The 55,742-nt window shown below is 62.7% G+C and carries 57 protein-coding genes (2 of these 57 cut by a window edge); 24 read left to right on the top strand and 33 right to left on the bottom strand.

The genetic code is table 11. From position 1 onward, the window contains the following. The 4 genes from NDI72_RS00515 to NDI72_RS00500 all read right to left on the bottom strand — a co-directional run. Positions 1-462 carry the 5' portion of a histidine phosphatase family protein gene (locus NDI72_RS00515; protein WP_113154516.1) on the bottom strand. It extends 129 nt beyond the left edge of the window, so the window shows 462 of its 591 coding nt (coding positions 1-462); the start codon lies at positions 460-462; its stop codon lies off the left edge, out of view. Positions 463-579: 117 nt separating this feature from the next. Next, the gene (gene fabI / locus NDI72_RS00510; RefSeq protein WP_283799256.1) at positions 580-1,398 is read right to left on the bottom strand and encodes an enoyl-ACP reductase FabI; all 819 of its coding nucleotides are present in this window, start codon (positions 1,396-1,398) and stop codon (positions 580-582) included. A 155-nt stretch (positions 1,399-1,553) separates the two neighbouring features. After that, positions 1,554-2,513, bottom strand: a complete 960-nt coding sequence (locus NDI72_RS00505) for a DnaJ C-terminal domain-containing protein (RefSeq protein WP_206993746.1) — start codon at positions 2,511-2,513, stop codon at positions 1,554-1,556. Between the two features lie 119 nt (positions 2,514-2,632). Next, positions 2,633-2,977, bottom strand: a complete 345-nt coding sequence (locus NDI72_RS00500; RefSeq protein WP_283799255.1) for an RT0821/Lpp0805 family surface protein — start codon at positions 2,975-2,977, stop codon at positions 2,633-2,635. Between the two features lie 176 nt (positions 2,978-3,153). On the opposite strand from NDI72_RS00500, the gene pdxH reads away from it, so the two are divergent. After that, the gene (gene pdxH, locus NDI72_RS00495) at positions 3,154-3,771 is read left to right on the top strand and encodes a pyridoxamine 5'-phosphate oxidase (RefSeq protein ID WP_283799254.1); all 618 of its coding nucleotides are present in this window, start codon (positions 3,154-3,156) and stop codon (positions 3,769-3,771) included. Positions 3,772-3,774: 3 nt separating this feature from the next. On the opposite strand, the gene NDI72_RS00490 is transcribed toward pdxH, so the two are convergent. Next, positions 3,775-4,527: a crotonase/enoyl-CoA hydratase family protein gene (locus NDI72_RS00490; RefSeq protein WP_113154511.1), complete on the bottom strand. Its 753-nt coding sequence runs from the start codon at positions 4,525-4,527 to the stop codon at positions 3,775-3,777. Between the two features lie 23 nt (positions 4,528-4,550). Continuing rightward, on the bottom strand, positions 4,551-6,320 hold the full coding sequence (locus tag NDI72_RS00485) for an acyl-CoA dehydrogenase family protein (RefSeq protein WP_206547247.1): 1,770 nt from the start codon (positions 6,318-6,320) through the stop codon (positions 4,551-4,553). A 267-nt stretch (positions 6,321-6,587) separates the two neighbouring features. Between NDI72_RS00485 and NDI72_RS00480 the strand changes: the two genes are divergently transcribed. Continuing rightward, positions 6,588-6,824 (top strand): hypothetical protein, encoded by a 237-nt coding sequence (locus NDI72_RS00480; RefSeq protein WP_113154509.1) that lies wholly within the window; start codon positions 6,588-6,590, stop codon positions 6,822-6,824. Positions 6,825-6,845: 21 nt separating this feature from the next. Here the strand turns inward: NDI72_RS00480 and NDI72_RS00475 are convergent, their stop codons facing one another. Together NDI72_RS00475 and purD are read right to left on the bottom strand one after the other, a co-directional pair. Then, positions 6,846-7,379, bottom strand: a complete 534-nt coding sequence (locus tag NDI72_RS00475) for a chloramphenicol phosphotransferase CPT family protein (RefSeq protein WP_283799253.1) — start codon at positions 7,377-7,379, stop codon at positions 6,846-6,848. A gap of 177 nt (positions 7,380-7,556) precedes the next feature. Beyond that, positions 7,557-8,831 carry a phosphoribosylamine--glycine ligase gene (purD, locus tag NDI72_RS00470; protein WP_283799252.1) on the bottom strand — a complete coding sequence of 425 codons (1,275 nt, stop codon included), beginning with the start codon at positions 8,829-8,831 and terminating at the stop codon, positions 7,557-7,559. A gap of 158 nt (positions 8,832-8,989) precedes the next feature. Between purD and ubiA the strand changes: the two genes are divergently transcribed. After that, positions 8,990-9,973 (top strand): 4-hydroxybenzoate octaprenyltransferase, encoded by a 984-nt coding sequence (gene ubiA / locus NDI72_RS00465; RefSeq protein ID WP_113154508.1) that lies wholly within the window; start codon positions 8,990-8,992, stop codon positions 9,971-9,973. Between the two features lie 35 nt (positions 9,974-10,008). Here ubiA and NDI72_RS00460 read toward each other — a convergent pair whose 3' ends face one another. Next, positions 10,009-10,572: a DUF6101 family protein gene (locus tag NDI72_RS00460; protein ID WP_113154507.1), complete on the bottom strand. Its 564-nt coding sequence runs from the start codon at positions 10,570-10,572 to the stop codon at positions 10,009-10,011. A gap of 491 nt (positions 10,573-11,063) precedes the next feature. Between NDI72_RS00460 and NDI72_RS00455 the strand changes: the two genes are divergently transcribed. From NDI72_RS00455 to NDI72_RS00445, 3 genes are all read left to right on the top strand, one after another. Then, positions 11,064-11,384, top strand: coding sequence for a DMT family transporter (locus NDI72_RS00455; RefSeq protein WP_283799251.1), 321 nt, complete (start codon positions 11,064-11,066; stop codon positions 11,382-11,384). 76 nt (positions 11,385-11,460) lie between these two features. Further along, on the top strand, positions 11,461-11,844 hold the full coding sequence (locus NDI72_RS00450; RefSeq protein ID WP_206993751.1) for a DMT family transporter: 384 nt from the start codon (positions 11,461-11,463) through the stop codon (positions 11,842-11,844). 126 nt (positions 11,845-11,970) lie between these two features. After that, positions 11,971-12,375, top strand: coding sequence for a MarR family winged helix-turn-helix transcriptional regulator (locus tag NDI72_RS00445; RefSeq protein WP_283799250.1), 405 nt, complete (start codon positions 11,971-11,973; stop codon positions 12,373-12,375). A gap of 39 nt (positions 12,376-12,414) precedes the next feature. Here the strand turns inward: NDI72_RS00445 and NDI72_RS00440 are convergent, their stop codons facing one another. Beyond that, entirely contained in the window at positions 12,415-13,830 is a 1,416-nt protein-coding gene (locus NDI72_RS00440) for an FAD-binding oxidoreductase (protein ID WP_283799249.1), read from the bottom strand. Positions 13,831-13,866: 36 nt separating this feature from the next. Continuing rightward, positions 13,867-14,823: an L-threonylcarbamoyladenylate synthase gene (locus tag NDI72_RS00435; RefSeq protein ID WP_283799248.1), complete on the bottom strand. Its 957-nt coding sequence runs from the start codon at positions 14,821-14,823 to the stop codon at positions 13,867-13,869. A 161-nt stretch (positions 14,824-14,984) separates the two neighbouring features. Here NDI72_RS00435 and NDI72_RS00430 point away from each other — a divergent pair, with 161 nt between their 5' ends. Both NDI72_RS00430 and NDI72_RS00425 read left to right on the top strand, forming a co-directional pair. Next, positions 14,985-15,521, top strand: a complete 537-nt coding sequence (locus NDI72_RS00430) for a hypothetical protein (protein WP_206547234.1) — start codon at positions 14,985-14,987, stop codon at positions 15,519-15,521. Positions 15,522-15,620: 99 nt separating this feature from the next. Beyond that, a complete protein-coding gene (locus NDI72_RS00425) occupies positions 15,621-16,034 on the top strand; it encodes a hypothetical protein (protein ID WP_283799247.1) in 414 nt (137 codons plus the stop codon). 84 nt (positions 16,035-16,118) lie between these two features. Here the strand turns inward: NDI72_RS00425 and glyS are convergent, their stop codons facing one another. Continuing rightward, on the bottom strand, positions 16,119-18,425 hold the full coding sequence (gene glyS / locus NDI72_RS00420) for a glycine--tRNA ligase subunit beta (protein WP_283799246.1): 2,307 nt from the start codon (positions 18,423-18,425) through the stop codon (positions 16,119-16,121). A gap of 141 nt (positions 18,426-18,566) precedes the next feature. Between glyS and NDI72_RS00415 the strand changes: the two genes are divergently transcribed. Next, complete coding sequence (locus tag NDI72_RS00415; protein ID WP_283799245.1) at positions 18,567-18,764, top strand: hypothetical protein; 198 nt, start codon at positions 18,567-18,569, stop codon at positions 18,762-18,764. Positions 18,765-18,788: 24 nt separating this feature from the next. Here the strand turns inward: NDI72_RS00415 and NDI72_RS00410 are convergent, their stop codons facing one another. The 4 genes from NDI72_RS00410 to NDI72_RS00395 all read right to left on the bottom strand — a co-directional run bounded on the left by NDI72_RS00410 (position 18,789) and on the right by NDI72_RS00395 (position 23,499). Further along, positions 18,789-19,172: a VOC family protein gene (locus NDI72_RS00410; protein WP_283799244.1), complete on the bottom strand. Its 384-nt coding sequence runs from the start codon at positions 19,170-19,172 to the stop codon at positions 18,789-18,791. A 78-nt stretch (positions 19,173-19,250) separates the two neighbouring features. After that, complete coding sequence (locus NDI72_RS00405; RefSeq protein ID WP_204360896.1) at positions 19,251-20,183, bottom strand: glycine--tRNA ligase subunit alpha; 933 nt, start codon at positions 20,181-20,183, stop codon at positions 19,251-19,253. A gap of 117 nt (positions 20,184-20,300) precedes the next feature. Further along, positions 20,301-22,358 (bottom strand): tetratricopeptide repeat protein, encoded by a 2,058-nt coding sequence (locus tag NDI72_RS00400; RefSeq protein WP_283799243.1) that lies wholly within the window; start codon positions 22,356-22,358, stop codon positions 20,301-20,303. Positions 22,359-22,485: 127 nt separating this feature from the next. Then, complete coding sequence (locus tag NDI72_RS00395) at positions 22,486-23,499, bottom strand: polyprenyl synthetase family protein (RefSeq protein WP_283799242.1); 1,014 nt, start codon at positions 23,497-23,499, stop codon at positions 22,486-22,488. 171 nt (positions 23,500-23,670) lie between these two features. Here NDI72_RS00395 and NDI72_RS00390 point away from each other — a divergent pair, with 171 nt between their 5' ends. The 8 genes from NDI72_RS00390 (at position 23,671) to rnhB (ending at position 29,758) form a co-directional block, all read left to right on the top strand. Then, the gene (locus NDI72_RS00390) at positions 23,671-23,904 is read left to right on the top strand and encodes a putative signal transducing protein (protein WP_283799241.1); all 234 of its coding nucleotides are present in this window, start codon (positions 23,671-23,673) and stop codon (positions 23,902-23,904) included. Next, on the top strand, positions 23,897-24,679 hold the full coding sequence (locus tag NDI72_RS00385; protein ID WP_283799240.1) for a tRNA1(Val) (adenine(37)-N6)-methyltransferase: 783 nt from the start codon (positions 23,897-23,899) through the stop codon (positions 24,677-24,679). The genes NDI72_RS00390 and NDI72_RS00385 overlap by 8 nt, the downstream gene beginning before the upstream one ends. An 82-nt stretch (positions 24,680-24,761) precedes the next feature. Next, on the top strand, positions 24,762-25,637 hold the full coding sequence (locus tag NDI72_RS00380) for a S49 family peptidase (protein WP_206545825.1): 876 nt from the start codon (positions 24,762-24,764) through the stop codon (positions 25,635-25,637). A gap of 84 nt (positions 25,638-25,721) precedes the next feature. After that, positions 25,722-25,907, top strand: a complete 186-nt coding sequence (locus tag NDI72_RS00375) for an NfeD family protein (RefSeq protein ID WP_113154490.1) — start codon at positions 25,722-25,724, stop codon at positions 25,905-25,907. 100 nt (positions 25,908-26,007) lie between these two features. Further along, positions 26,008-26,907: a 4-(cytidine 5'-diphospho)-2-C-methyl-D-erythritol kinase gene (locus tag NDI72_RS00370; protein ID WP_283799239.1), complete on the top strand. Its 900-nt coding sequence runs from the start codon at positions 26,008-26,010 to the stop codon at positions 26,905-26,907. Beyond that, positions 26,885-27,439, top strand: a complete 555-nt coding sequence (gene moaB, locus NDI72_RS00365) for a molybdenum cofactor biosynthesis protein B (RefSeq protein ID WP_206554066.1) — start codon at positions 26,885-26,887, stop codon at positions 27,437-27,439. Before NDI72_RS00370 ends, moaB begins: the two co-directional genes overlap by 23 nt. Positions 27,440-27,669: 230 nt before the next feature. Beyond that, complete coding sequence (locus tag NDI72_RS00360) at positions 27,670-28,824, top strand: PA0069 family radical SAM protein (RefSeq protein WP_206554067.1); 1,155 nt, start codon at positions 27,670-27,672, stop codon at positions 28,822-28,824. Between the two features lie 190 nt (positions 28,825-29,014). Continuing rightward, positions 29,015-29,758, top strand: a complete 744-nt coding sequence (gene rnhB, locus NDI72_RS00355; protein ID WP_283799238.1) for a ribonuclease HII — start codon at positions 29,015-29,017, stop codon at positions 29,756-29,758. Here the strand turns inward: rnhB and NDI72_RS00350 are convergent. After that, positions 29,684-30,265 carry an NnrU family protein gene (locus NDI72_RS00350; RefSeq protein ID WP_283799237.1) on the bottom strand — a complete coding sequence of 194 codons (582 nt, stop codon included), beginning with the start codon at positions 30,263-30,265 and terminating at the stop codon, positions 29,684-29,686. The two genes, rnhB and NDI72_RS00350, sit on opposite strands and share 75 nt — an antisense overlap. 70 nt (positions 30,266-30,335) lie before the next feature. On the opposite strand from NDI72_RS00350, the gene NDI72_RS00345 reads away from it, so the two are divergent. After that, positions 30,336-31,076, top strand: a complete 741-nt coding sequence (locus NDI72_RS00345) for a TetR/AcrR family transcriptional regulator (RefSeq protein ID WP_283799236.1) — start codon at positions 30,336-30,338, stop codon at positions 31,074-31,076. Positions 31,077-31,240: 164 nt separating this feature from the next. Here the strand turns inward: NDI72_RS00345 and NDI72_RS00340 are convergent, their stop codons facing one another. From NDI72_RS00340 to NDI72_RS00305, 8 genes are all read right to left on the bottom strand, one after another. Then, complete coding sequence (locus NDI72_RS00340; protein ID WP_113154483.1) at positions 31,241-31,720, bottom strand: F0F1 ATP synthase subunit B; 480 nt, start codon at positions 31,718-31,720, stop codon at positions 31,241-31,243. A 9-nt stretch (positions 31,721-31,729) separates the two neighbouring features. Next, complete coding sequence (locus tag NDI72_RS00335; protein ID WP_113154482.1) at positions 31,730-32,311, bottom strand: F0F1 ATP synthase subunit B; 582 nt, start codon at positions 32,309-32,311, stop codon at positions 31,730-31,732. A 65-nt stretch (positions 32,312-32,376) separates the two neighbouring features. After that, positions 32,377-32,601: a F0F1 ATP synthase subunit C gene (locus NDI72_RS00330; RefSeq protein ID WP_009451405.1), complete on the bottom strand. Its 225-nt coding sequence runs from the start codon at positions 32,599-32,601 to the stop codon at positions 32,377-32,379. Positions 32,602-32,729: 128 nt separating this feature from the next. Then, on the bottom strand, positions 32,730-33,479 hold the full coding sequence (locus NDI72_RS00325; protein WP_113154481.1) for a F0F1 ATP synthase subunit A: 750 nt from the start codon (positions 33,477-33,479) through the stop codon (positions 32,730-32,732). A gap of 39 nt (positions 33,480-33,518) precedes the next feature. Further along, positions 33,519-33,872, bottom strand: a complete 354-nt coding sequence (locus NDI72_RS00320; RefSeq protein WP_113154480.1) for an AtpZ/AtpI family protein — start codon at positions 33,870-33,872, stop codon at positions 33,519-33,521. 246 nt (positions 33,873-34,118) lie between these two features. Next, positions 34,119-35,303, bottom strand: a complete 1,185-nt coding sequence (locus NDI72_RS00315) for a cell wall hydrolase (protein ID WP_283799235.1) — start codon at positions 35,301-35,303, stop codon at positions 34,119-34,121. Positions 35,304-35,478: 175 nt separating this feature from the next. Then, the gene (der, locus tag NDI72_RS00310; RefSeq protein WP_283799234.1) at positions 35,479-36,909 is read right to left on the bottom strand and encodes a ribosome biogenesis GTPase Der; all 1,431 of its coding nucleotides are present in this window, start codon (positions 36,907-36,909) and stop codon (positions 35,479-35,481) included. A 19-nt stretch (positions 36,910-36,928) separates the two neighbouring features. After that, positions 36,929-37,594, bottom strand: a complete 666-nt coding sequence (locus NDI72_RS00305) for a tetratricopeptide repeat protein (protein ID WP_206545816.1) — start codon at positions 37,592-37,594, stop codon at positions 36,929-36,931. 217 nt (positions 37,595-37,811) lie between these two features. Here NDI72_RS00305 and NDI72_RS00300 point away from each other — a divergent pair, with 217 nt between their 5' ends. Then, positions 37,812-38,819, top strand: coding sequence for a polysaccharide deacetylase family protein (locus tag NDI72_RS00300; protein WP_283799233.1), 1,008 nt, complete (start codon positions 37,812-37,814; stop codon positions 38,817-38,819). A gap of 63 nt (positions 38,820-38,882) precedes the next feature. Here the strand turns inward: NDI72_RS00300 and NDI72_RS00295 are convergent, their stop codons facing one another. After that, positions 38,883-40,472 (bottom strand): BCCT family transporter, encoded by a 1,590-nt coding sequence (locus NDI72_RS00295; RefSeq protein WP_206554072.1) that lies wholly within the window; start codon positions 40,470-40,472, stop codon positions 38,883-38,885. 425 nt (positions 40,473-40,897) lie between these two features. Between NDI72_RS00295 and NDI72_RS00290 the strand changes: the two genes are divergently transcribed. The 3 genes from NDI72_RS00290 to NDI72_RS00280 all read left to right on the top strand — a co-directional run bounded on the left by NDI72_RS00290 (position 40,898) and on the right by NDI72_RS00280 (position 44,470). Next, entirely contained in the window at positions 40,898-41,167 is a 270-nt protein-coding gene (locus NDI72_RS00290; RefSeq protein ID WP_113154475.1) for a YMGG-like glycine zipper-containing protein, read from the top strand. A gap of 207 nt (positions 41,168-41,374) precedes the next feature. Continuing rightward, positions 41,375-42,340: a sugar-binding transcriptional regulator gene (locus tag NDI72_RS00285; RefSeq protein ID WP_283799232.1), complete on the top strand. Its 966-nt coding sequence runs from the start codon at positions 41,375-41,377 to the stop codon at positions 42,338-42,340. Positions 42,341-42,415: 75 nt separating this feature from the next. Beyond that, positions 42,416-44,470, top strand: coding sequence for a bifunctional aldolase/short-chain dehydrogenase (locus tag NDI72_RS00280; protein ID WP_283799231.1), 2,055 nt, complete (start codon positions 42,416-42,418; stop codon positions 44,468-44,470). Positions 44,471-44,964: 494 nt separating this feature from the next. On the opposite strand, the gene NDI72_RS00275 is transcribed toward NDI72_RS00280, so the two are convergent. The 3 genes from NDI72_RS00275 to NDI72_RS00265 are packed head-to-tail and all read right to left on the bottom strand — an operon-like array spanning position 44,965 to position 48,649. Next, positions 44,965-46,020: a substrate-binding domain-containing protein gene (locus NDI72_RS00275; protein WP_113154472.1), complete on the bottom strand. Its 1,056-nt coding sequence runs from the start codon at positions 46,018-46,020 to the stop codon at positions 44,965-44,967. A gap of 40 nt (positions 46,021-46,060) precedes the next feature. Further along, positions 46,061-47,128, bottom strand: coding sequence for an ABC transporter permease (locus NDI72_RS00270; RefSeq protein WP_222473835.1), 1,068 nt, complete (start codon positions 47,126-47,128; stop codon positions 46,061-46,063). Between the two features lie 3 nt (positions 47,129-47,131). Next, a complete protein-coding gene (locus NDI72_RS00265) occupies positions 47,132-48,649 on the bottom strand; it encodes a sugar ABC transporter ATP-binding protein (protein WP_283799230.1) in 1,518 nt (505 codons plus the stop codon). A gap of 212 nt (positions 48,650-48,861) precedes the next feature. Here NDI72_RS00265 and mtnK point away from each other — a divergent pair, with 212 nt between their 5' ends. After that, positions 48,862-50,127 carry an S-methyl-5-thioribose kinase gene (gene mtnK / locus NDI72_RS00260; RefSeq protein ID WP_283799229.1) on the top strand — a complete coding sequence of 422 codons (1,266 nt, stop codon included), beginning with the start codon at positions 48,862-48,864 and terminating at the stop codon, positions 50,125-50,127. Continuing rightward, positions 50,124-51,233, top strand: coding sequence for an S-methyl-5-thioribose-1-phosphate isomerase (mtnA, locus tag NDI72_RS00255; protein ID WP_283799228.1), 1,110 nt, complete (start codon positions 50,124-50,126; stop codon positions 51,231-51,233). Before mtnK ends, mtnA begins: the two co-directional genes overlap by 4 nt. 134 nt (positions 51,234-51,367) lie before the next feature. Here the strand turns inward: mtnA and NDI72_RS00250 are convergent, their stop codons facing one another. The 4 genes from NDI72_RS00250 to NDI72_RS00235 form a co-directional block, all read right to left on the bottom strand. Then, the gene (locus tag NDI72_RS00250) at positions 51,368-52,126 is read right to left on the bottom strand and encodes a response regulator transcription factor (protein WP_206546021.1); all 759 of its coding nucleotides are present in this window, start codon (positions 52,124-52,126) and stop codon (positions 51,368-51,370) included. 442 nt (positions 52,127-52,568) lie between these two features. After that, positions 52,569-53,246 (bottom strand): Crp/Fnr family transcriptional regulator, encoded by a 678-nt coding sequence (locus tag NDI72_RS00245; RefSeq protein ID WP_283799226.1) that lies wholly within the window; start codon positions 53,244-53,246, stop codon positions 52,569-52,571. A 377-nt stretch (positions 53,247-53,623) separates the two neighbouring features. After that, entirely contained in the window at positions 53,624-54,838 is a 1,215-nt protein-coding gene (locus NDI72_RS00240; protein ID WP_283799225.1) for a polysaccharide pyruvyl transferase family protein, read from the bottom strand. Next, positions 54,835-55,742: the 3' portion of a hypothetical protein gene (locus tag NDI72_RS00235; protein ID WP_283799224.1), read on the bottom strand. It continues 502 nt past the right edge of the window; 908 of the gene's 1,410 nt are visible here — the last part of the coding sequence; the start codon falls outside the window, past its right edge; it ends in the stop codon at positions 54,835-54,837. Before NDI72_RS00235 ends, NDI72_RS00240 begins: the two co-directional genes overlap by 4 nt.

Below are 55,742 nucleotides of genomic sequence, written 5' to 3'. Positions count from 1 at the left end.
GACACAGACGGTCGGCCCCTTGACCTCTCCAAGCCACGGCTTGATGCGCTCAGCCAGCTTTTCATAGCTCTCTGCATTGTCGCCCGGCGGGACAAATCCCCATTTGTCGTTTGAACGGGCTGCCGTGCAGCCGGGATTTTCCGCTTCCAGCTCGGCATAGGTAAAGCCCTGCCAGTCGCCGAAATTCAGTTCCATCAGCCGGGGATCGGTGCGGTATGCCTCGCGCGGCAGGCCAAGGCCTGCGCGCACACGCTCCATCGTCTCGCGCGTACGTCGTAACGGGCTTGCGACAAAATCAAAGCCATCCGCATTGTGATCGAGAAGATCGGCAAGGCGAATGCCATTACGGTCGGCCTGAACCTGACCAACCGCATTGATATCAGTATCGGCCTGCCCCTGAAGACGCTCTTCGGCGTTCCAGGCCGTCTGGCCGTGTCTGATGATATAGAGGGTGGGAAGCACTGCGGGCCTTCTGACTTGGAGCATCGGACCGAAAAGCAGGAACCGGCTTTCGGGTATTCCGATGCTCCATCACTGGTTAGGATCGTCCTTTGCGCGTTCGAATGAACGCAGGCCGATCTACTCCGTCACGACAGAAATATCGGGAGCGTCCACGGCCTTCATGCCGACCACGTGATAGCCGGAATCGACATGCAGCACTTCGCCCGTCACGCCGCGCGAGAGATGCGACAGCATGTAGAGAGCGGAATCGCCCACCTCATCGGTGGTGACAACGCGCTTGAGCGGCGAGTTGTACTCGTTCCAGCGCAGAATGTAGCGGAAATCGCCGATGCCCGAAGCCGCCAGCGTCTTGATCGGGCCAGCCGAAATGGCGTTGACACGAATGTTGCTGCCGCCCAGATCGACCGCCATATAACGCACGCTCGCCTCTAGCGCGGCCTTGGCGACGCCCATGACATTGTAGTGCGGCATCACCTTCTCGGCGCCGTAATAGGTGAGCGTCAGGATGGAGCCACCATCGGTCATCAGCGGCTCGGCGCGCTTGGCAAGCGCGGTGAGCGAATAGACCGAGATGTCCATGCTGCGCAGGAAGTTGTTGCGGCTCGTATCGACATAACGGCCGGTCAGCTCGTCCTTGTCGGAGAAAGCGACGGCATGGACCAGGAAGTCCAGCTTGCCCCATTCCTTCTCAAGCTTCTCGAACACCGCATCGACGCTGTCCATGTCGGTCACGTCGCAGTGACCGGCGACGATCGCGCCCAGCTCTTCAGCCAGCGGCTCGACGCGCTTCTTCAGGGCGTCGCCCTGATAGGTCAAAGCAAGCTCTGCGCCAGCATTGGCGCACGCCTTGGCGATACCCCAGGCGATCGAGCGGTTGTTGGCGACACCCAGAATGAGCCCGCGCTTTCCGGCCATCAGGCCATTGCCACTTGTCATGGAATGGTTCTCCGAATTCAATTGCCGAAGCGTCATGCTTTCACCAGAAGGCGCGGCGCTTCATCACTCCAACTACCTGCATAGCACGACCGGGCGATTCCCGACCGCGCAATATAAATAAGCCGGCAGCCCTATCGCACAGCCCGGCGAAGGCATCAAGCCGATTGGCGGAACAATGCCTCAAGCGCCGGATCTCCGCCTTCCGGCAGCATGATCTGGATATGAGCGTAAAGGTCGCCGTTTCCATCGGTCTTCAGCGGCAGGCCGCGCCCTTTCAGACGCATGGTGCGGTCAGAACTTGTCCAGGCCGGAATGGTCAGCGCAAGCCGCCCCGTCGGCGTTTCAACGGGCACTTTCGCGCCCAGAACCGCATCACGCAGGCTCACCGGCAGATCCACATGCAGGTCCCGGCCCTCAACGCGGTAGCGCGGGTGCTTGCGGAAGCGCAGCTTGACCAGCGCATCGCCGCGCTCGCCAAACGGCGTCTCCTCGCCCTGCCCCTTGAGGCGGATGGTCTGGCCGTCTTCCACGTAGCGCGGGAGCTTGACCGCGATGCGCCGCCCACCCGGGAAGATGGCCGTGACCTTGGAAGCCTTTGCAACGTCCTCGATATCGACATCCAGCGTCGCGTTCAGATCGCCCATGCCGCTCGGGCGCTTGTGGCCAGCGCCAGCGCGCCGTCCCTGACCGGCAGGTCCGCCCTGCTGCGAAAAAGCATCACCGAAGATCTGGCTGAAAATGTCCGCGCCGCTGAAACCGGCCCCATCGGGACCACCGCTTCTGAATTCGAAATGCTGCGCACCCGGGCCGCCCGGCCCGCCCCGGCCCGACCGCCGGAAACCGCCAAACGGATCACCGCCCGCGCCCCCGCCTTCAAAACCGGTGAAACGCGGCTTGCCTTCGGCATCGATCTCACCGCGGTCGAAAGCGCCGCGCTGTTTCTCGTCGCCCAGAATTTCATAGGCCTGCCCGATTTCTGCGAAGCGCTCCTTGGCCTTCGGATCGTCCGGCTTCTGGTCCGGATGATACTTCTTCGCCAGCTTTCGGTAAGCCGATTTTATCTCCTTGGACGAGGCATTCTTGGCCACGCCCAACACGTCATATGGATTGCGCATGTGCAGCTCTATTCCTGATCGTTCCGCATTATACGGCAAAACGTTCGTGAATTCGGGGTGTTGTTCACTATATGCGTCTGGCTAGGAAGAAATTCCAGACCCCGCGCCCGAAACAGCCGCTAAACCGCTTCGAACGCCTGTATCTGCCATCCGAACTCGGGCGTTGGACAGACCGTCCCGCGATAAAGTCCGACGCCATCGAAACTTTCACGCGAGGTCACGAAGCGGCGGCAGGTGCCGGTCTCGTCATCGAAAATGGCGGTGACAACGCCGCGCACATCATTTTCCGGATCGTCCCAGGAAAGAGGCGGCGCGCCGTCTAGACTGTCGCCCATGCCGCCGACCATGGCGTGCAGCATGGCGTCCGTCCCTGTCGGCAGCGGTGCAGGCTTCACGGGTTGAGACATGAAGTTTTCCGGCATCGGCACCGGCGCAATGGAGCCCGTCACAACCGAACGGTCCACGTCCTGCCCTCCAGGATCAAGCGCCGAGACACTGCACCCGGCCAGAAGAATCACCGCTGCAGGCGCGACACAGCGCTGCAGAACATGCAGAGCCAAGGCCTTGCCCCGAACTGGCGCTTGCTTTGCCCCCGACAATCGGCATTCTCCCCGTAGATAACGCGAACCAGGCAGCCAGTATGATTGACGAGACGTTAAAATCCGGTGACTTCACCGAACGCAGCGAGCCTTTTCGGCTCTTTGCCGAATGGCTCGAGGACGCCACGAAATCCGAACCCAACGACCCCAATGCGCTGGCGCTGGCGACCGTCGATCCCGATGGAATGCCAAATGTGCGCATGGTGCTTCTGAAAGGGTTTGATGAGCGCGGCTTCGTCTTCTACACGAATTTCGAGAGCGCCAAGGGCGGTGAAATCCTGAGCGCGGAAAAGGCGGCCATGTGCTTTCACTGGAAGAGCCTGCGCCGTCAGGTGCGCATTCGCGGACCGGTGGAGCAGGTGAGCGACGCGGAGGCGGACGAGTATTACGCGTCGCGGCCGCGCGGAAGCCGCATCGGCGCATGGGCATCAAAACAGTCGCGCCCGCTGGAAAGCCGCTTTGCGCTGGAAAAGGCGGTTGCCGAATACACCGCCAAATATGCCGTGGGCGCAATCCCGCGCCCGGCGCACTGGTCGGGCTTCCGCATCGTGCCGAGCCAGATCGAATTCTGGCACGACCGTCCGTTCCGCCTGCATGACCGCGTGGTGTTCACCCGCGACGATCAGGGCGCGTGGCAGACGAAACGGCTCTACCCGTAAGCCTCAGGACGCCTTGCGGCTCATGAAAGCCATGAAGGCGGCGCGCGCCTCATCCGATTTGAGGCGCGCACGAAAATGCTCCGCCTCCTCGCGAATGCGCGCGATCACGTCGTCGCGCGGACCGCGCAGCAGATCGCGGGCAATCTTCAGCGCCTCCGGCGGTTTTGCCACAAGCGCCTCGGCAGCCGCAAACACTGCCTCTTCGAGCGCCTCTGCCCCCACAACCCTGTGAATGAGCCCCGCAGCACAAGCATCGGCTGCCGGCAACCCCTCGCCCAGAGCCAGAAGGGCAAACGCCCGCTGCTGCCCCATGATCGCCGGGGCGAGCAGACTGGAGCCCGCTTCGGGCACCAGACCGAGATCGACAAAGGGCGTGGAGAACACGGTCGCGGGCGTCGCGAAGGTCAGGTCGCAATGCATGTGGATCGTCGTGCCGATGCCCACCGCAACGCCATCGACGCCGGAGACCAGAGGCTTTGCCGCCCCTGCCAGCGCCAGAAGGAAATCATAGACCTCCTGACCGCCCTCGCCGCCCGTGGCGACGGCCAGAAAATCGGCCAGATCATTGCCGGCGGAAAACGCGCCCTTCTGGCCCAGAATGACGTGGCAGCGCACGTCCGCATCCTCATCGCCGCGCTTCAGCGCTTCGGCCATCGCCGCATACATGGCGCGGGTGATGGCGTTCTTCTTTTCAGGCCGGTTCAGGCGGATCACCTGCACCGCACCGCGCCGCTCGATCAGAACATGTTCGCTCATGGTTTCTCGTCCTCCCGGAACGTTCAGGCCGAAAGCAGCGCGTCAGCCGCCGCATCCAGACTGTCAGCGCCGCCGATTACCTGCTGCCTGAGCGTTGCCGTCTCCACGAGCAGGTTTTCCGCCATGAAACGCACCAGAACGGCGTGGTCGGGCCGGTCGCCGGCGGCAAGCGCCCGCGTGTTCAGCGCAACGCCGATAACCAGCGAGAAAAGCCGCAGATAAGGCGTTGCGCCGCAAAGCGCCTCGTTCACCCGCCCCTCGGAGAGCGCCTTGGTGAGATACGCCGTTGTCTCCTCCAGATCATCCAGCGCCTGGCCCAGCCTTTCCGCCGTTGCGCCAAGCCCCGATGCGTCCGAGAGCGCGGCATGGTCTGCCCGCAGCTCGTTTAAGAATGCCGCCATTGCCTCGCCACCCTGAAGCGGCAGCTTGCGCATGACGAGATCGATGGCCTGAATGCCGTTGGTGCCCTCATAGATCGGCGCGATGCGGGCGTCGCGATAGAGTGCGGCAGCACCCGTCTCTTCAACATAGCCCATGCCGCCATGCACCTGCACGCCAAGCGAGGCGACATCCACGCCCACATCGGTGGAGAATGCCTTGGCCATGGGCGTGAGAATGTCCGCGCGCGCCTGCCAGGCCTTTGCCTCATCGCCCTCACCGAGCCGCGCCCGGTCGATCGCGTAGGCGCAGGAATAGGTGATGGCGCGCGCCATCTGCGTCTGCGCCTTCATGGTCAAAAGCATGCGCTTGATATCGGGATGCGCCACGATCGGGCTCATGCCTTCGCCCTTAGAACCTGCGGCGCGGCCCTGCCGACGGTCCTGCGCATAGGCCAGCGCTTTCTGCGTGGCGGTTTCGGCAATGCCCACACCCTGCATGCCGACTGCCAGCCGGGCGTTGTTCATCATGGTGAACATGCAGGCCAGACCGCGATTTTCCTCACCGATCAGCCAGCCGACAGCGCCCGGCGTGTCGCCGAATTTGCCGTCGCCATAGATCATGGTGCAGGTGGGCGAGGCGTGGATGCCGAGCTTGTGCTCCATGGAGGCGCAGAAGGCATCGTTGCGTGCGCCGAGCGATCCGTCATCATTGACGAAGAATTTCGGCACCAGAAACAGCGAAATGCCCTTGGTGCCCGCCGGCGCATCCGGCAGCCGCGCCAGAACCAGATGCACGATGTTGTCGGTGAAATCGTGCTCGCCATAGGTGATGAAAATCTTCTGGCCAAAAATGCGATAAGTGCCGTCGCCCACCGGCTCGGCCCGCGCCTTGAGCGCGTTGAGGTCGGAACCGGCCTGCGGCTCCGTCAGGTTCATCGTGCCCATCCATGCGCCGGAAACGAGCTTTTCCAGATATTTTTGCTGCAATTCGGGCGTCGCATGCTTGTCGAGCGCCTCGATTGCGCCGACCGTCAGCGTCGGACCGATGGCGAAGGCCATGGAGCCGGAATTCCACATCTCGAAGGCGGCGACCGAGAGAAGCGTCGGCAGCGCCTGCCCGCCGAATTCCTCGGGCGCGGCAAGCCCGTTCCAGCCACCCTCGCACCAACGGCGATAGAGATCGGCCCAGCCCGGCGGCGTGGTGACGGCCCCGTCCTTCAGCACCGCGCCCTGTTCGTCGCCCACCCGCGCCAGCGGCGCGATTTCTTCGGCTGCAAAGCGGCCTGCCTCCGCCACGATGGCGTCGACCAGATCTTCCGACAGATCGCCAAACCGGCCGCTGTCGAGGTCAGCGGCAAAGCCGGTGACGTGTTTCAGGGTGAAGGCGATTTCATCGACAGGGGCTCGGTACATGCTGCAATCCTCCTGATGTCCGGCGAGACCCTAGCCGTTCAGCAAAGCGCTCGCCATCATACATTGGCGCAAGATTGATATTTTCTCTTTACGTAAACGTCAATCTTAGAAAGCTTGCAGTGTCTGATACCAGGGTCGGATCACGATGCGGCCATCCAGCGGCGCGAAGGACACTCCAAAGGTTTGACGGCACATCGAAGTTGTCGAAAACCGGTTTCCACTTTTCGGTTCGGTGCGGTAGAAACCGCCCAACGGAAGGAACGCCCCATGCTTGCAAGACCGGAAAAACATCGCTGCATCGAATGCGGAAAGGCACTCGGCATGCCGGGCTTCACCTATCATCAGGGCGACATCGATAACGGCCCGGCCTACTGGACCGACCGCGGCATTCTTTGCTCCATCGAATGCTCACTGGCCCACCACAAGAAGCGCGCGGCCGAAGGCACCCTGCCCGACAAGCCCGCGCCCGATCCCTTCGAGACGGAATATCAGTTCGAGGACTAGGCGGCTGGGGCGACGCAGCACCTATTGCGCGAAATCCGAATTGCGCGCCCCGCCTCTCCAGCCCCTGATGACCAGATCGGAATTGTGCTCTGCGCCGTCGAGAGACTGTAGTTCGAGATCATAGTTCTTTCCGAGATGCACCGTCTCGAAATCACGCTGCGCACTGCCCACGGGCCTGTCTCCACGCGCCGCCTCCCGCTCGTTGAGAACAGTCAGCGGGCAATGAAGCCCGACGAAATAGACATCGAATGGCGCAAACAGCGCCTGCAGCTCGGGCAGCCATGCGTCGTCATCCAGAATATGTTCAAGGATCAGATTGTTCCCCGCCCTCGCATAGGCTGCCAGAGACGCGTGAAACCCCTTGAAGAAGGCGGGCCTGGCGGCCTGCCAGTCGAAATCGCCGCGCCGGAACCGCTGTAGCGGCAGAACTCCGGCATCGCGCAGATGGTCTATCGAGACATGCCAGAAAGGCAGCTCAATGCGCGCCTGAAGCGCCCGCGCAAGCGTCGACTTGCCGCTGCTCGAAGCGCCGTGGAGAAAGATGATCTGGGTCATGGAGAGCCTGGTGCCGTTGATACGCTTCTAACCACTCCGCGTCACGGGAGATTGACATGAAGCGCAGTCTCAAAGCACGCGGCGGCCCGCTTCACCTGCTCCAACCATCACCGGCATTGAACGATTTCACATTGTCATCGGCATGAAAGGCGTCATGCGCGCAGTCGGCATCCCGCCTCAGCCTTCGCGCTCCACGGCGCGCCAGCCGATGTCACGGCGGCAAAAACCTTCCGGCCAGTCGATCAGGTCCACCGCACGATAGGCGTTCTGCTGCGCTTCCGTGACTGAAGCGCCAAGCGCCGTGACATTTAGAACGCGGCCGCCATTGGCCACCAGAACACCGTCCTTCAGCGCCGTGCCGGCGTGGAAGATTTCGACATTCTCGTCCGCAGCCGCGGCCTCGAGCCCGTGGATCGCCGTGCCTTTTTCCGGGCTTGCCGGATACCCGTTGGCCGCCAGCACCACGGTAAGCGCTGCCTCGTCGCGCCAGCGGGCAGAGACATGCGCGAGCTGGCCGTCCACCGCCGCATTGAGAAGCGCCAGAAGGTCTTCCTTGAGGCGCATCATCAGCACCTGGCATTCCGGATCGCCGAAACGCACATTGTATTCGATGAGCTTGGGGCCGTCCTTGGTCAGCATCAGGCCCGCATAGAGAACCCCGGTGAAGGGCGCGCCCATCTCCGCCATGCCCTTGAGCGTCGGCTCGATGATTTCGGCCATGGTGCGCGCCAGAATGGCCTCGTCCAGCACCGGAGCCGGCGAATAGGCGCCCATGCCGCCGGTGTTCGGGCCGGTGTCGCCATCGCCCACGCGCTTGTGGTCCTGCGCCGTGCCGAAGGGCAGCGCCGCAGCGCCATCGCACAGGCAGAAGAAGCTCGCCTCTTCGCCTTCCAGAAATTCCTCCACCACGACCGAAGCGCCCGCCTCGCCGAAGCTGCCGTCGAAACACTCGTCGATTGCCGCAATCGCCTCGTCTTCCGTCATCGCGACGGTCACGCCCTTGCCGGCGGCAAGCCCGTCGGCCTTGATGACGATGGGCGCGCCCTGCTCGCGCACATAGGCGCGCGCGGCCAGCGCGTTCTCAAAGCGGCCATAGGCGGCGGTGGGAATGCCGTAGCGGTCGCACAGTTCCTTGGTGAAGCTCTTGGAACCTTCAAGCCGGGCAGCGGCGGCGCTCGGGCCAAACACACGAATGTCCGCAGCGTTCAGCGCATCGGCAAGCCCCGCCACCAGCGGCGCTTCCGGGCCGACCACCACGAGGTCGACGCCCTTTTCACGGCAGAACGCAACGACGGCGTCATGGTCCGACACGTCGAGCGCAACGCATTCGGCATCCTGCGTCATGCCGGGATTGCCCGGCGCGGCATAGAGCTTTGTCAAAACCGGGGAGGCCGCAAGTTTCCAGGCGAGCGCGTGCTCACGGCCGCCGGATCCGATCAAGAGAACATTCATGCCACGCATCCCCACTTGTTCAATTGTCGCTTCGGGCTATGGCTCTTTGCCGCGAAAATCAAGGCGCAGATGCCAACTTCCCACGACAGAAACGCTTGACGCGCGCATCAGGCCTTGCCACTCCCTCCTGAAGGAGACAACAAGAAGGAAAATGCGTCATGGAAAAGATCCAGTCCCGTCAGGGTCAGGGCCGCGTCTCGGATGCCCCCTCCGGACACTGGGTCTATCGTGTCATGCCGCAGGCCATGTGGCCCTATGCGCAGCTTGCCCGCTGGGATCGCCCCATTGGCTGGCAATTGCTTCTGTGGCCCTGCTGGTGGTCCGCCGCGCTGGCCGCAGCCGCCTATGCACGGCCCGGCGCGCCTCTGGAAGAGGTGCTGCCGTCGCTCTGGCACCTGGGGCTTTTCCTCATCGGCGCGATCGCCATGCGTGGCGCGGGCTGCACCTATAACGACATCGTTGACCAGCGCATTGATGATGCGGTTGAGCGCACCCGCTCGCGCCCCCTGCCCTCCGGACAGGTCTCGCGCAAACAGGCCTGGGCCTTCCTCATCGCGCAGGCGCTTGTCGGTCTTCTGGTTCTTGTCCAGTTCAACATCTTCGCCATCGCGCTGGGCTTTGCCTCGCTTGCGGTCGTGGCGATCTATCCCTTCGCAAAGAGATTCACGGACTGGCCGCAACTCTTTCTGGGACTTGCCTTTTCCTGGGGCGCGCTGATGGGCTGGGCAGCCGATTTCGAAAGCCTCACGCTTGCGCCCGTGCTGCTCTATTTCGGCTCGATCCTCTGGGTGATCGGCTATGACACGATCTATGCGCATCAGGACAAGGAAGACGACGCCATTGTTGGCGTGCGTTCAACCGCGCGCCTGTTTGGCGACAGGACCCGTCAATGGCTGATCGCGCTCTATGGCGGCGCGCTTCTGTTCTTCGCCGTCGCCTTTGCGCTCGCTGAAGTGCCGATGCCAGCACTCGCCGGTCTGATCGCCGCCGGCGCGCATATGGCGCGTCAGATCCGGGTCATCGACATCGACAATCCGGACCAGTGCCTGGCGCTTTTCCGTTCCAACAATGTGGTTGGCTGGCTGATTTTCCTGGGCCTTATCGGCGGCAGCCTGTGGGCCGTCATCAGCCCACAGTTCTAAGGCAACTTTCCAAGACTGTTTTCTAAGGCTGCGGTTCAGTCGCGGGCGATGATCTCGTCGCCCCCGACAACCACGCGCACACCGAGGCTTCCGCATTTGCGGCGGGCGAGAAAGCGCGGGCGGCGCGCACGCACCGGGCGGCCCTGACGGCGCTCCTGCGGCGGCGCGGCCTTCACTTCCCCAATGCTCTCTTCAAGCGCATGGGCAAGACCATCATCCTCGATCATGAGCATGGGCAGGCCAAGCGCTTCGGACCAGGCGCGCCAGTCAGCGGCCACATCGTCCAGATCGTCCGCCACCAGAAGCGGCACGCACAGCATCGGATCGGAATGGTGCAATTCGAGCGTGACGGTCACGTCACCGAAATCATCTTCCATGGCGCGGGCGGCCACGCCACGAAATGCGCGCGGCGGCAGCGCAAAGGTCACCGGCAGGCCGCTCTGGCTGAGCAGACGCCGCATCCGCACACCACGCTGATTGATGGTGAAGGACACCTCACCGAATGCATCATGCGACGCATAGCTCACCGCCTGCGGCAGATGAAAAGGGTCGAGCCGCATCGCGCGGCCCGCCCAGACTGGCTTAAGCCCACCGTTCATGTCTTTGCCTTCCTGTCACTCCTGAGAGCCGGTTTTCCGGTTCTCTCACCGGGTCGTTTTCGACCTCGTTATGGGATGCACTCTAGCGATGGCCCGTTACCGGCAGGCTTAGAAAGTCAGTTAAATTTTGCTGACCTTACAATTGGTTAGCGATTTCCAACCGGGTGTAACGGTCTGGAAAGTCCCGTCACCGGAACGTAAACGGCATTGCCCAAAGGCCCGAAAGACAAGGGGTGGCGCATTGGGTTTCGGCACCCGCAAGTGCCCGCAAGAGCCCTCACGCTGCGTCAGAAAGCCTGCCTGCTCACCATTTAATTGCATGCGCAAGCAAATAAATTGACACCATCTGTGCAAATCAATATGTATGCGCATGCAACTAGATGGAAGCCAACCACCCGGCCCTGCCTGAACTGGAATCACGACTGCGAGAAACAGCCAGTCCACGCATCGCCGCCATGCCCCGAACCGCTCAATTCGAAAGGAATCCCCTCATGCACTGGTTATATCTCGGCATCGCCGTCATCTTTGAAGTCGCCGTCGCCATATCGGCTGGCAGGGCGCAGGGCTTCACCCAGCCATTCTGGACCGCCGCCACGCTCATCAGCGGCGCCATCGCCACGTTTTTCCTGAGCCTCGCCCTGCTCACCTTCGACGTGGGCGTGGGATACGCGATCTGGACCTCGGTTGCCGGCGTCGGCATCGTCGTGATCGGCGCACTCTTCTTAAACCAGCGGCTCGACTGGAAGAAGGGTTTTGGCATTCTCCTCGTCATTGGCGGCGTTGTCGGCCTGCGCCTCACCGGCGCGGCATAGAGCATCGGAAAGCCCTCCCCTCACTCGGCGGATTGGCGCGTTTGCCGTCCCGCCCATCGCCTCAAGGAAACTCCCCATGACCACCCACACCAAAACCACGGGCAACGCCCGCGCCTGGATCATGCTGCTGCTGGCCGGCGCATTCGAGATCGGCTACGCCCTCAGCGTCGGCGGCAGTCAGGCCTTCACGGTCCCGTCCTGGTCGATCGCTGCCATCATCTTCTTCCTGCTGACGCTCTATTTTCTGAGCGCGGCTCTCAAGACCATTGATGTCGGCATCGGCTATGCGGTCTGGGCCGGCATTGGCGCGGTCGGCGCGGCAACCTTCGGCAGCCTGCTTCTCGACCAGCCGCTCACGCTCGGCCAGATCGGCTGGCTCGCCGTCATCATCGGCGGCGTGGTCTGGCTCAAGCTCGCTGACAGTCCCAGATTTGCCGGCGAACAGACCGCCGCAGGCTGATCATCGGTCCGAAAGCCCAGCCAAAGCCGAGGGAAGCGCATATCGACAGGAGAGCGGCTTGAAACAGATTTTGCATGCGCATACATCTGCTTCACCATCAGCCAACCGCCCGCAGGAGACCAAGCCATGCCCAGTTCAAGCGATGCCTGGCTCCGCCTGGTCCACACAGTCAGCACTGTGGAAAGCGAAATCGCCCGCATGCTGACGAGCAAGCACGGCATTGGCGTTTCCGAATACCGCGCGCTTCAGGCGCTGGCGAAGGCCCCGGATCGCGAACTGCGCATGCAGGATCTGGCGAGCCATCTTCAGCTCAACCAGAGTTCGATTTCGCGCATGGTGGAGCGCATGGCGCGGTCCGGCCTGACGGTTCGCGACGTCTGCGCAGACGACAAGCGCGGCGTCTTCTCCGTCATCACCGAAAAGGGTGAGGCGCGGCTCGAAGAGGCCCGGGCCGATTACGAAACCGCACTCGCCAGCGCCCTGAAGGAAAGCGGCCTTGAAGGCATGCTTGCCGCAATACCCGCCAGATAGGCGCGCCTGCCCCTCAGGCCGCTCTCGTTTACCCGCCCCCTAGATCACCTTGTGCGGGTTCATGATGCCAGCCGGGTCGAATGCTGCCTTCACCCGGCGCATCAGCTCCGTGGCGATGGCCGGCTGCGTGGCGACGAGTTCGTCGCGCTTCATGCGCCCGATGCCATGCTCCGCCGAGAAGGAACCGTTCAGATCGCGCACAATGGCGTGGATGGCGTCGTTCATCTCGCGGTAGAGCGCCAGATAGGCCTGCTTGTCGCCGCCCTCCGGCTGCGAAATGTTGTAGTGCAGATTGCCGTCGCCCATATGGCCGAAACAGACCACGCGGCAGCCCGGCGCGACCTTCTGTGCGGCAGGTCCTGCCCGCTCGATGAATGCGGGAATGTCCGAGACCGGCACCGAAATGTCGTGCTTGATGGAACCGCCCTCGGGCTTCTGCGCCTCCGACATGGACTCGCGCAGATGGCGGAAAGCATTGGCCTGCCCTTCGTTCTGGGCAATGGCCGCGTCGACCACCAGCCCTTCCTCGAAGGCGACGGTCAGGATCTCTTCCATCAGTTCCTTGGCGTCGTCGGCGGAGCGGCCGGACGAAATCTCGATCATCACATACCAGGGATGCGCCTCTTCCAGCGGATCGACAGCGCCGGGCACATGCGCCAGCGTGAACGCCAGCGGCGTGCGCTCGATGAGTTCGAATGCCGTGAGCCCGTTGCCGGCGCGGTCATTGGCCATCTCGAAAAAGCGCAGCGCATCGGCTGGCGAAGGCAGCGCCGCCCAGGCCAGTTCCCGCCCCTTGGGCATGGGGAAGAGCTTCACCACCGCCGCAGTGATAACGCCGAGCGTGCCCTCCCCGCCGACAAACAGGTCTTTCAGATCGTAGCCGGTGTTGTCCTTCTTGAGCTTGCGCAGATCATCGAACACCTCGCCGCTCGGCAGCACCACTTCCACGCCGAGGCAGAGGTCACGCGCCGTGCCATAGGCGAGCGCGCCCACACCGCCTGCATTGGACGAGAGATTGCCGCCGATCTGGCAGGAGCCCTGCGAGCCGAGCGACAGCGGAAACAGGCGATCCTTCTCCGCCACTTCTTCCTGCAGCACCTGCAGAACCACGCCTGCCTCCACGGTGGCCGTGTTGGACTGCAAATCGATCTCGCGGATCTGATTGAGACGCGAAAGCGAGAGAACGATCTCATTGCCATCGCCATCGGGCATCTGACCGCCCACAAGACCCGTATTGCCGCCCTGCGGCACCACCGCCGTGCCGGTTTCGCTGGCCAGCCGCAGAATGGCGCTCACCTCGTCCACGGAACCCGGGCGCAGCACAAGCGGCGTCTTGCCTCCGAAAAGGCCGCGCGGCTCCTCCTCATAGGGCGCGATCTCGTCCGGGGCGGTCAGCGCATGGCGCTCACCGACGATTTCTGAAAAGCGGGCGAGCAGTGCGGCATCGATGGTCATGGATGGATGGGTTCCTCAGGAATTGGCTGTCTCTAATTAGCTGTCACGGGGCGCGGCAGCGCGCGCCAGGCGATCATTGATGGCTTCGCCCAGCCCTTCAAGGGGCACCGGCTCCACAGCGATTGTGGCAGCGCCCGAACTGTCCAGCGCGAGAAGATGGGAGAAAAGATTGGTCGCGGCTTCCCGCAGATCTCCACTTTCGGAGAGATTGCGCAGCGAAACCGCAGTTTCCGCGCCCGCCACTCGCCGGGGACCGAAGGCCAAAAGCGCCTCACCCGGCTCCACTTGTGTCACGTTGAGCCGCATATGGGCGCTCGGCGCATAATGCGATGCGAGCATGCCCGGAGCCTGCACCCCCTTTGCTCCGCGCGCGAGCTGAAGACCGGCAACGCGTTCGATCTCTTCTGCCGCAATGCCGCCCGGCCGCAACAGCGCAATCCCGTCATCCGAAACCTTCACAATGGTGGATTCAAGCCCCACCGGGGTCGGCCCGCCATCCACGATCAGCGGAATGCGCGCGCCCAGATCGGCCGCAACGGCCTGCGCCGTGGTGCCGCTGATGCGGCCGGATGAATTGGCGCTGGGGGCTGCGACAGGCCGGTCCAGCGCCGCAATCACGCGCGCGCCGAACCCTCTGGGGCAGCGCAGCGCAATCGTGTCGAGCCCCGCTGTCACCAGTGGATGAATGCCCGATCCCGCGCGGTGCGGCAGAACCAGTGTCAGCGGCCCCGGCCAGAACGCATCGGCCAGCCTGCGCGCAAGCGGATTAAAATCGGCGATACGCTCGGCCATCGCGATGTCCGCCACATGGGCGATCAGCGGATTGAACTGCGGGCGCCCCTTGGTTTCATAGATGCGCGCCACCGCCTCGCCATTGGTGGCGTCGGCGGCCAGCCCGTAAACCGTTTCCGTGGGGATGGCGATGGCCGCTCCCTCACGCAACAATTCGACCGCCCGCGACAGGGCTTCACTCTCCGGCAGGATATCAGCCAAGCACCAGATCCTCATAAAAATCCCTCTGCTGAGTATCGCGCCTGCCCATGGCGGGCAAGTTCGCCGGCAAGCGAGTTTGCTGAATCTTAAGGGATTTCGCGTTTGAGTGGTCAGGCGAAATGAAATGCGCGCCATAAACCGCCAATGACTGGGGGAGAAGAATGCGATCAGGGCTCGTGAAGCCACTGCTTGTCACCATGCTGCTTGTCGCGGCTGGCGACGTTCGCGCTTCATCCCTTCTTGAGCTGAAATCCGAAGATCATCTGCACCAGCATTCGACCATCGCGCTCAAGGAGCTTGCGCTGGAAGAACGGCAGCCCGCACCGGATACGCCACCGCTCTCCTATCCCGGCCCTGCCCTGAGCGCCATGCCGGAGATAGCGCCTCACCACCTCTCCCCTTCCATGGTCGACATCGGCGCGCCCGCGCATTCGCTTGGGCCGGCGACAGGCGAAACCACGTCTTCCATTCCGCAGAGACCGCGCCAGTTGCCAAGGGTGATCCGCGGCGGCGAGACCGGTCCGGCTGCACCGCGCGCTGCTTCCGCACCTCGAAAGACGGAACAGGCCACGCCCGCTGCGCCAGAGCGCCGGCACAAGGCAAAACGGCGTGCCGGGACGAAAGCAGACAACGGGCCTGCCGCAGCACCTCCATCCGCAGCGCCGCCTTCCGGTCAGCCCCTCGGCCGCCCCGAATAGTTCCTGCCATCAGGCTGTCAGGATGGGTTTTTAAGCCCGGCTTGACCTTGCGCGCGCCGCAACGCACCCTCCGCGCAACATTGTTCGGAGAAATTTCCCATGCTGACCTTCATGAAAATCCTGCATTTTTTCGGCCTCATGCTGGGGGCTGCCGGCGGCATGGGGGGCATGATGGTGGCCATCCAGGCCAAACGCTCCGATGGCGCGCCGCCGCAGGGCCTTCTGGCGCTGCGACCGCGCTTCACCCTCATCACGATGATCGGCGTCGTGCTCCTGTGGCTCACCGGCCTGTGGATGTGGCTCGTCCAGTATGACGGCGCACTGATGAGCACCGCCTTCGTCCTAAAGCTTCTGGCGGCAAGCTTCATTCTGGTGGTCGCGATTCTCGGCTTCGTGGCCGTGAAGCGCGCCTCGCCCGGCACGCCCCCGCCCGCCTATCTGCAGAAGCTCGGGCCGCTGGCAGGCCTCGCCTCCTATCTGGCAGTGGCGCTGGCGGTTTACGTCTTCGCCTAAAGAACAGGGCCGGAAAGCGAAATCCGCTTCCCGGCCCCATGTTCAATCATCTCTCATGCGCCCGAACGGGGCGCAGCGATCCTCTTACCCGGTGATCCGGGAGAAATCGGCCACCTGGGCCGTCGCGCTGCGAATGCGGGCGAGCAGCGCCAGGCGGTTTGCCCGCACGGCCTCGTCATCCGCATTGACCATCACCCCGTCAAGGAAGGCGTCGACCGGCTGGCGCAGCGCCGAAAGGAACGACAGCGCCTTCACATAGTCATTCTCCGCGATGGCCTCGCCGGCGAAGCGCTCCTGCTCTTCAAGACTGTCGAACAGCGCCCGCTCCTCATCCGTTGCAAAAAGGCCCGCATCCACCGTATCGGCGATGGTCGTGCCCTTCTTCTCCGCATCAGCGACGATGTTTGCCGCGCGCTTTGCACCGGCCAGAAGGTTTTCGCCATCGGTGGTGGCGAGGAATTCCGACAGCGCTTCCACGCGACGCACGATCAGAAGCAGATCGTCGCTGTCTTCCGAAATCACTGCGTCGATCAGATCGTAGCGCGCGCCCTGATCGCGCAGGTAAACCTTCAAACGGTCATGGAAGAAGGAGAGCAGATCGTCGGCGCGGTCGTTCAGCCCCGCCGCCCATGTCGCGGCGTTGCGCTCCACATTCGCCCGCTCGTCTTCCGCGATCTGCTGCAGGATCACCTTCAGCGAATCCGGGCTCAACTGACCGCCAATCTCCATGACCTTCGCCAGGAACTGGCTGGCCGCGTGGCCGTAAAGCGTGCGGAAATGCTCCAGCCAGACCGGGTTCGCAGCCTCGATGAGCGACAGATCGACCTTGTTCTCGATGATGATGCGGATCACGCCCAGCGCCGCACGGCGCAGCGCATAGGGATCCTTCGAGCCCGTCGGCTTTTCGTCGATGGTCCAGAAGCCCGTGAGCACGTCCAGCTTGTCGGCCAGCGCCACGGCGACGGAGACCGGATCGGTCGGCACGGCGTCGTTCGGTCCCTGCGGCTTGTAATGATCCTCAATGGCCGCCGCCACCGCATCGCTCTCGCCCTGAAGGCCCGCATATTTGCGGCCCATGAAGCCCTGCAGCTCCGGGAACTCGCCCACAACTTCGGTCTGGAGATCGGCCTTGGCCAGATGCGCCGCGCGCACGGCCTCTGCCGGATCGGCCCCCACCAGCGGCGCAATTCCCTCCGCCAGCGCCGCAATGCGCGCCACGCGCTCGCCCTGCGTGCCGAGCTTGGCATGGAAAGTCACGCCCAGATGGTCGAGCCGCGCCATGCGCTGGTCGAGCGGCTTTGCCAGATCAAGCCCGAACTTCTTGGCCGAGGCCTCAAGCTTGCCGAGATCCGGCAGGTCCGCCTGGTCGGTCTTCCAGAAATAGAGCGCATCGGAAAGGCGCGCACGCACCACCTTGCCATTGCCATAGGCGATTTCCTTGCCACCGTCCTTCGCCTCGATGTTCGAGGTGATGACGAAGCGGTTGGAAAGCGTGTCCGTCTCGCCCTGCGGGCGGCAGACAAAGCACTTCTGGTTGGCGCGGATGGTCAGCCGGATAACCTCCGGCGGGATCGTCAGATAGTCTTCCTCGAATTCGCCCAGCAGCACCACGGGCCATTCCACGAGGCCCGAAACCTCTTCCAGAAGCCCCTCGTCTTCCACCAGCTCAAGCCGGTTGGCGAAAGCGAGATTGCGTGCGTCATCGAGAATGATGCGCTTGCGGCGGTCGGGATCGAGCACGACCTTCGCCGCTTCCAGCTTCTCCGCGTAATCCTCGAAACGGCGCACCGTGATGGCGTCCGGCGCATGGAAGCGGTGGCCATGGGTCACATTGCCGGCGCGAATGCCGTCGATCTCGAAATCGACCACCACCGGCTCCTCGGTCTCAGGACCGAAGGTGCACAGGATGGACTGAAGCGGCCGCACCCAGCGCAGGCTGCCGGGCTTTGCCGAAGCCGCACCCCAGCGCATGGATTTCGGCCATGGGAAATTGCGGATGATGCCCGGCATGATGTCGGCGACGATCTCTTCGGCCGCGCGGCCCTTCTTCTGGATCACCGCAACATAGAAATCGCCCTTCTTGGGGTCGGTCTGAACCTCGGCCTCATCGATGGAGGAAAGCCCTGCGCCACGCAGAAAGCCCTGGATCGCCTTTTCCGGCGCATCCGTGCGCGGGCCCTTGCGCTCCTCGCGCACATCCTTCGAGCGGGCGGTCACGCCGCGAATGTCGAGCGTCAGCCGGCGCGGCGTCCAGTATTCGGTCGCCGCCTCATAGGTGAGACCGGCATCCACGAGACCGTCTGTCACCAGCTTCTTCAGATCGCCGGCAGCCTTGCGCTGCATGCGGGCGGGAATTTCCTCGGAGCGGAGTTCGAGAAGAAGATCGGGCATTTGGGATCTCTGAAAAGCGGACTGTATTGGGTGCGGCAATAGCAACTCCGCCCGCCAATGTCACCCGCCACGACCCGGGAATGAACCTTTTCGTGCCGCAGCGCGACTGACCTGCATCAGTTCACACCCCGGACGAAGACAATGACAACCGCCTCAACGCTCCTGCATTCAATCGCGCTCAGCGCCTGCCTGACCATTCAGGCCGTGCCCGGCAGCAGCGAACGCCCCTCCGGCATACGCCGCGCCCTGCAGACCCTTTCGACACAGCAAATGGAACTCTGCGCCATGGCCGCTCCGGCCGACGCCACGCATCTTGCAGGCCTGATCGGCCGCGCCTGACGGTCTTTTGTCCGGACCGGTGCTTCAGCTCATGTCGACAGGCGTCATCCAGCCAATCACCGCGCCACCCGGCTGGCGCAGAATGGCGATGCGGCCAACACCCGGCACATCGAAGGGCTCGCGCATCACCGATGCGCCGCCTGCCTTCGCTTTCTCAAGGGCGGCATCCACGTCATCCACCGAGAGATAGGACATCCAGTATTCGGGGATGCCCTCGAAATCCGGACCGGCCATGGTGAACATGCCACCCACCGGCGTTTCGCCAACCATGGCGATCCAGTAGGTCTGCCCGTTGCCCATGTCCATGTCGTCAAAGGTCCAGCCCACCGCATCCGCGTAGAAGCTTTTCATCTTCTCCGCGTCGCGGGTCATCAGTTCGTTCCAGTGGAAATGGCCATGCTGCGTCATGATCTCCTCCGTTGGCCCAAATGAAAAAGGGGCGCATCCATGATACGCCCCGCTTCATCATTCGCCAAAGGAGATTGATCAGGCCGCTGCCTTCTCCGCGCCGCCGGCATCGGTGAGCAGGAAGGCCTCACCGCAGGCCTTGGCCAGCTCGCGCACGCGCAGAATGTAGCTCTGGCGCTCCGTCACAGAGATCACGCCGCGCGCATCGAGCAGGTTGAAAACATGGCTCGCCTTGATGCACTGATCATAGGCCGGGAACACGCATTTGTGCAGATTGCCCGCTTCCGCCGGCGCACCCGCCTCCAGGATCGCACGGCACTCGGCCTCCGCGTCCTTGAAGTGCTGGAACAGAATGTCCGTGTCGGCATATTCGAAGTTGAAGCGCGAATATTCCTGCTCGGCCTGCAGGAACACGTCGCCATAGGTCACCTTGGCGTCGCCTTCCAGGCCGTTGAAATTGAGGTCGTAGACATTGTCCACGCCCTGCACATACATGGCCAGCCGCTCCAGACCATAGGTCAGCTCGCCGGCAACAGGCGCGCATTCAATGCCGCAGACCTGCTGGAAATAGGTGAACTGCGACACTTCCATACCGTCGCACCAGCACTCCCAGCCAAGGCCCCATGCGCCGAGCGTCGGGCTTTCCCAGTCATCTTCCACGAAGCGCACATCATGCGTCGCCATGTCGAGGCCGATGGCCTCCAGCGAGCCGAGATAGAGCTCCTGCAGGTTGGACGGGTTCGGCTTCAGGATGACCTGATACTGATAATAGTGCTGCAGCCGGTTCGGGTTTTCGCCATAGCGGCCATCCGCCGGGCGGCGCGAAGGCTGCACATAGGCCGCGTTCCACGGCTTCGGGCCGAGCGAGCGCAGCGTCGTGGCCGGGTGAAACGTGCCCGCGCCCACTTCCATGTCGTAGGGCTGCAGGATGACGCAGCCATGCGAGGCCCAGTAATTGTGCAGGGTCAGAATGAGGCCCTGAAACGAGCGCGTGGGGTGCGTGTTGGGCAGGTCGGTGCTGGGGGCGTTCACAATGCTTCTCCGGGTGGATTCCGGGCTTCTCCGGGGTGGATGCCGGCTCGTCCTATTCCGCGCCCCGGCAAGCGTCAAGGCGCGGAGGACACGAACTCAGTCCGGGAGCCGGATTTCCTGCCCTGCCCTGAGCAGGTCGGGATTGCTCTTGAGCGCCGGATTGACCGCCAGAATATCGCGGAACCGCTCGCCATCGCCAAGCTGGTCGACAGCGATGGACCAGAGCGTCTCACCGGGCTTGATGGTGTACATCGCACCACCTGTCGCAGCGTTCTGCGACGTTTCGGGAGCCTTCGCCTCGCTCTCGGGCTCTGCTTCCGGTTCCACCGTTTCAGGCGCAGGGGCCGTATTGGGCGCAGCCTCGGCTGTGGCGATTTCGTCGGTTTTCACCGCGTCCGCCGGTGAAACCTCGGCAAGGCGCTTCCCGTCTTCTTCTGGCAGACCGTCCTTGAGCTTCTTCTCCACCTCGGCCAGCAGGTCCGGCTCGGGATCGAGATCGCGCGCATGCGCCCACTGATAGGTGGCTTCGAGCTTGCGGCCCGTGCGCCAGTAGGCGTCACCCAGATGGTCGTTGAGCACCGGATCTTCCGGCCGCAGCGCCACCGCGCGTTCCAGCTCGCTTGCCGCTTCTTCATAACGGCCAAGCCGGTAATGCGCCCAGCCAAGCGAATCGACGATGTAGCCATCATTGGGGCGCAGCTCGACCGCGCGCTCGATGAGCTTCATCCCCTCTTCCAGCTTCATGTTCATGTCGACCCAGGAATAGCCCAGATAGTTCAGAACCTGCGGCTGGTCGGGATAAAGCTCCAGCGCCTTGAAGAAATTCGGCTCGGCCTTCTCCCACTCTTTCAGTCGCTCATAGGCGATGCCGCGCTGGTAGAAGAGGCTCCAGTCCTCGCGCTCCGGCTCTTCGACACGCTCGACCGCGCGGTCATAGACCTTCGCCGCCGATGCATAATCCTTCTGCACCGCATAGACGCGGCCCAGCGCCAGATAGGCGCGAATGTCGTCGGGATCCTGCTCGATTGCCGTATTGAGAAAGGTCTCCGCCTCTTCATGGCGGTCGAGATCAGCCAGGTTCAAACCTGTTTGCAGTTCCGCAAGACGCCGCCAGGGCGACCCGTCGCCGATCCGCTCATAGAAGGCGATGGCCTTTTCCGGCTCGCTCTGCTGCTCGGCGAGCGAAGCAAGCTGGATCAGAATGTCGTCATTGTCGGGCGTGAGCACCAGCGCATAGTTCAGATAGAGCTTTACGAAGGGCTCGCCGCCGCCACGGTTGAGCGCGGTCGCGATGTTGAGGAGAATTTCGGCAGCACCCGCGCGCGCATCGGCCACCGGCACGACAACCTCTTCGCCGGCCTCGATGTTTTCACGCAGAATGGTCGTCGCAGCGCGGCCCGTAATATAGGTCTCGCCCTTGTCGAGCGCGGCGAGCGCCTTTTCCTTCTCGCCACGCGAGGCGAGCCATGCGGCATAGGTTTCAGCCGCGCGCATATAGGTGTCCGGGCCGGCGGATGCCGACGCCACGTCGCTCAGCAGAGCGTCGAAGGCCTTCTCCGCCTCTTCGTTCATGCCGCTCTGCATCTTGATCAGCGCATCATGATAGGTGCTGAAAAGGCGATACCACTCCGGCCCTTCCAGATCGTCCAGCGCCTTCAGCGCCTCGTCGGAATTGCCTTCGCCCACCTTGCTCCATGAAGACATGATGGAGGTGATCAGCCGATCGAGATCCGATTCCAGAACCAGCTTCAGCCAGTCTCCGGCCTCTTCGTATTTTTCATTGCGCAGTGCATCCACCGCAAGGCCGAGGCGCGAAAAGCGCTCGATCTCGGGCACGGATTTAAGCGAACGCATATGCGGAAGCGCCGCCTCGAAGCGGCCTTCCGAAACCAGCGAGAGAAGCAGGCTCTGCTGGATCACCTGATTGTCGGGTTCGAAGGAAAGCGCGCGCTCGTAATAATCGATGGCGCTGTCGAGATCATTGTCGGCTTCCGCCGCTCTGGCGGCAAGGAACGCGCCGGAGAAGGAGGAGATCGCGATCAGATCATGATCGTCCGCCCCGCCTTCCTTGGCAGACCCCGCCTGGGGCGCAAGAGCGAGAAATCCCGCCAGACCAACCGTTGCCAACAGTCTCGAGTTGATGCGCTTTCTCATTTACCGTCCCGCTGCATGCTGCCCTCGTCTCTTGTTCCTCCGCCAAAGCGAAGACGCTGGGAATCCCTTCCCGTCTTGCAGACAAGCATGGCCTTTTTGCGGAAGCGCTTCAACGTCAAGAATTACTTTAGGTCACCCGGCTGATGCAGAAGTCGATCACGTCAAGGAGCGCGTCTTTCTGCGGTGTATTCTCCAGCGGAGCGAGCGCATCGCGGGCGATTTCGCCAAAATGGCGCGCCCGGTCGATCGTGTCGCCGATCGCACCGTGTTTCTGCATCAGGGTCATTGCCTTTTCCAGCGCCGCGTCATCGCACTGGTTGTCCTCGATGGCGCTCTTCCAGAAGGCGCGCTCTTCGGGGCTGCCACGGCGATAGCTCAGGATCACCGGCAGGGTCACCTTGCCCTCGCGGAAGTCGTCGCCGACATTCTTGCCGAGGTCCGAACTCTTGCCGCCATAATCCAGCGCATCGTCGACCAGCTGGAAGGCAAGGCCGAGATTGGTGCCGTAAGAGCGTAATGCGGCGCGGTCGTTGCGGGTCGCGCCTGCGACCACGGGGCCAACTTCCGCCGCTGCCGAGAACAGGGCCGCCGTCTTCGCCTTGATGACCGCGAGATAGTCGTCCTCGGTCGTCTCCAGGTTCTTGGCGACGCTGAGCTGCAGCACTTCGCCCTCGGCAATCACCGAAGCGGCGGTCGACAGGATGTCGAGTGCCTCAAGCGAGCCGACTTCAACCATCATGCGGAACGCTTGACCGAGCAGGAAGTCGCCCACCAGAACGCTTGCCTGGTTGCCCCAGATCATGCGCGCGGTCTTGCGGCCACGGCGCAGATCGCTTTCATCCACCACATCGTCGTGCAAAAGCGTTGCCGTGTGCATGAACTCGACGCTGGTGGCGAGCTTCACATGTCCCTCGCCCGAATAGCCGAACATCTGGGCTGCGGCGAGCGTCACCATCGGACGCAGGCGCTTGCCACCGGAATCGATCAGGTGCTTTGCAAGTTCGGGGATGAGTTCCACATCCGAGCCCGCTTTGGAGAGAATCAGCTCGTTTACACGCGCCATCTCGTCGGCGGTCAGCTCCATGAGGCTGGCGACGGAGGCGGCGCCGCGCTTGCCGTCAAGATTCAATACTACACCCACAGATGGTCCTCCAATTGCGGCAGGGCCGGAACTTCTTAGCCGGAACTCATAAACGTTCAACGCAATCTAGTTCCCCCTGCCCCACGGGAGCAAGCGGCGAATGCGCGCGGGGTAACCCCGGTTATTCACGAAGTCGTTTACAGCCGTGGCGCAAACTGTCAACGTCGCACCATGTTCGAGCTTGTCCGCACCAACGATCCCGTCGTCATTTCCTTCGTCCAGAGCCTGCTGCGCGATGCGGGCATTGCCTGTTTCGTCGCCGACCAGAACATGAGCATTCTGGAAGGGTCGCTCGGCATCTTGCCAAAGCGCATCCTGATAGACGAGGAAGACCGTCAGGCGGCCCATCAGCTGCTTGAGGATGCGGGCATAGAACACGAGATGCGCAACAGAGACAATGACTGACACGGTTCCCGACGCGGCCTGCAGCGTCGATTCTTTCCATCGGGACGCTTTCCGTCTGGTCCAGCCCGTGCGGCGCGGCCACCGCGCCGGCGTGGACGCGATGCTGGTGGCGTCCGCGCTTCCGGGCAGTTTCAGCGGTGCGGTCGCAGATCTGGGCGCGGGCGCAGGCGCTGCCGGCTTTGCCGTGGCCGCCCGCTGCCCGCAGACGCGCATCACCCTTGTCGAAAACGCGCCCGAGATGGCCGGTTTCGCCCGCCGCAGCATCGCTCTTGCGAAAAACAGCGCCCTTGCCACCCGTATCTCCGTGCTCGAAGCCGACGTGACGCTGACCGGAACGGCCCGTGAAGCCGCAGGCCTTGGCCGCGATGCGTTTTCCGGCGTCGTCATGAACCCGCCTTTCAACAGCGCCAGCGACCGCGCCACGCCCGATGCGCTGAAGCGGGCGGCGCATGTGATGGCCGACGATTTGTTCGAGACATGGCTGCGCACCGCCGCCGCCATCACCGCGCCGGGCGGGCTTCTGGCGCTGATCGCACGCCCTGCCTCGCTCGCCGCAATTCTTGCCGCGCTGGAGGGCCGTTTCGGCGGCGCGCGCATCGTGCCGGTGCATGGACGGGCTGAGAGCCCCGCGATCCGCATTCTGATTCGCGCCCAGAAGGGAAACCGCGCCGGTCTCACGCTGGAACCACCGCTTGTCCTGCGCGACCGCGACGATCGGGTGACAGAACGCGCCGAGGCGCTAACCAATGGCCGGGCGGCGCTTTTTGGTGATTGAGCGCGCTTCGCCATTGCACGGCCCGTGCAAATGCCTACATGCTTTTGAGTTGTAATCCCTGCCATCTGGAGCAACAGAGCCCTTGCGACGCTTCTTCAGCCGTCTTCTTCCCAAAAGCCTGCGCGGCAATACGGTCACCATTCCCGTGATCCGGCTTTCCGGCGCAATCATGCCGTCGAGCAGCGCCTTTCGCCAGAACCTTTCTCTGGCGACCACGGCCGCAGTGATCGAGCGCGCCTTTTCCATGCCGGATGCGCCGGCCGTCGCCATCTCGCTGAATTCGCCCGGCGGCTCGCCCGTGCAGTCCCGCCTGATCTTTCGCCGCATCCGCGATCTCGCGACGGAGAAGGACAAGAAGGTCTTCGTCTTTGTTGAAGATGTGGCGGCCTCCGGCGGCTACATGATCGCCATTGCCGGCGACGAGATCATCGTCGATCCCTCCTCCATCGTCGGCTCCATCGGCGTCGTCTCCGCCGGTTTCGGCTTCCCGGAGATGCTCAAGAAGATCGGCGTCGAGCGGCGCGTGCACACGGCCGGCCAGAACAAGGCGATCCTCGATCCCTTCCAGCCGGAGAAGAAGGAAGACGTGGAGCGCCTCAAATCGCTCCAGCTCGAAATCCACGACACGTTCATCAATCTGGTGAAAGAACGCCGTGGCGCAAAGCTCGCCGAGGATGGCGATCTCTTCACCGGCGCATTCTGGACCGGCGAAAGCGCCCTGAAACTGGGGCTTGTGGACGGCATCGGCGACATGCGCTCGGTGCTCAAGGAACGTTATGGCGAAAAGACCAAACTCGCCCTCATCACCCAGCCGCGTGGCCTGTTCGGCCGCAAGCTTGGCATTGCCGGCAGCGCCGGCGGCCTGCCCGATCTCGGGGCGGCCTTTGCCGGCAACGCAGCCTCCGGTCTTCTGGAAGCAGCAGAGGAACAGGCGCTGTGGCGTCGCTACGGGCTTTGACCCGGCGCCGCGCCGGATCAAAGCGTCCTTTGTGCGTCCGAATGGATGCGCTAAACTCGGTGGCATGAAACCGGAGGATCGACAATGCCCCAACTGATCTTCTTCGCCGCAGTCGGCGTTGTGGCCTATGTGGGCTATCGCAAATTCGTCCGCGAGGCCGAACGCGTGACCGCAAAAGCGCGCCGCGCCCGCAAGGAAGCGGCCAATGGCAGCATGGGAACACTGGTGTACGATCCCAAGACGGGCGAATATCGCGTTCCCAAAGACTAGAGAATTCATGCAGATAGAGCATCGGGATAACTGAAAACCGGTTTCCATGTTTTCGGTCCGGTGCTCCCTCCATCTTCAAGGTCAGGACCCGGCCCCTCACATGTCCCCACACGGCAGCATGATCGCGCCCGCCAAGGTGAATCTGGCACTGCATGTCGTCGGAAGACGCGCGGACGGGTTTCATCTGCTCGATACGCTCGTGGCCTTCACCGGCGATGGCGATCTTCTGGAAGTGGAAGACGGCGCGGAAGACGATTTCTTCGTATCGGGCCATTACGCCGCTCATGTGCCCATCGGGTCCGGCAATCTCGTCACCCGCGCCCGCGACCTCCTGCGCGAAACCTTCGGCGGTGATGCGCGCGCGCCGGTGCGGCTCCATCTGGAAAAGAACCTGCCCGTTGCATCGGGCGTTGGCGGCGGCTCCGCCGATGCGGCTGCGGCCCTGCGCCTGCTCGTCCGCCACTGGGACCTCGCCATAAACGAGACCGATCTCATCCGCCTTGGCCTCCGGCTTGGGGCCGACGTGCCCATGTGCCTTGCCTCCAAACCCCTCATCGCGCGCGGCATCGGTGAGGCTCTGGAAACGCTCCCCGCCTTCCCCGCCCTGCCGCTCGTTCTGGTGAACCCCAACATTCCGCTCTCAACGCCTGAAGTCTTTTCAGCGCTTGAGCGGCGCGACAACGCTCCCCTTCCCGCCCTTGAGGACCTGCCCGACGCCGCAACGGCCGTCCGCTGGCTGGATGGCGCGCGCAACGATCTGGAAATGCCGGCGCGCCGCCTCGTGCCCCAGATCGAAGATGGTCTTGGGGCTCTAAGGCGCGCCGGCGCGCTGACCGCGCGCATGTCGGGCTCTGGCGCCACCTGTTTCGGAATTTTCTCATCAGCGGATGCGGCAGCGCGCGCCCGGCGCGCCCTTGCCTGCGAACATCCCGAATGGTTCGTCCTTGAAACCGAAACCCTTGCAGCGGAGCAGCCAGATGCCGACCACGCCCACCCGTGAATTCATCCCCGTGCGCTTCGCCGTTCTCACCGTCTCGGACACGCGCGGGCTCGAAGATGACCGCTCCGGCCAGACGCTTGCCGAACGCATCGAGGAGGCGGGCCACACGCTCACCGACCGCAGGATCGTTGCCGACGATGTCGAGGCCATCCGCATGGCCGTCAAACTCTGGTGCGCCGATGCCGGCATCGATGCCGTCATCACCACCGGCGGCACCGGCTTCACCGGTCGCGATGTGACGCCCGAAGCGCTCGAACCGCTGTTCGACAAGCGCATGGACGGCTTTTCGCATGTCTTCCACCGCATCTCCTTTGAGAAGATCGGCACCTCCACCATCCAGTCGCGCGCAACCGCCGGCCTCATCGACCAGACCTTCGTCTTCGCCCTGCCCGGCTCCACGGGCGCCTGCCGCGATGCCTGGGACGGCATCCTCAGGGACCAGTTCGACTACCGCCACATGCCCTGCAATTTCGTGGAAATCATGCCGCGACTTGCCGAGCATCTGAAGCGCGGCGGCGGCAAGTCCGCCTGAGCGGCACCCCACCTCTCCAAAAACCTGTTTCAAGCCAGGCTGGCATCCACATGGATGCTGGCTCCTGACGCCTGTGGATAAACACGGCTGTTCCGTTCCCCGATTAAAGTTCTTGCTTTGTTCTCATTTGTTCGATAGGAATAGATTCATCGGCAGCGATGCTGATTCCGCTTTCCGCCAGTTCCCGCGTTCCAGAAAGCCGGCCACATCGCCCAGGCATGGAGTGACCCATGGAACAGATGACCAGAGCAGATACGGCCGCCTTCAATGGCGGTGGCGCCGCGGTGGCCAACACGGTGATCGACCGGTCCGGCATCCGCATCGATGTCGAACGCCGGCGCGGTCGTGCCGCAGGCATCAACCCGTCGGGACGTTACGAGCCGGTGTCGCGGCATGTCTTCGATGATGGCTGGGGTTCCATCGAGGAACTGCCGCCCTTCAAGACCGAAGTGCAGGTGGAAAAGCCGCGCACCATCATCACGCGCAACAGCTCGCCGGACATTTCCTTCGACCGGTCCATCAATCCCTATCGCGGCTGCGAGCATGGCTGCGTCTACTGCTTCGCACGCCCCACCCACGCCTATATGGGGCTTTCGGCCGGGCTCGACTTCGAGGCAAAACTATTTGCCAAGCCGGATGCCGCCCGCCTTCTGGAGCGTGAGATCGCAAAGCCCGGCTATGAGCCGCGCACCATCGCCATCGGCACCAACACCGACCCCTACCAGCCCATCGAGAAGAAATACCGCATCATGCGCGAGATTCTCGAAGTGCTGGAGGCGCACAAACATCCGGTCGGCATCGTCACCAAGTCTGCGCTCGTCATGCGCGACATGGACATCCTCTCCCGCATGGCCGAGCAGGGGCTGGCCAAGGTCGCACTCTCCGTCACCACGCTCGACCGCAAGCTGGCGCGCACCATGGAGCCGCGCGCCGCCACCCCGTCGCGCCGGCTGGAAACGGTGCGCGCGCTGACGGAGGCAGGCATCCCCACCTCCGTGATGATGGGCCCCGTCATTCCCGGCCTCACCGATTGCGAGATCGAGCGCATTCTGGAATCGGCAGCGACCGCCGGCGCGCGTGAGGCGGGTTACATCATCCTGCGCCTGCCGCTGGAGGTGAGCCCCATCTTCAAGGAATGGCTGCTGCGCCATGCGCCCGATCGTTATCGCCATGTCGTTTCGCTGATCCGCTCCATGCGTGGCGGAAAGGATTACGACGCCCAGTGGGGCAAGCGGATGAAAGGCGCCGGCCCCTATGCCTGGCAGATCGGTCGCCGGTTCGAGATCGCTGCCAAACGGCTTGGCCTCAATCAGGAGAAGCGCCGGCTGAGGAGCGACCTCTTCACCCCGCCCACACCGGGAGGCGAGCAGCTCATGCTCCTGTAGATCGCCCTTGCGTCCATTGCAGCGCCACCGGACCCGCCTCCCCACATGAACACCGCCGCGCTCGGGCGCGGCGCAGAAATCCCGTCAGGCTTTGCATCCCCGTGGGCCGACGGAAGCTTCCCGGCTTTTCCGCCCCTTGCGCCGGGAAGACCTTGCGGAGAATCGGAACCGATGCGAGCATCGCCGCACCATGGCTCGTACGCGTTCCGATTCTCCCACTCTCTTCGACCTCCCCGTTCGTCCCGATTTCCAGATGGAAGCGGCACTCATGCGCGAAGGCATGGCGCCTGTCGCCGGTCTGGATGAAGCAGGCCGCGGCCCGCTTGCCGGTCCCGTGGTGGCCGCCGCCGTCATTCTGGATGGCAACCGCCTGCCCGAAGGGCTGGACGATTCCAAGCGTCTCTCCGCCGAGGCGCGCGACCGTCTCTATGAGAACATTCTGGACATGGCAGTCAGCGTGTCCGTCGCCTCCCTTTGCGCGACCAGCATCGACGAAACCAACATTCTGCGCGCGAGCCTTGAGGCCATGCGTCGCGCGACTGCCGGTCTCTGCGTAACGCCGCTCTTTGCCCTTGCAGACGGGCGCGATGTACCGCCTGGCCTCTGCTGCCCGGCACGCGCAGTCGTCAAGGGCGATCAGCGCAGCCAGTCCATCGCCGCAGCCTCCATCATCGCCAAGGTCACACGCGACCGCATGATGGGCCGGGCAAGCGAAATCGCCCCGCCATATGGTTTCGAGGCCCATATGGGTTATGGCACCAAACGGCACCGCACGGCGATCACCGAGCACGGTGCAGTGCTTCGCCTGCACCGCATGACCTTTACGCCCCTGCGCGATCTGAACGCGCCCTCGCCCTCCTCAGAGAGGCGAGACGCCGATCAGCCACTCATGGAACCCGGCGACAAAAACGCCGTAGATCGCGAGCCCGCCTAAAACCGCCACTGCATCCCCGGCCCACCCGGCGGGAACCTTCGCAGACGAACTGGCGGGACGCGCAAGAGCCGAACGCCAGTCGATGACGGCCCACACCAGAAAACTGCCGAACAGGATCACATCGGCCAGCGTGCCGTTCGCCATCAGATGCGCCAGCGCCCAGAGGATGGTCGCCACCAGCATGGGATGCCCCACTGCCGCCCTGATGCGGCTCGGCACATAGGCGGCAATCAGCAGCGGAAAGACCGGCAGAAGCACGAGCAGCGCCACATGCCGCAGCGCAATCGGCGGCGCAATCGGCGGCGCATAGACAAAGACCGGGTCCATGCGCGCCAACCCATAGCCCCAGACGATGAGCGCAAAGCCTGCGAGCGATACTGCCGTATAGGGCAACAGCCAGGCGTTTTTGCCCCGCTCCGCCATCACCCGGGCGCGCATCTCCGGCGCGACGATCCGCAGCGAATGCACTGCTAGGAAAAGCACCAGTCCAGCCACCAGCACGGTCATGCGTATCTCCGTTTGCACATCTCAGTTCAGTTAGATACTATAACCAACATTATTATCTGTAACGGACAATATGAAACCTGCCGACGATATCCCCACGCTGACCCGCAAGGAGATGCAGCGCGCCGCCACATTCCGCGAGATTCACGACATCGCCCGCGCCCTGCTGGTCGAGCAGGGCAGCGCTGCCGTCACCATCAACGCGATCGCCCGCCGCATGGGCATGAGCGGCCCTGCCCTCTACCGCTACCATCCAAGCCAGGCGGCCCTCATCGAGGCGCTCCGCAGGGAGTTCTTCAACGAGCTGGTGGCGCATATGCGTCAGGCCGCATCACTGCCACATGCCGACACGCCTGCGCGCCGTCTCGGGGCCACATGCCGCGCCCTGCGGCGCTGGGCGCTTGATCATTCGGCCGAGTTCGGTTGGCTGTTTGCAAGCCCCGTGGAAGCGAAGGGCGATGCCGCCGCGCCCCTCTACGATGACGCGGCAAGCTGCGGTGCATTTGGAGAGGTGTTTCTCGAACAGGTTGCCGAGATATGGGAGACGCAGCGTTTCCCCATTCCGAACCTCGACGACATGCCCCCCGTTCAGGTGGAGCAGCTCATCGCCTTCAGCGAGAAGAACGGGAACATCCTGCCGCCCGACGCGGCGCATGTTTTTCTAAAATGCTGGATCCGCCTCTATGGGCATCTGTGCATGGAAGTGTTCGGGCAGATGGCCTTCGCCTATACGGACATGGAGCCAGCCTTCGAGGAATGCCTGAGCGAACTCTGTACGCTTCTGGACGTGCCCTATGAGCCCGCGCCCGCGTGATGCATTTACTGCCTGTAAGCCGGTGAGAGCGCACGGCTTGTGAAGGCATCCGCTTCCCGCACCTGCCCGACCGGAAAGCGCTCCACCGCCCTTCAGAATTCCGCACAAACAAAAACGCCGCCGGAAACCGGCGGCGTTTTTGAGATTTCGTCTGGAAAAGCCGATCAGTTCAGCTTCGCCTTAACGTCCTGAAGCGAAGCCTTGAAGAGATCGCCACTGGTCTTGGCGTCCACCTTGTCGGCCAGAACGGCGCGAGCTGCTTCCACGGCCAGATCGACGGCGCTTGCGCGCACTTCGTTGACCGCATCCACTTCAGCCTGCTCGATCTTCTGCTCGGCCAGAGCGGTCCGGCGGGCGACATACTCGTCCGTCTTCTGCTTGGCTTCCTTGACGATCAGCTCGGCCTCGTGCTTGGCGGCGCTGACGATGTCCTGCGCCTCCTGCTCGGCTTCCTGCCGCTTGCGCTGGTATTCGGCGAGCAGCTGCTGCGCGTCTTCACGCAGCTTGCGCGCTTCGTCCAGCTCGTTGCGGATGCGCTCGGCGCGTCCGTCGAGCGCGCCGTTGATCATCCCCGGCACCTTGAAGTAGGCAAGAACGCCCAGGAAGATGATCAGGGCAATAAACGCCCAGAATGTCGCGTCCATGGCCTTCTCCTACTGCTTGACGGCCTTGACGGCAGCTTTCGCTGCAGTCGTGTCGAGCCGGCCGCCGACCAGTTCCTGAACGATGGATGCCGCCGTGTCTTCAGCGATGGCGCCCACGTCCTTCATGGCCGTTTCCTTGATCGAAGCAATGCGCTCCTCGGCTTTGGCGAGCTTGGCATCGAGATCCTTCTCGATCTGCTGACGCTCGGCGTCCGCTTCCACCTTTGCGGCGTCGCGGGCTTCCTGACCGATGACATTGGCTTTCTTGCGAGCGTCGGCGAGTTCCTGCTCATAGGCAGCAACAGCCTGATCCGCCTCTTCCTTCATCCGCGCAGCCTGGTCGAGGTCCTGGGCAATGCGGTCACGCCGCACTTCCAGAATGCCGCCGATACGCGGCAGCACAACGCGCTTGAGGAACAGGTAGAACAGCCCGAAAGTGATCGCCAGCCACAGAATCTGCGACGGGAATGTGGACGAATCGAAGGGCGGGAAGCCAGCTTCGTGAGCGCCTTCCGACGCCACGCCGGTTTCCGAATGGGTCGCTTCCGCGGCGTCCTGCGCCGAGGCTGCGAATGCCGATGCCACAAACATTGTCTACCTCTCTTAAAACCGGCCGGACGCCCTTGAGCGGCCGGCCACGCACGCGAATGGCGCGCTTAGGTGAAGAGGAGGAGCAGAGCGATGAGCAGCGAGAAGATGCCGAGTGCTTCCGTCACGGCGAAGCCGAAGATCAGGCGGCCGAACTGACCGTCTGCTGCCGACGGGTTGCGCAGTGCGCCCGAGAGGTAGCTGCCGAAGATGTTGCCGAGGCCGAGTGCTGCACCAGCCATGCCGAGACAGGCGATACCGGCGCCAATAGCCTTTGCTGCTTCTACTTCCATTTTGAAACTCCTTGTAATCGCGGATTTGCGTGTTTTCTTCAGACTTGGCGGAAGACCGCCGGTGAAACCTGTTTTCCTCTACCCGCCCTTTCAGGGCCGGAACGAAGCCAGTCGTTGGAACCTCTTGATCAGTGGCCGGGATGGACGGCGTCGTTCAGATACATGCAGGTCAGGACGGCAAAGACGTAGGCCTGCATGAAGGCGACGAGGAACTCGAGGCCGGTAATCGCAACCGTCATGATGAGCGGCAGCACGGCACCGGCGGCTCCGGCAACGCCGAACGCACTCAACGAAGTGACGAAGCCGGCGAATACCTTCAGCGTGATGTGACCGGCCAGCATGTTGGCGAACAGACGAACCGAAAGGCTGACGGGGCGCGAGAGGAACGAGACAATCTCGATCAGCACCACCAGCGGAACGACAACAGCGGGAACCCCCTGTGGCACGAACAGCTTGAGGAAGCCGAAACCGTGTTTCAGGAAGCCGTATACGACCACGGTACCGATCACCAGAAGCGCAAGCGCGAAGGTGACGATGATATGGCTGGTCACGGTGAAGAAATATGGGAACAGGCCAAGCAGGTTGGCCATCAGGACGAACATGAAGATGGAGAACACGAACGGGAAGAACCGCATCCCGTGCGATCCTGCCGAATCTCTCAACATGGACGCCACGAATTCGTAGGACATCTCCGAGATCGACTGCAGCCGGCCGGGCACCAGGCCGCGGCTGGAGGTCGTCAGGAAGAGAAATGCGCCGGCGGCAACCACCGTCGCAACCATGAAGGCGGAGGAGTTGGTAAAGGAGAAATCCAGTCCGCCGACCTCAATCGGAATCCATTTGGAGATCTGGAACTGATGGATCGGATCGTTGGCCACCTGGACCCCCTCGCTTCTATAATGGCGCTCTTGCGCCGTTCACTTCTTCTCGGGATCCTGCCCGCTCTGCGACGAGCGAACCCCGAATTCAGCAATTTGTCCTGACGAACGCAGGACATTAAGAACCCCTGCCCCAAAACCGAGGAGCAGGAAAATGATAAGCCCCCAGGGCGACGTTCCGGCAAAATGGTCGATGCCCCATCCAAGAGCAGCGCCGACACCAACGCCGGCAATGAACTCGCTGGATAGTCTGAGCGCCTGTCCGACGCCCGCCATATCGCCCTTCGTCTTCCCCTCGTCGCCGTCCCGCGATTCCGGCCGTTTTTCTGCGAGTGCCTTCTCCAGATCCGCGCGCCGGCGTTCCAATTCGTCCGGCTGATCCTTGTTGGCCACCGCAATCTCCGTACCGGGTTTGCTGGTCAGCGGCTATCCGCTTGAAAGTCGCGCGCAACATAGTGAGCGCCCTCGCCCCAGTCAAGCCGCTGTTGCAGCCATTCACAAAGGCGAAAAGGCATTCAAAAACAATGCGATGATTTGCTGCGACAATGCGCGCAGCGCCAAATGGCGCGCTGAGAACGGGAATCGCGGCGGGTCATCGGTAAATTCCGCCCGCCGCGCGCCCCCGTTTGAAAGGCCGGATCAGTTCCAGCCGCCGCCATAAGTGCGGTAGAAAATGTGCTGCCCGATCTTTTTCATGCGCTGCATCGCGCCCGCCCAGCGGGGGTGCACATAGGTCGCGTGGTAATGGGTGGAGGAGCCAACCTCCGGCAGCCAGATCTTGCCGGCCGTCGTCGCCATCGCCACGTCCTGCGCGGTCTTGAAGTGGCCCGGGCTCTTCACCCGGTCACGAATGCCGTCGCAGGCGAAGGAAAACTGGCAGCGATTGCGCCATTTCTCATTCTGATAAACGACTCCGCAGATGCTGTTCGGATAGGTGGGATTGCGCACGCGGTTCAAGATGACCTGCGCAACGGCGGCCTGTCCCTCGACCGATTCTCCGCGCGCCTCGAAATAGATGCCGGCAGCCAGACACTGCTGCTCGCGGTCCGAAAACACTTCGGCAGGCAGCGGGCTGCGCGCCCATGGATGATCCTTGGCGCTGACCGGCGGAATGAAGCGGCCGCCCTGCGGCTCTTCCTCACGCAGAATGCTGGCGAAGGGCGAGGCCTTCTCATAGTCCGGCTCCGGCGGCGCATAGGCGGTCGCCAGAATGTCGGCGCGGTCATTGTTGACCAGCGCCGCAATCGCCCGCGGCATATCCGGATCGGCCTTCCTGTCGCGCTTCATGTAAAAGGCGGAGGCGATGCGCACCTCTTCGCCCTGAATGTCCGGCTTCACGAAGGCCATCAGCTTCTGGTCGGCCTTCGGCTGCTCCAGAAGGAAGCTGGTTTTCTCAAAAATCGTGCCCGCCTCGAACAGGCGCGGCGGCTGAACCGGCATCACCTGCACCAGACGGCCGGTCTTGTCGGCGCGGTTGATGCGCGCCTCGTCCGGCGTCGTGCCGGTGAACCCCTTCTTGCCGCGAAACGCCACCGCGCCAATGCCAGGTGCAGCGATGCCCGAGCCGGAAATACTGCCCGTCTTCAGATTGCCGTCAATGAAAGGCATCTCGGCCTGATGAATGGAACCGGCTACCGATTTCTCCAGATAGGCGGCCCAGCGCGGCGCCGCACTCTCCTCTCCAGAAACCAGCCCGGCTATGTCCTGATGTGCGACCACGCCCGGAAAGCCGATCCAGAACCCCAGCGCCACCACTGCCGGCGCGAGAAGCGAACGTGATTCTCCATCCGCTTTACGCGGTACATTTCCTGTCCGACGAAGCACCCACACTCTCCGCTACGCAACTCGACCCAATTGCAAAAACCATAATTGGTTAACCTTGATCACTGGTTAACGCGGTCGAATGCGTGCCCGCAGGCAGACACAGGCAGCCAAGAAAAAACGGGCCCTGCCATGCAGAGCCCGTTCAAAAATCTTGTGATGTGGCGTCACACCACTCTCAGCGACGCTTCTTCGCCCGCCCCGCATAGGGGTTGTCGGAGGTGCGCAGCGCCATGCGGATCGGCACGCCATGGAGGTTGAAGGTCTCGCGCAGACCATTCACCAGATAGCGCACATAGGATTGCGGCATCGCCTCTGGACGCGAGCACGAGACCACGAAGCCCGGCGGACGCGTCTTGATCTGCGTGATGTACTTCACCTTCAGGCGGCGGCCTGCAACGGCCGGCGGCGGGTGCTGCGTGGTCGCGCCTTCGAGCCAGCGGTTGAGCCGGCCGGTGGAGATGCGGCTGTTCCAGGTACGGTGCGTCTTCTCGACGGCTTCCATCAGCTTGTCGAAGCCACGCCCCGTCTCTGCCGAGATCGGCACGGCCTGAAGCCCGCGCACCTGCGGCAACAGCCGCTCGGTCTTTTCGCGCAGTTCGGCCAGCGTTTCCTGCCGGTCCTCGATCAGGTCCCACTTGTTGAACGCGATGACCGGCGCACGGCCCTCACGCATGATCAGGTCGGCGATCTGCAGATCCTGCTTCTCGAAGGGAATGGTCGCGTCGAACACCACGATCACCACTTCGGCGAAGCGCACGGCCCGCAGGCCATCGGCGACGGAAAGCTTTTCCAGCTTTTCCTGCACGCGCGCCTTGCGGCGCATGCCTGCCGTATCGAACAGCTTGATCTTGCGGTCGCGCCACTGCCAGTCGACAGAGATCGAATCGCGCGTGATGCCGGCTTCCGGCCCCGTCAGCATGCGATCTTCGCCCAGAAGTGCGTTGATGAGCGTCGACTTGCCCACATTGGGTCGGCCGACAATGGCGATCCGCAGCGGCTTGGAGGTGTCGTAATGCACCTCCTCTTCCGAATCGGGCTCGATGTCCTCGCCGACCGCAATTTCGTCCGTCGTAACGATGATGTCTTCCGGCTCTTCAGCCAGCGCCACGTCTTCGCCAAGGCCCTCAACGATGGCGTCGCGCAGGTCGGACATGCCGAGACCATGCTCCGCCGAAATCTCGACCGGATCGCCAAGCCCGAGTTCCCAGGAATCGAGAACGCCGCTGCGGGCGGCATTCACGTCCATCTTGTTGGCGACCAGCACCACCGGTTTGCCGCGGCGGCGCAGAAGATTGGCGAAGGTCGCATCGTCCGGCATCACGCCGACGCGCGCATCGATCATGAACAGCGCAATGTCTGCTTCCTCGATCGCCTGCTCCGTCTGAACGCGCATACGCCCTTCCAGCGTCGGCGCGGCGGCGCTCTCCAGCCCCGCCGTATCGATCACTTCGAAACGAAGATCCTGCAGGCGCGCAGGATGCGAACGCCGGTCGCGCGTGACGCCGGGCGTGTCATCGACTATGGCCAGACGACGCCCGGCGAGCCGGTTGAACAGCGTCGACTTGCCGACATTGGGTCGGCCGATGATTGCAAGCTTGAAAGCCATAGAGTTACACCGGTTACGGCTATTCAGCCGGGCCTGAGCCGAGAATCAGTTCCACCATCATTTCGGCGCGCTGACGCGTGTTGCGCGGCGCGGCTGCATCGCCCGAGATCTGCTGGAAAAGCGTCAGCGCATCGTCGCGCTTGCCTTCCTTCCAGGCTGCCAGACCGAGCGCCTCGCGCGCCGTATGGCGCAGCGCGTTGCCATCAGCCGTCAGCGTCTCGACGCGGGCTGCGACATCCGCATAGGAACCATGGTCAACCAGAATCAGGCCGGCCCGCAGCCTTGCCGTATCGGCAATGACGTCGGTCACCGACTTGTCGGCGGCAATCTCGTCGAATGCGGCGACCGCACCATCGGCGTCGCCGTCAGCCGCCAGAACCGTGGCTGCGCGCATGCGCGCCAGAAGCGGATAGGAGCCATAGCCGCTTCCCTCGAGTTCTTCGAATGCGGCCAGCGCCTCTGCGGTTTCACCCTGACGTGCCAGATCGAGCGCCTGCGAGAACGCGTCACCCGATGCATTGGCCTGCGAAGAGGTCCAGCGCTCATAGCCCACATAGCCGGCGGTAGCGACCACGAGCAACACGGCCGCACCAATGGCGACCGGGCCAAATCGACGCCAAAGCGACTTGAACTGATCCTGGCGGAGCTCTTCGTTGACTTCGCGAATAAAACTGTCGTCGGACATATGCGACCCATGTTTAGCGGGATGTCCCGCAATGTTCCCGGTTTCGGGCTTTTTAGACTAAATTTGTCGCCATGGAAGGGGGCGAGCGCGATTCCACCTCATTCTGTTGATTTCCGGCCTTTTCATGGCGTCTTGTTTCAACAGGTCTTTGCCTTCCAAACTCGGCCATATTTGTTCGCTACCGCTGCCTCGACTTTGCATTCTGGATATTGAGATCATGCTCAAATTACTCTGCGCCGGGGCGTCCGCGCTGGCGCTGACAAGCTCTTGTTTCGCCAACGATGCCGCACCGACTGACAAGTCTCAGACCGCCAGGCCGCAATATGTGATCATTTCGTTCGATGGCGCGCTCCATCTGGAGCAGTGGCAGCGCAGCCGCGCAATCGCCGAAAAGACCGGTGCGCGCTTTACCTATTTCCTCTCCTGCGTCTACCTGCTCTCGCCGGAGACCCGCAAAACCTATCAAGCGCCGGGCATGTCACGCGGGCGCTCGAATGTGGGCAGCGGTTACAGCCGTGAGGATGTCGAGGGCCGGCTCGGCCAGATCTGGACCGCGCGCTCCGAGGGTCATGAAATCGCCAGCCATGGCTGCGGGCATTTCGACGGCAAGGACTGGAGCGCGGCCGACTGGGGCCAGGAGTTCGACGAATTCAGCAATATCGTCGCCAATGCCTGGAAGCTCAACGAGATCGAAGGCGAGCCGAAAGAGTGGCAGGATTTCGCCCGCAACGAAATCCACGGCTTCCGCGCGCCCTACCTCTCCACCAACAAGGGCCTGTTCCAGACTCTCGCTCAAAAGGGTTTTGCCTATGACGCCAGCACCGTGTCGCGCGGGCCTGCCCTGCCGAAAGCGCGTGGCGGCGTCGTGCGTTTTTCGCTTCCGCTGATCCCGGAAGGGCCACGCGAGAGGCAGGTCATTGCCATGGACTACAATCTTTATGTCCGCCATTCCGGCGGCAAGGAGAAGCCCGAGGCGGCCCCGGCCTTCGAGAAGCGCACCCATGATGCATTCATGGCGTCCTTCAGGAAAGAGTATGATGGCCGCCGCACACCCCTCCAGCTCGGCTTCCACTTCACCCTCATGAATGACGGCGCGTACTGGGATGCACTTGAGCGTTTCGCCGGCGACGTTTGCGGCATGGATGACGTGAAATGCGTGAGCTACCGCGATTATCTGGCGGCCACCCAAAAGACCGAAGCCCCGCCCGCACAGGGCGGCACCTGATTGCAGAACCAGAAAGGCCCCGGCGCATGGCGCCGGGGCCTTTTCTTAAGGCGAAGACCGAAATTAGTTCCCGGCCGCGCGCTCGCTCATCAGAGCCTTGTAGGTCGCATAAAGCATGACCACGAGCAGGATCGCGAACGGGAAACCGGTCGCAATTGCGCCAGCCTGAAGCGCGGCCAGCCCGCCGCCGAGCAACAGCACGATCGCCACCAGCCCTTCAAACAGCGCCCAGAAGACACGCTGCGCCACCGGCGCGTCGATCTTGCCGCCGGCAGTGATCGTGTCGATCACCAGCGACCCCGAATCCGAAGACGTTACGAAGAAGACGATCACCAGAATGATGCCGATCAGCGAGCTGATGCTGGCCAGCGGCAGATCAGCCAGCATCGCGAACAGCGAAAGCTCCGGCACATAGTCCACCACCGTCTGCTGAACGCCCGTATAGCCTTCTGCAAGAAACTGGTTCATGGCCGTGCCGCCGAACGTGGTCATCCAGAGGATGGAAACCAGTGTCGGAATGATCAGCACGCAGACGATGAACTCACGCACCGTGCGCCCCTTCGAGACGCGGGCGATGAACATGCCCACAAAAGGCGACCAGGAAATCCACCACGCCCAGTAGAACGTGGTCCAGCCATGCATGAAGCCGGTGTCTTCACGGCCGATCCAGTTCGAAAGCTGCGGCAGCTCCTTCACATAGGACCATGTGTTGGAGAAGAAGCCGGTGATGATCGCCAGCGTCGGGCCGAAGATGATGACGAAGCCCAGAAGAAGGATGGCGAGCACCATGTTGATCTCGGAGAGGCGCTTCACGCCCGCATCGAGCCCCGCCACCACGGACACCAGCGCCACGCCGGTAATGCACATTATGAGCAGAACCTTGACCGTGTCGGTGTTGGGAACGCCGTAAAGCTCGTTGAGGCCGGCCAGCGCCTGCGACGCACCGAACCCCAGCGATGTGGCCAGACCGAACAGCGTGGCGAACACCGCCATGATGTCGATCAGATGCCCCGCCCAGCCGCGCACGCGCTCCCCGAGGATCGGGAAGAAGGCCGAGCGAATGGAGAGCGGCAGGCCCTTGTTGTAGGCCGCAAGCGAAAGCGAAAGCGCCAGAACCGCGTAGATCGCCCAGGGGTGAAGCCCCCAGTGGAAGATGGTCGCCGCCATGCCCATTTCGCGGGCGGCCGGAACCGCTTCCGCAACCAGCTGTCCGTCCACAACCGGCGGGGTGAGGCCGAGCGGCGGATTGTTGAAATGATACATCGGCTCAAGCACGCCGAAGAACATCAGGCCGATACCCATGCCGGCGGCAAACAGCATCGCGAACCAGCCGGAATAGGAATATTCGGGCACGGCGTCCTTGCCGCCCAGCCTGACCTTTCCGAGCGGCGTCAGCGCCACGACGATGCAGAACAGAACAAACAGATTGGCCGACAGCATGAAGACCCAGTCAAAGGTCGAGGTCAGCCAGACCCTGAGACCGCCAAGCGCGTCGCCGGCGATATCGCGGAAAATCAGCGTGACGATCACAAATGCGACGATCAGCACGGCGGAAATGAAGAATACGGGATTGTGAACATCAAGACCAAGCAGACGGACATTGTCTTGCCCCGGCTCGAGTCCGTGGTCCTCCTCAATGACTTGATTTGACATGTTTCACTCCATCTCTGTCCGAGGGCTGGAAGCAAACGACAGTATGGCCGCCCACCACCGGAGCGCTCCTCCACAGGAGAAAATTTGGCCCAAAAGCGCCATCGCACATGGTCTGTATGCGACCTCAACGGTGTGGATTGAGACCAGAATCAGTCAAATAGTCGGCTAGCGGAACACGGCAAGTTCAACAAAAGGGGTGATTCTCGCCCAAATGCCTGTTTCGCCTTCGGAACCACCTCCGTTTGAACGGGGGAATTCACAGAATTAGGATTTAAATCGTCACAAACTATGCTTGTGATACCGAGTTTTGCCGGATTTCATGTGCATGGTATACGGCGATAGGGACATTGTTATATCAGACAGCTTCAAGCGGAACCAAATTGGCTTTCGAAGCTTATGATCAAGAAAAGAGTTGGAGAGGTTTTATGAAAAAGTCACTGCTTATCGTTCCGGCGCTGCTTCTGGGCGTTGCGGCCTGCACCCCCACCCAGCAGGGCGCAGCCTTCGGCGGCGCCAGCGGCGCAGCCATCGGCGCGCTCGCTTCCGGCAACAAGGTTGAAGGCGCGCTCATCGGCGGCGCAGTCGGCACAGTGGCCGGCGCTCTGGTCGGTCGTTCGCAGGAAAACAGAAACGTCTGCGTCTACCGCGACGAGTATGGCCGCCGCTACGAAGCGCGCTGCCCGCAGGGTTACTGATCTGACTGGCAGCGCCCCGCGCTGCCCCTTAAAATCTGCAAAGGCCGGGATGCACATGCATCCCGGCCTTTCTCTTGTCCGGATCACCCGATCCGTCATGCCTGCCCGTCATGACTACAAGACCCGCTTCCCCATGGTTCGCGCTTCTTCGCGGCGATGAATTGACTTTTGTCAATCACCATGAATAATGTCGAAAGGAGGCGCGGAATGGCTTATCGTCCGGCAGAACAGATCATACACAAGGCCGCCTGGCTTTATTACACGCACGGCCTGCGTCAGGACGAGGTTGCGCAGCGGCTGAACATTTCGCGCGCGTCCGTGGCGCTTTATCTGCGCAAGGCGCGCGAAGCCGGCATCGTCAACATCTCCACCTCCACGCATCTCTTCAGCGGCGAGCGTCTTGCCCGCCAGATGGAAGACGCGTTCGGGCTTGAGACCGTCTGGCTCGTCGGCGAAGATGCGCTTTCGCCCTCTCCTCCTTCAGAGATCCCCACGCTTGCCGCCAATGTGTTTCTGGAGATGGTCGAGAATGGCAACCAGGTCTGCGTTGCCTGGGGCCGCACCGTCTACGACATCGCCGATGCAATGAGCTACGCCGACCGCGAAGACGTGACGGTGGTGGAGATGTGCGGCAATCTCGGCTCGCCCTATGCCTACCGTCCCGACCAGTGCACCATGGAGATTGCCCGCCGGCTGAACGCCAAGGGTCTGAATTTCTACGCCCCGCTGGTGCTCAGCACCGAGGAGCTGGCGCGCGCCCTGCGCGAGGAGCCGGTCATCCGCGAACAGCTCGACGGGATCAGCGCCTGCGACATGGCGCTCTTCACGGTCGGCGCGCTGGACGCCGACAGCCACGTTATCAAATGCGGCGCGCTCAGCCTTGAAGAGCTTGAACGGCTGAAAACAATGGGTGCGACCGGCGTCATTGCCGGGCAGATCATCACCGCCGACGGCACCCTGCTCGACTGCGATTACAACCGGCGCATGATCTCTGCCGATTTCGACGCCATCCGCGCCATTCCCCGGCGGCTCATGGTGGTGCAGGAGGACGAGAAGTTCGAGCCCCTGCAGGCCGCCATCGCCGGCCGTTTCTTCACCCATCTGGTGACCACGTCATCCATGGCGACGAAGCTTCTGAAGCACCACACCGCCAGTGAACCCACGCCGGCCTGATCAACGCCAGCCTGACCCACCCCGGCCTGATTGACGCCGGCAAGCGCAACCCTTCAAGACACGTACAGGACAGACATGCAGAACCTCTGGAAAGACAGCGAAGCAGAAAAGCTTGTCGAGCACTATGCGCAGAAGGGCGTCGCACGCGACCTGGCGCTGCGCGTCTACACGACCCGTCTTCTGGGCGGCGAGCCACGCCTCGTGCTGCATGGCGGCGGCAACACCTCGCTGAAAAGCCGCGCCACCGACATTCTGGGCCGCGAATATGATGTTCTGTGCGTCAAGGGCAGCGGCTGGGACATGGGCGTGATCGAGCCACAGGGCCTGCCTGCCGTGAAGATGGACGCGCTTCTGGCCGCCCGCGAACTGCCCTCCCTGTCGGATGAAGACATGGTGGCGATGCAGCGTGCAAACCTCATCGATCCGGGTTCTCCCAACCCGTCCATCGAAACGCTTCTGCACGCCTTCCTGCCGCACAAATTCGTCGACCACACCCATTCCACCGCGATCCTCGCACTGGTTGACCAGGAAGATTCCGAAGCGCTCTGCAAAAAAGTCTTCGGCGACCGGCTCGGCTTCGTGCCCTACATCAAGCCGGGCTTCGACCTCGCCAAGGAAGCCGCCGACATCTATGACGCAAACCCGTCCGTCGAGGGCCTGATCCTCGACAAGCACGGCATCTTCACCTTCGCCGAGGACGCCAAGACGGCCTACGATCTCATGATCGAGTTCGTCACCATGGCCGAGGATTATGTCGCCGGGCACGGCAAGACGCCGTTCAACCCGGTGGCGCTGCCGAAGGAACTCGCCACCCCGTCGCAGATCATGCCCTATCTGCGTGGCGCGATCGCCATCGATGAGGGCGAAGGCAAATATGGCCGCATGGTCTGCGACTTCCGCACCTCGCCAAAGATCCTCGACTATGTGAACGCCGACACCGCCGAAGAGCTCGCCACCCGCGGCGTCTCCACGCCGGATCTTTCGATCCGCATCAAGACCGGCCCCATGGTTCTGCCCGCCCCCGAGGCCGGCAAGCTCGACGCCTATGGCAAGATCATCCGCGAAAAGGTCGCCGCGTTCTCGGACCGCTACAAGGACTATTTCGAGACCAACAACGCCACCGACGATATCGAACGCACCATGCTCGACACCATGCCGCGCCTGACGCTGGTGCGCGGTCTCGGTCTCATCGGCCATGGCCGCAGCATGAAGGAAGCGAAGATCGCCGCCGATGTGGGCGAAATGCTGGTGGAAGCGGTCACCGGCGCCGAGGCCATCGGCTCTTTCCATCCGCTGGCGCTCTCCGACCTCTTCGAGCTTGAATACTGGTCTCTCGAACAGGCCAAGCTCGCGTCCAACAAGCCCAAGCCGTTGTCCGGCCAGGTCACGCTGGTAACCGGCGGCGCCGGTGCAATCGGCGCAGCCACGGCGAAGCTGTTTGCCTCGCAGGGCGCGCATGTGGTCGTCGTCGACATGCATGCCGACAAGGCCGGGGATGTGGCCAAATCCATTGGCAATGGCGCAATCGGCATCGGCGCGGACGTGACCGATGCGACCGCCGTGCGCGCCGCCTTCGACAGGGCGCGTGATGTGTTCGGCGGCGTCGACATCGTGGTCTCCAACGCGGGTGCTGCCTGGGAAGGCAAGATCGGTGAGCTGGAAGACGCCACGCTGCGCCAGAGCTTTGAGCTCAACTTCTTCGCCCATCAGAGCGTGGCGCAGAACGCGGTGCGCCTCTTCAAACAGCAGGGCACCGGCGGCGTTCTGCTCTTCAACGCCTCCAAACAGGCGGTCAATCCGGGAGCGAATTTCGGCGCTTACGGCCTGCCCAAGGCGGCAACGCTGTTCCTTTCGCGGCAATATGCGCTGGATTACGGCTCCATCGGCGTGCGTTCCAACGCGGTCAACGCCGACCGCATCCGTTCCGGCCTCCTCACCAACGAGATGATCGCCAACCGCTCCACCGCGCGCGGCGTCTCGGAGAGGGACTATATGGGCGGCAATCTTCTCGGCCTTGAAGTGCGCGCCGAAGACGTGGCGCAGGCTTTCCTGAACCACGCCCTTGCCGAACGCACCACCGCCGACGTCACCACCGTCGACGGCGGCAACATCGCAGCCGCCCTGCGATAAGGACGCCGGCATACGGGCATTGGCCGTCCCGGCATGGACCCTCGGGTCAAAGCCCGAGGGTGACGAATGGCAGGAGTGGCGTCTATCGCGGATACCGAAGATTTGCATCATCCCGCCCCCCATTCGTCATGCCCGGCCCCCGAGCCGGGTATCCATGCCTGAAGGGCAAATCAAAAGAGCAGCCCAAGAGCCGCGCTTTCCTTCTCCCCGCCAGCGGGGAGAAGGTGCCGGCAGGCGGATGAGGGGCGAGCGCCAACGCTCACAACATCGCACCCGCCATCCCGCCCTCGCCCTTCGACGCGCTCAGGATGAGGGCTTTCGTCGCGGCGTCACCCCAAAACACGCCCGCACCCTTCAAGCCGCCATACGTCCCCCTGCCCTTTCCCTCATCCTGAGCCTGTCGAAGGGCGGAGGAAAAGGCACGCACATCATCTCCGCGCGAACAAAAAGGGCGGCCCGCAAGCCGCCCTTTCCATTCCACCCAACGCACTGCCTCAGTCGCGCGCAGGCAGCGGCATCCAGTCCGGCACCGCCACATCGGCATGGGCAAACTGCGGCATCTTCGCCGACAGATCGTCCATGTTCTTGATGTCGCCATCGTTGAGCGCCTGCTGCGTGATCAGCGTCGGCGGAACGATGACGCTCTTGCCCGGCTCCTCGCCGGCCAGAAGCATGGCGAGCGCGCGCACCGAAACCTCGCCCACAACGGCAGGGTTCGTGGCGGCGGTGGCGACCCAGGCGCTGCCCGGCTCACGCATGGCCGAAATATCGGCCGTCGAAACGTCAGCCGAATAGATCTTGATGCCATCGGAAAGGCCGGCCTCGTCCACGGCGATCTTCACGCCCTTGGCGAACTCGTCATAGGGCGCGAACATGACCTGGATGTCCGGGTTTGCCGTCACCACCGAGCGCGCCTGGTTGGCGACCGAGTTGGCGATCGGATTGTCGAGCGTGCCGAACTGCGCCACTTCCTCGATGCCCGGATATTTTTCCTTGAACTCGCGCCAGGTCTCGTCGCGGCGGTCGAGCGGTGCAATGCCGGCCACATAAACATAGCCGGCCTTCCACGCTTCGCCATTGTCGGCAACGGCCTGCTCCAGCGCCAGACGCGCCAGATCCCGGTCGGACTGCTCGATCTGCGGGATCGCATCATTTTCGACATTCACGTCGAAGGCCACGACCTTGATGCCCGCATCGACGGCGCGCTGGGCAGCCTCCTTCATGGATTCGGTCAGGCCGTGCTGGATGATGATGCCATCAACGCCAAGCGCAATCGCCTGATCCACCATGTCGGCCTGAAGCGCGGCGTCCTGGCGGCTGTCGAGCACGCGCAGGTTCACACCCAGCGCCTCGGACTGCTTTTCCACGCCCGAAAGATAGGCCTGGAAGAAGTCGCCCGTGGAAAGATAGCGCACCAGCGCAATCTCCACATCACCCGGATTGTCGAACGGCGCGGGCTTGTCCTGCGCGCCGGCGGCTGCCGGCAGAAGCATGGTCGCGCCGGCCAGCGCCACGGCCATCTTGCCCAGAAGTCTGCGTGAAATTTCCATACTCTTTCTCCTCCACTGCCTGTTTGCTTTTGAACGGGCGCTACCGGGCATTCCTCCCAAGCAGCGCAAAGGTGAAGATCAGAGCGATGACGAGCACCGCGCCCTTGACGAAATCCTGCGTGTAGTACGGCACGTTCATCATGGTGAGCCCCTGCAGGAGCACGCCCACGAACAGCGCCCCGATGGCCGTGCCGAACGCATTCGGTTTGGCTGCACCCAGCACCGCAAAACCGATCAGCGCCGCCGCCACTGCATCCAGAAGCAGATTGTTGCCCGATGCGATGTCGCCGCGCCCAAGGCGCGCGGCCAGAAGAATGCCGCCGATGGAGGCGAAGACGCCCGAGATCACATAGGCCCAGATGCGGTAGGCCTTGACCGGCGCGCCGGCAAACTCCGCAGCGCGCGCATTCGATCCCACCGCATACATCATGCGGCCAAACCGCGTGTATTCGAGGAAGAACCAGATCAGGATCGCCAGCACGATCAGCACCACCACCGAGGCCGGCACGAGGTTCTCCATGAAGAGATCGAACCGGTGCCGCCCGAGCGCCAGAAAGGCCTGGCTGAACGTGCCCTCGGCGGTCGAGCCGTCGGGCAGCGTCATGCCGGTTGCGATGGAGCGCCCTTCGGTCGGAATGCGCTGCAGACCGATCAGCAGGAACATCATGCCGAGCGTCGCCAGAAGATCGGGCACGCGCATATAGCAGATGATCAAACCGTTGATCAGCCCGACCAGCGCGCCGATGGCAAGACACACCAGAACCGCCACCAGTGCGTTCTGCTCCAGCACCACCATCACATAGGCCGCCGCCATCATGGAGCTTGTGGCGATGGAGCCGATGGAAAGGTCGAAACCGCCCACCACCAGCGTCGCCGTCACGCCGAGCGCCAGAATGCCGGTGATCGAAACGGATTGCAGGATGAAGACCGCCGCCTGCGGCGAGGTGAAGCCGCGCGTCGCAAGCGAGAAGAAAATGATCAGCCCCACAAGCAGGCTCAAAAAGCCATAGCGGATTGCCAGCTCGCGCAGCGAGCGGCCGTCTTTCGGCTGCGCCAGCGCCTCAGCCGGGGTTTCAACCGGGGTCTTGTCCGCCGTACGGCTGTCCATTCTCTAAACGCTCCCTGCGGGTTCCAGACGCTGGCCGGCAACTTCGGCCAGCAGCCGGTCCATATCCACGTCGGCATTGCGATGCTCGCCGACAATCGTGTTTTCGGACATGACGAGGATACGGTCCGCCGTCTCCAGCGCCTCGTCCAGTTCGGTCAGAAAGACCAGTGTTGCGCGGTCGCGGGCGCTTTCGCGCAGCTTGGCCGCAATGTCATGGCGCGCGGCAATGTCCACGCCCTGAAACGGCTCGTCCAGGATCAGAAGCCGCGAGGGCTGTGTCAGCCAGCGCGCCACGGTCACCTTCTGCTGGTTGCCACCCGAAAGGGTCGCAAGATCGTCGCGCTCGGAGCGGCACACGATCTTGAGATCCGCAATCTGCTCGCGCGCGGTCTGCCGTTCGGCCCGCCGCCGCGTCACGCTCATGTTCGAGAAGCGCGGCAGAAACGGCAGGCTCATATTCTCGTAGATGTTGAATTCCGGCACGATGCCGGTGGAGGCGCGGTCCTTGGCGACAAGAAACACGCCGTCCCTGATCGCGCTGGCCGGCGTCCTGGGCGCATAGGCCCGGCCATCGAGCTGCATGGAGCCGGCAAGCGGTGGATGAATGCCGAACAGCGTTTCGGCAAGCCGCGTCTTGCCGACGCCCACAAGCCCCGTTACCGCCACCACCTCGCCCGCGCCCAGTTCCATGGAAAGCGGCTTTGCGCCCGGTGCGATGCGCAGATCGCGGACCGAGAAAACCGGCGCCCCGGCAGCGCGCGCATCAATGCTGTGCAGGCCGAGATTCTGGCCCAGCATCGCATTGACCGCGCCCTCATAGTCGAGCGGCTTTTCATCGAACTGCCCGACAATGGCCCCGTCGCGCAGGCTGACAATGCGGTCTGCCAGACGCCGGATATCCGACATGCGGTGTGAAATGTAGAGAATGGCGACGCCGCGCGCCCTGAGCCGGTCGATCAGCGCAAAGAGCCGTTCTGCCTCATTGCTGGAAAGCGAAGAGGTGGGCTCATCGAGGATCATCACCTGCGGTTCATGCGCCATGGCGCGCGCAATGGCCACCATCTGGCGGTCGGCGAGCGGCAGGTCGGTCACCTCGGCGCTGAGGTCGATCCCAAGCCCCATGCGCTCGGCCACCTCGCGCGCCTCGCGCCGCACCTTTCGCGGGTTGAAGAAGAAGCCGCTGCCCGCGCCATTCAGCCGGTCGAGTACCAGATTGCTGGCCACGTCGAGCGCGCCCACCACACCGTCATTGATGTTTTGATGCACCGTCACCACGCCGGCGCGCATCGCTTCTGCCGGGGTGGCAGGAGAGAAGGGCCTGTCGCCCAGCATCATCACGCCACGGTCGGCGCGGTGAACGCCGCTCATGACCTTCACGAGCGTCGACTTGCCGGCGCCGTTGGCGCCCATCAGAACCGTTACCTCGCCGGCGCGCAGGTCGAGCCCCACTCCACGCAACACGGCGTTGGGTCCGAACGCCTTGGTCAGGCCGGCTATGCGAAAAATCGCGGTGTCGCCCATGCTCTCCTCCCAAGGTGACGCTAACAGGTAACAAGCATTTGTCAACATGATTGACAAATGACAGAGCCTTGGTAGCGTGACGTCAGAACCGGTGGTGCAAACATGAAGACCATCGCCCTTCTCGCCCGCGTGCGGGAGAAGGCGATGGCGGGCGGATGAGGAGCGAACGCCATGATTTGCGCGCACCGGCGCGAACGGGAGGAGACAGAGACATGAAAGAGAACGCCTTTGAGGCCCTGACGGTGGAAACCCTGCCGACGCGCCTGGGCAGCATCCCGGAAATCGCCGACCGGCTTGGCGGTGCGCCCACGGACTGGGATGTCCGCGAGGTGGGCGACGGAAATCTCAATCTCGTCTTCATCGTCGAGGGCGGCAGCGAAACGCTCATCATCAAGCAGGCGCTTCCCTATGTGCGGCTCGTCGGCGACAGCTGGCCCCTGCCGCTGAAGCGCTCCTTCTTCGAATATCACGCGCTCACCCGCCAGGAGCAGCGCGCGCCCGGCACCGTGCCCGCCATCCATTATTTCGATGAGACGCAGGCGCTGATCGCCATGGAGTTCCTGTCGCCGCACATCATCCTGCGCCGCGCCCTCATCGAAGGCCAGGAGCTGCCGAAGATCGGCCGGGATCTCGGCCTGTTCATGGCCCGCACCCTGTTCCGCGGCTCCGACCTTTCCATGAAGGCATCGGAACGCAAGGCCGACCTCGCGCTCTTCTCCGACAATGTCGAACTCTGCGACATCACCGAAAACCTCGTTTTCTCCGATCCCTATTTCGAAGCGCCGATGAACCGGCACACGCCGGGTCTCGACGCGGTGGTGAAAGAGCTTCGCGCCGACCGCGACCTGAAGGTCGAGGCCCAGCGCATGAAGCACGCCTTCGCCTCGCGGGCGGAAACCATGGTGCATGGCGACCTGCATTCCGGCTCCGTCATGGTGACGCCCGACGACACGCGCATCATCGATCCGGAATTCGCCTTCTACGGTCCCATGGCCTTCGACGTGGGCATGCTGATCGCCAATTACTGGATGGCCTATTTCTCGCAGCGCGGGCACGAGCAGAATGGCAGCCGCGCCTCCATGCGCACCTATCTCCTGCGCGTCATCGACGAGACATGGAACACGTTCCGCGACGAGTTCGCCCATCTCTGGCGCACGGAACGCGGCGGCATGCTTTATCAGGCCGCCCTCTATGAAGATCAGGAGGATGGGCTCGCCGCCGAACAGGCGCTCAACCATGTCATTCATGATCTGTGGACCGACATGCTGGGCTTTGCCGGCATCGAGATGCACCGCCGCATTCTGGGCCTTGCCCACAATGCCGATTTCGAGGACATCGCCGACGAAGATCTGCGCGCCTCCTGCGAGACGGCAGCGCTCAAATTCGGCCGGCACATCGTCGTCAACCGCAACAGAATTCAATCGCTGGCCGAACTTGATCGGCTGGCCGAGGCACTGGACCAGGGGAAACTGTCATGAAGGTCGCAGACAAGCACTACCGCACCATCTGGGTGAACGAGGATGGCTGGTCCGTCGACCTCATCGACCAGCGCTGGCTGCCCCATGAGCTGCGCGTGGAAACCGTCAGCACCGTTGACGGCATCGCCACCGCGATCCGCGACATGTGGGTGCGCGGCGCACCACTGATCGGCGTCACCGCCGCCTATGGCGTCGCCCTGCGCATGCGCGAAGACGCATCCGACGCGGCCCTTGATGCGGTCTGGGAAACGCTGCACGAAACGCGGCCCACGGCCATCAACCTGCGCTGGGCGCTGGACGAGATGCGCGGCCTTCTGGGCAAACTGCCCGAGAGCGAACGCGCTGAAGCCGCCTACAAACGCGCAGCCGAGATCGCCAACGAGGACGTCGAGCTCAACCGCAGCATCGGCCGCCACGGGCTCGAAATCATTCGCGAAATCGCCGCGCGCAAGAAGCCCGGCGAAACGGTCAACATCCTCACCCACTGCAATGCCGGCTGGCTCGCCACCGTCGATTTCGGCACCGCCACCTCGCCCATCTACCACGCGGTGGAAGAAGGCATTCCGGTGCATGTCTATGTGGACGAAACACGCCCGCGCAATCAGGGCGCACAGCTCACCGCCTGGGAGATGGCCGGCCACGGCGTTCCGCACACGCTGGTGGTGGACAATGCCGGCGGACATCTGATGCAGCATGGCATGGTCGACATGGTGATCGTCGGCACCGACCGCACCACCGCCGATGGCGATGTGTGCAACAAGATCGGCACTTATCTGAAGGCGCTGGCGGCAAGCGACAATGGCGTCCCCTTCTATGTCGCTCTGCCCTCGCCCACCATCGACTGGACCGTGCGCGACGGGGTGAAGGAGATCCCCATCGAGGAACGCTCGGGCGACGAAGTCTCGCTTGTCTGGGGCAAGGACGAGAGCGGCCAGGTGCGCCAGGTACGCATTTCGCCGGACGCGACGCCTGCCGGCAACCCGGCCTTCGACGTGACGCCGGCGCGGCTTGTCACCGGCCTGATAACCGAGCGCGGCATTGCCGACGCCTCACCCGAAGGGCTCGCCAAACTCTTCCCTGAACGGGCGAATGCAGACGCTGCGTGAATTTCAGAAAACGATTCAGAAATGGCCTGAAATGCGCTGATTTTGAATCGTTTTCCGCCAAACCGGACCAAAACAAACAAAAAGGCTGACCTCACGGTCAGCCCCAGTCTGGCATCAAACGAGCGTACACTCCGTCAGGCCTGCATCTCGCGAATTTTGTAAGCGACCTCGGTTCTGTTGGTCGCGTTCAGCTTCTTCATGATGTTGCGAATGTGCACCTTCACGGTGCTCTCGCAGAGCTGAAGTTCATAGGCGATGATCTTGTTTGCCTTGCCGCGCCGGAGCGCTTCCGCCACTTCGGCTTCGCGGGCAGTGAACAGATTGCCAAGCCCGACAACACGACTGCTGTTCGAGTTGATGACATCGCGCATGGCAAGCACACCGCTTGCCGGCACGAAGACACCGCCTGCCCGGGCCAGAAGGATCGCCTCGGCGGCGACATCGACCCCGACATTGCTCGGAATATAGCCTTTCGCGCCGGCTTCCAGCGCCTTGAGGATCTGTCCCAGATCATCCGTATCGGCGATCACGATCACCGGCTGTTCTTCGAATTCCTCGGCCAGGTCATGAATTTCCGCGCAGATCCCCTGTTCGGAAATCTTGCGGCTCCCGACAATCAGGAGAACGGCCTCTGGATGACGTCCTCCGGAGGCCTTGTGCCATTCTTCCGAAGAACCGACTGCAACAATTTCAAGAGAAGGATTTTGAGTTTCCAGGCTGCGGGCCAGGCATTCCCGGTCCAGCACCCGGGGATCGATCAAAAGAACAAGTTCGCGATCAGCGTCCTTGTCCACTGCGTCCCAGTCCTTTCGTGACGATGCCGCAAGTGCACCGCCGGACGCATTCATGATCCCGTGTAAATCACTGCTATGTCCTACCTTTGCCTGTTCCATTTCAAATGCTCCCCAACACTCACTCAAACCAAGCCCCAGTGACATCGGAAAAGCGCTATATTTATTGTTTGCACACCCCGCCCGCCCCGCCGATGAACTATCGGCAGAATGAAACCTCCCCAAGAGGCTTCCATCAGGACTATCACTTGGAGATTTATTATCCTCACAATTGGGGATAATTTGCATTAACATGGATCAATGCATTTAAAGAATCATTCAAAATGATTATACTTGCAAAATAGATACTTAAAGTTGCAATCAGATGATAAATTCGCGCCATTCGCGAATTTGGTTCTCTTCATTTCATAACCACTGCGCTCCGCACAGGGCATATGGCGCATACATCTGAAGTCTAATACTGATTATATCAAATGCGCTTCGCATTGCGGCAATCACGATTATGGGAGCCGCGCGAATACCCCTTCCGTGAGTGCCCGAAGGGTCAGTTATCCACAGGCGCGGCATCCGCATCGGAAAGAGCCAGATAGGCATCATCGAAGCCGGTGGCCGTGATCAGGCCGGCGCGGTTCTGAAACGTCACCACCCCGCCCCGGAAGGAGACATACCCGCCCTCGCGCAATTTGCGCAGAACGCGATTGACGTGAACCACCGAAAGGCCGAGCGCATCGCCCAGATCGACCTGGGTAAGCGGACAGGCGAAGGAACTGGATCCCTGCCCCTCATAGAGGCCGACACGGAAGGAAAGTTCGAGCAGAAGATGCGCAACCCGCTCGAATGCGCCACGGCGGCTGATATTCACGAAATGCTCGGCCGCACGGGCGTACCGCCGGGCCATTCCCTTGAGAACGAACTCGCGCACATGCCGGGGATAGGTGGAAAGGTTTTCGTAGATCGCACCGGGAAATTCGAACAGCGTCACCGATGTCAGCGCCCGCACTTCCTCACGCGACCACTCGGTTGATCCCACGGTGATCACGTCACCGGTCAGCGAGAAATCGACCACGGTTCTGGAGCCGTCTTCCAGCTCCTTTCCGTTTGCCACCCAGCCCGAAACGACCAGAAGAACGGCGCGCTTTTGCCCATCCATGTCGGCAATCGTGTCGCCACTCGCGTAAAGACGCTTTCGCAGAGCCGAGCCGTTTGCCTTGCCAGCGCCCATTCCAAACAGGCCCCGCGCCGTCTCAGCCTCCAGGTAATGCAGTATTTCTCTATAATTATCGGAGCCCCGAGCCCGCATACTTCCCCGCTCTTTGCGCCACTTCTGGCCACCAGGCTGACCGGTATGTCGACCAGAGGCAGTCATGTGGCTTCTAACCACGAACTAAACGCCCTGTTCGCAAACCCGGTTCCATAAAACTGCTTTCGCAGTCGCAGACCCCGCCCCACGATCAGGAGACACGCGGATAAGTCTCTAATTAACATGGTATTCTGCCCTAATCACAAATATGTCAGCCAGCCCCAATTTCACCGAATAATGATTATTTCTTCGATTGAGGGCCGGATTGACCAATTCGCACGCCGATTTACAGCGAAGCATCACGCTGAAGCGCGATCCGCGGCGGGCGCCGGCATCTTCATGTCGCGCGTGAGTCTGAGGATCGCTCCCCGTGCTCCGGCAACGCAAAGACGGTGTGTTTCTGGGTCGATCCCCTGTTCCAGCGCCGCCAGCACGCGCTTCGCGATGGCTGCTTCATCTTCTTGGTGCGCTGAAACGAAGAAGGGTTCACGGGCGGTGAGCCGAAAGAAGCCCTTCACCTTCTGATCCCATCCAAGCCCCACGGCAGGAATGCCGAGTGCATAGGCCGTGATGCAGGCATGCAGCCGATGGGCCACGAGCCCGTCGAGACTGCCGATAAGGGCAATCAGTTCGTCGGGAGATGATGGCCGCGCGACAACACCGCACCGCCCCGTCATGCGCCCGTCGGTCTCGGGAAGGTCAAGCCGGACCCGCTCCAGAAAAGCCTGATCCTCCAGCGCGCCATTGGTGAAGAGCACCACATCGCAGCCCGCCTGCAACAGCTGCCCGGACAGCGCCCGGTAGCTTTCGACCGAAGCAAGGGGAATGGCCTGCGCATCGCCGCTTGCATGCCGATGTAGAACGACCGGATGGGTGACGCACAGGCCGACCAGCGGGCGGACCCGGCGAACATGCCCATGCGCATGTTCCGCCCGCTCCACCGTCAATGCGGGGTCGGGCGCGAGGTTCGCATCCCGCCAGTCGGAGAAATGCGCCTGCCAGTTCTGCAAAGCGCCCGCATCGCGCACCGATGCATGAAAGACCCGGCACTCCCGCAGGCGACCGAACAGCGCCGCCGCGCGCGGCGACCAGTGGCTGCTGACGCCCACGGCAAAGACGCCCACCGGCGTGTCCGTCTCCCGGCAGAGGTCCAGCACCTGCCCGACCTTCAGCGGAAAATTGAGATCGTCGTCCTGAAAGAGATTGCCGCCGCCGATGACAACGAAATCTGCGCTCTCGATCCTGCGTTTCCAGACGGGGCGCAGCGCCGCCAGACGGCGGCCAAGCACGCGCTCCACGACCATGCGGCGCACCGGCCCGGGCATCGCCCCCAACAGGCGCAGAACACCGAAGCGCCGGCTGTCCGCAGCGCCATAAGCGTCGCGCCCGGCAAGATCCACCGTCTCGACCTCAGCGCCCGGCAGGGCCTTTGCAAGCTCGCGCTCAAGGCATTCGGCCAGAATGCCGTCCCCCAGATTGGGGCTGTAGCGCACATTGAAGACCACGACCCTCACGAGACCGTCTCCAGACGGGTCCTGCTGCCGGCTCCGGCCGCCACCGGCTCGCTGCGCAGGGCGGCGGCAGATCCGGCAAGGATGAAGAATAAAAGCCCCAGATCGTAGACGGTGCCTGAAATCATGGCCTCGCAGAGCCCGGCAAACACGCCGGCCTTTGCCGCCCGCGTGGCGGCCCGCTCATAGCGCCCGGCATCGCTGCGCAGCATCAGCGTGTTGCCGACAAACAGCGCAAACAGGATCGCGCCGATGAGACCGACATTGGAAAGAAGAACCAGCGCATAGCTGGACGCGCGCGCGCTTCCGAGCCCCGCACCCCAGCCCCAGGTATCAAGGAAGACCTGAAACGCGACCGCATTCCACTGCATGCGCTCCCGCGCCGACTGGCTGCTGAGCTTGGAATAGAGCGTCTCGTCGAGGAACGACTGAACGCCATCGGCAAATCCCGGCGCGAAGACCAGAACAAGCATGAAGCAGAGTGGAACGCTGAGGAGAGCGAGCGCTATCGCCGCCGGTCGACCGGTGACGCCATGGGGTCCGGTTGCCGGCAGCGCGCGCCATGACAGGAAGACCATGACGGCGGCAAGGCTCACCAGCGCCGTGGTCGAGGTCGACAGAAGAAGCGCCAGGAGGAGAAGACCCGCAATGACGCCTGTTGTCATGGAGCGCATGCGGTCGAGCCACAGGCTGGCGGTGAAGGCGAAGAGAACGATGGTGTAGCCCGCAAAGGCCGATGCTTCGGGAAAGGTGCCGGAAATGCGCTTGAAGCCCGCTTTTTCCGAGCCGGTCAGGAGCGCGTAATTCGCCGTGCGGATGAAATCAAAGAGATGGGCCGTGCCCGTGCGATAGGTGACGACATCGAGCAGCGCAAAGACGAGATTGGCGACCGCCAGAACCAGCATCG

This window comes from Nitratireductor sp. GZWM139, assembly GCF_030068685.1.
GTDB lineage: Bacteria > Pseudomonadota > Alphaproteobacteria > Rhizobiales > Rhizobiaceae > Nitratireductor > Nitratireductor aquimarinus.
The sequence above is the reverse complement of the archived record's forward strand: the minus strand, read 5'-3'. Positions and strand labels throughout refer to the sequence as shown.

Excerpts from the sequence above, each read along its gene's own strand:
- NDI72_RS00485 (WP_206547247.1), bottom strand. The coding sequence starts at position 6,320 with ATGTACCGAGCCCCTGTCGATGAAATCGCCTTCACCCTGAAACACGTC.
- NDI72_RS00245 (WP_283799226.1), bottom strand. The coding sequence starts at position 53,246 with ATGGGCGCTGGCAAGGCAAACGGCTCGGCTCTGCGAAAGCGTCTTTAC.
- NDI72_RS00450 (WP_206993751.1), top strand. The coding sequence starts at position 11,461 with ATGACCACCCACACCAAAACCACGGGCAACGCCCGCGCCTGGATCATG.
- ubiA (WP_113154508.1), top strand. The coding sequence starts at position 8,990 with ATGGAAAAGATCCAGTCCCGTCAGGGTCAGGGCCGCGTCTCGGATGCC.
- NDI72_RS00425 (WP_283799247.1), top strand. The coding sequence starts at position 15,621 with ATGCTGACCTTCATGAAAATCCTGCATTTTTTCGGCCTCATGCTGGGG.
- NDI72_RS00290 (WP_113154475.1), top strand. The coding sequence starts at position 40,898 with ATGAAAAAGTCACTGCTTATCGTTCCGGCGCTGCTTCTGGGCGTTGCG.
- NDI72_RS00490 (WP_113154511.1), bottom strand. The coding sequence starts at position 4,527 with ATGAGCGAACATGTTCTGATCGAGCGGCGCGGTGCGGTGCAGGTGATC.
- NDI72_RS00375 (WP_113154490.1), top strand. The coding sequence starts at position 25,722 with ATGCCCCAACTGATCTTCTTCGCCGCAGTCGGCGTTGTGGCCTATGTG.
- NDI72_RS00300 (WP_283799233.1), top strand. The coding sequence starts at position 37,812 with ATGCTCAAATTACTCTGCGCCGGGGCGTCCGCGCTGGCGCTGACAAGC.
- NDI72_RS00370 (WP_283799239.1), top strand. The coding sequence starts at position 26,008 with ATGTCCCCACACGGCAGCATGATCGCGCCCGCCAAGGTGAATCTGGCA.
- NDI72_RS00330 (WP_009451405.1), bottom strand. The coding sequence starts at position 32,601 with ATGGAAGTAGAAGCAGCAAAGGCTATTGGCGCCGGTATCGCCTGTCTC.
- purD (WP_283799252.1), bottom strand. The coding sequence starts at position 8,831 with ATGAATGTTCTCTTGATCGGATCCGGCGGCCGTGAGCACGCGCTCGCC.
- fabI (WP_283799256.1), bottom strand. The coding sequence starts at position 1,398 with ATGACAAGTGGCAATGGCCTGATGGCCGGAAAGCGCGGGCTCATTCTG.
- NDI72_RS00265 (WP_283799230.1), bottom strand. The coding sequence starts at position 48,649 with ATGGGCGACACCGCGATTTTTCGCATAGCCGGCCTGACCAAGGCGTTC.
- NDI72_RS00340 (WP_113154483.1), bottom strand. The coding sequence starts at position 31,720 with ATGGACGCGACATTCTGGGCGTTTATTGCCCTGATCATCTTCCTGGGC.
- glyS (WP_283799246.1), bottom strand. The coding sequence starts at position 18,425 with ATGCCCGATCTTCTTCTCGAACTCCGCTCCGAGGAAATTCCCGCCCGC.
- NDI72_RS00285 (WP_283799232.1), top strand. The coding sequence starts at position 41,375 with ATGGCTTATCGTCCGGCAGAACAGATCATACACAAGGCCGCCTGGCTT.
- mtnK (WP_283799229.1), top strand. The coding sequence starts at position 48,862 with ATGAAAGAGAACGCCTTTGAGGCCCTGACGGTGGAAACCCTGCCGACG.
- NDI72_RS00250 (WP_206546021.1), bottom strand. The coding sequence starts at position 52,126 with ATGGAACAGGCAAAGGTAGGACATAGCAGTGATTTACACGGGATCATG.
- NDI72_RS00455 (WP_283799251.1), top strand. The coding sequence starts at position 11,064 with ATGCACTGGTTATATCTCGGCATCGCCGTCATCTTTGAAGTCGCCGTC.
- NDI72_RS00390 (WP_283799241.1), top strand. The coding sequence starts at position 23,671 with ATGTTCGAGCTTGTCCGCACCAACGATCCCGTCGTCATTTCCTTCGTC.
- pdxH (WP_283799254.1), top strand. The coding sequence starts at position 3,154 with ATGATTGACGAGACGTTAAAATCCGGTGACTTCACCGAACGCAGCGAG.
- der (WP_283799234.1), bottom strand. The coding sequence starts at position 36,909 with ATGGCTTTCAAGCTTGCAATCATCGGCCGACCCAATGTCGGCAAGTCG.
- NDI72_RS00280 (WP_283799231.1), top strand. The coding sequence starts at position 42,416 with ATGCAGAACCTCTGGAAAGACAGCGAAGCAGAAAAGCTTGTCGAGCAC.
- NDI72_RS00345 (WP_283799236.1), top strand. The coding sequence starts at position 30,336 with ATGAAACCTGCCGACGATATCCCCACGCTGACCCGCAAGGAGATGCAG.
- moaB (WP_206554066.1), top strand. The coding sequence starts at position 26,885 with ATGCCGACCACGCCCACCCGTGAATTCATCCCCGTGCGCTTCGCCGTT.
- NDI72_RS00305 (WP_206545816.1), bottom strand. The coding sequence starts at position 37,594 with ATGTCCGACGACAGTTTTATTCGCGAAGTCAACGAAGAGCTCCGCCAG.
- NDI72_RS00295 (WP_206554072.1), bottom strand. The coding sequence starts at position 40,472 with ATGTCAAATCAAGTCATTGAGGAGGACCACGGACTCGAGCCGGGGCAA.
- NDI72_RS00385 (WP_283799240.1), top strand. The coding sequence starts at position 23,897 with ATGACTGACACGGTTCCCGACGCGGCCTGCAGCGTCGATTCTTTCCAT.
- NDI72_RS00400 (WP_283799243.1), bottom strand. The coding sequence starts at position 22,358 with ATGAGAAAGCGCATCAACTCGAGACTGTTGGCAACGGTTGGTCTGGCG.
- mtnA (WP_283799228.1), top strand. The coding sequence starts at position 50,124 with ATGAAGGTCGCAGACAAGCACTACCGCACCATCTGGGTGAACGAGGAT.
- NDI72_RS00360 (WP_206554067.1), top strand. The coding sequence starts at position 27,670 with ATGGAACAGATGACCAGAGCAGATACGGCCGCCTTCAATGGCGGTGGC.
- NDI72_RS00270 (WP_222473835.1), bottom strand. The coding sequence starts at position 47,128 with ATGGACAGCCGTACGGCGGACAAGACCCCGGTTGAAACCCCGGCTGAG.
- NDI72_RS00460 (WP_113154507.1), bottom strand. The coding sequence starts at position 10,572 with ATGAACGGTGGGCTTAAGCCAGTCTGGGCGGGCCGCGCGATGCGGCTC.
- NDI72_RS00275 (WP_113154472.1), bottom strand. The coding sequence starts at position 46,020 with ATGGAAATTTCACGCAGACTTCTGGGCAAGATGGCCGTGGCGCTGGCC.
- NDI72_RS00475 (WP_283799253.1), bottom strand. The coding sequence starts at position 7,379 with ATGACCCAGATCATCTTTCTCCACGGCGCTTCGAGCAGCGGCAAGTCG.
- NDI72_RS00415 (WP_283799245.1), top strand. The coding sequence starts at position 18,567 with ATGACAACCGCCTCAACGCTCCTGCATTCAATCGCGCTCAGCGCCTGC.
- NDI72_RS00505 (WP_206993746.1), bottom strand. The coding sequence starts at position 2,513 with ATGCGCAATCCATATGACGTGTTGGGCGTGGCCAAGAATGCCTCGTCC.
- NDI72_RS00445 (WP_283799250.1), top strand. The coding sequence starts at position 11,971 with ATGCCCAGTTCAAGCGATGCCTGGCTCCGCCTGGTCCACACAGTCAGC.
- NDI72_RS00480 (WP_113154509.1), top strand. The coding sequence starts at position 6,588 with ATGCTTGCAAGACCGGAAAAACATCGCTGCATCGAATGCGGAAAGGCA.
- NDI72_RS00430 (WP_206547234.1), top strand. The coding sequence starts at position 14,985 with ATGCGATCAGGGCTCGTGAAGCCACTGCTTGTCACCATGCTGCTTGTC.
- NDI72_RS00410 (WP_283799244.1), bottom strand. The coding sequence starts at position 19,172 with ATGACGCAGCATGGCCATTTCCACTGGAACGAACTGATGACCCGCGAC.
- NDI72_RS00440 (WP_283799249.1), bottom strand. The coding sequence starts at position 13,830 with ATGACCATCGATGCCGCACTGCTCGCCCGCTTTTCAGAAATCGTCGGT.
- NDI72_RS00335 (WP_113154482.1), bottom strand. The coding sequence starts at position 32,311 with ATGTTTGTGGCATCGGCATTCGCAGCCTCGGCGCAGGACGCCGCGGAA.
- rnhB (WP_283799238.1), top strand. The coding sequence starts at position 29,015 with ATGGCTCGTACGCGTTCCGATTCTCCCACTCTCTTCGACCTCCCCGTT.
- NDI72_RS00350 (WP_283799237.1), bottom strand. The coding sequence starts at position 30,265 with ATGACCGTGCTGGTGGCTGGACTGGTGCTTTTCCTAGCAGTGCATTCG.